Source organism: Thermodesulfobium sp. 4217-1 (genome assembly GCF_039822205.1).
Lineage (GTDB): Bacteria > Thermodesulfobiota > Thermodesulfobiia > Thermodesulfobiales > Thermodesulfobiaceae > Thermodesulfobium.
Genome location: NZ_JBAGBW010000009.1, coordinates 1 through 57,671, shown reverse-complemented (window position 1 = coordinate 57,671; position 57,671 = coordinate 1). Strand labels below are relative to the sequence as shown.

The window sequence follows — 57,671 nt, the reverse complement described above, 5'->3', positions numbered from 1 at the left end:
TTAATTTTCTGTTATATAATTTTTAACTAAGTAAATTATATAAAAGAGGGGGAGAAAAGATAACTTCTTTAAAGGAATTAATCGAAAAAAATAGTTTGTTAAATGAAATACACGTCCTGTTGGACGATAATGCGTTTGAGGATGTTTTTTTAGTGGGAGGAGCGGTCAGGGACCTACTGATAGGTAAGCAAATAAGCGACTATGATTTCTTAGTATCAGAAGGTTCAGTATCCGATATAGCCAAACTCTTATCAAATAATTTAGGTGGTAAATTCTTTTTCCTTAAAGGTGCCAACTATTCCTCAAAAACCATCCGCATTATTAAAGAAGGCTTACAGATTGATATTTCTGAGCCAAAGGGTAGCAATCTGCAAGAAGATCTCTTAGAAAGAGATTTCACCATAAACTCTATGGCTATAAGGATGAGCGATGGAGCCCTATTTGATTCCGCAGAGGGAATTAGAGACCTAATTAATAAAAAAATTAGACTAACAAGCGATCTTGCCTTCATAAAAGATCCTGTCAGACTCATTAGAGCATATAGGTTTGTTGCTGAAATGAATTTTCAGTTGGAAGAAAGAACTCACATTTTAATAATGGAACAAGCACCACTGATATCACAAGTTCCTTCAGAGCGAGTTAGAGACGAAATATTTAAAATATTAACGTTAAAGAATTCTGTAGACGTTTTAGACAATCTATGGAAATCAGGCATATTAAAAGTAGTTTTCCCAGAATTAACTCTACTTGAAAAGGTAAGCGCAGAACCGCAAAGATACCATCACCTAAACGGTATAGAACATTCTTTTGAAGCGCTTAGATGTCTGGAAAGAGTATTGTTATTGAATTCTCCTATTTGGCAAGATATATCCGACAAGCTAACCTATTATTTAAATCACATAATAGGCGGTGGAAGAAAGAACATCCAGTTGTTAAAATTAGCTACCCTATTTCACGATGTAGGAAAGCCAATAACGATGAAATTAGATTCAAATAAAGCCAGCTTCCTAAACCATGACTTAGAAGGCTCACTTATTGTTGAGAAAATCGCTAGGAGAATCAGGCTCTCCAAATTAGAAATAAAAGAACTTAAGCACATGGTAAAAAATCATATGCAACCAATTTTTATACCTGCAGAAAACCCTGAGGCCCACATTTTAAAATTTTTAGGTAGAACATACCCATACACAGTAAACATTGTTCTATTGAGCTTAGCTGACAGACTTTCAAGCAGAGGTCAGAAGATAACACTTTCTTATGTATTAGAAAGATATAGGCTGTATAAGAAAATAATCAAAACATCACTTTTCTATGAGCCGCCTAAAAAGCTCCCATTAAACGGTAAAGAAATTATGAATTTGCTAAACTTAGAGCCTGGTCCCTCAGTGGGAATAGCCATAAAAATGCTAAAAGGAGCCATGATAAGGGGCGAGGTAAAAGACGAAGAAGATGCTAAATCTTTTCTTACCGAAAAATTCAATAATTTAAGGATTAAAGAGTAAAAAAATATATTAGCTTTTGACCAAATAGTTCAGCTTATCATAAAAGCCTGGAAAAGAAATAGAACAACAAGCCGCGTTATCAAATGAGCTTTCTCCGTCTGCTAATAGCGCTGCTATTGTAAAAGACATAGCGATTCTGTGATCGTCAAAGGTTTTAATATGAGATGGCTTGATATCGTTTATTCCTTCGATAATTAGGCCATCTTCTTTTTCTAAGACGCTAACTCCCATATTTTTCAAATTAAAGTAAATTGCCTTTATCCTATCGCACTCCTTCTTCCTTAGATCGAGCGCCCCTGAAATCTCACTCTTTCCCTGAGCCAAAGCCATAGCGACAGAAATAATGGGTATCTCATCTATAATCTTAGGAACCTCTTCTGCAAAAATATTTGTAGCCTTCAATTTTTCTGTACCTTCCACCAAGATAGTGCCCACAAGCTCTGGACTATGCGAATCATACTCAAGACTTATTTTAGCCCCCATCCTTTTAAATACCTCTATGTAACCAATTCTTAAAGGATTAAGACACACATCTCTAACTACCAACTTAGATCCAGGAATCAGTGCTGCAAGAGCCACAAAGAATGCTGCAGAAGAAGGATCTCCCGGAACAGTTAAGTCAAACGAGTCAAGATCTTCTGATGGAGATACGTAAACAGAATTTTCGACTTTCTTTATGTTTGTCCCAAGATAAGACAGAAAAAGCTCAGTGTGATCCCTTGATGGGAACGGTTCACTGATAATACTATTTGAGTTAGCCTTTAAACCAGCCAAAATAAGGCAAGACTTCAACTGGGCGCTTGAAATAGGCATATCGTAATTAATGCCATTAAGACCATTTTTATTCCCTACTATCGCCAAAGGAGCAAAAAAATTCTCTCTTGAAAATATATTGGCTCCCATATTAGATAACGGTCTTACTACCCTGCCCATAGGCCTGCTTCTCAAAGAATTATCGCCGGTTAAGACGTACAGTCCTTTTCTCTCGGCAGCCAAAAATCCAGTTAGGAGCCTCATTGTGGTACCAGAATTCCCAGAATTCAATACATCTAACGGCTCATCAATTTCCCTTAGCCCCTTGCCAACAATAGAAACAAAATTATCAAATCTCTCAACTTTTGCTCCAAGCTTCTCTACAATTGAAAGGGTAGACAAGGTATCGTCGCCAAGCAATGGGTTTTTAATAGAAGACCTTCCCTTACTTGCTAAAGCAAAGATAAACAATCTGTGGGTAATAGATTTATCCGAAGGAACAGAAATTTCTGAAGAAAATTTTTTCACTATTCCAGAAATTTTCAAATTTAGAACCTCCCTCTAAATTCTTTTGCATTAATAATTTCCTTTTTAAAAGATTCATCATCTCCTCTAAGAGATTCTCTAAGGGAGCTCAAGGTGTCGATATAAGAATCTACAGCTTTTAATAATTCTTTCTTATTAAATCGAAAAATTGAATGTGTAAAATTCGGATCTTGTAAGGCAAGCCTGGATGTGTCTTTGAAACCAGGACCTGCAACTAAATTAAGATATGGAAAAGTTTGGTCATATTTTTTTACAGTGTTCGACAGCGACACAGCCACAAACATCGGTAAGTGACTCGTAAGAGATACCAAGCTATCATGCTCATCAATGCCAACCAATTGAATATTAACCTTAAGATTGATTTTTAAAAAATTAGCAAGATTATCAATTAAAGCCTTTTTTTCATCACTTTTTATAATCAAAAGGGGTCTATCTATGAAAATTTCCTTGAAAGAGTTTTCGTATCCGCAATATTGCGTGCCTGCCATTGGATGGGTGCTAACAAAATTCACGCCATCAGGAACCTGATTAACTACCTTGTTAAAAAAGTGTGATTTTACACTTGCTACGTCAGAAACTACACATCCATTTTTAAGATATGGCACCAGTTTAGTAAATACATCCAGAGTATTTTCAATATTTACACACACAAATACAAGATCACAGGAAGAAATATTAGAGTCTAACTCGTTGTTTAAGTGATAAAAAATCTTTTCAGATTTGGCAAGCTTAACAGTGTCTAATTTAGAATCATATCCAAATATGCTATACCCATTGGCAGCAAAGGCCTTAGCAAGAGATCCTCCAATAAGGCCAAGGCCGATGACACAAATATTTTTAAAATCCATATTTTACAATGTTCTATTTAAGACTTTTGCTATAGGTCGTATTTCATTCATAAGGATTTCAAACTCAACTAAATTTAGAGATTGAGGTCCGTCTGACAGAGCTTCTTCTGGTCTTGGGTGAACTTCTATCATTAGGCCATCTGCACCAGAAGCGATTGCAGCTCTTGACATTGGAGCTACGAGAGATCTTTTTCCTGTGGCATGACTCGGGTCAACAATTATTGGAAGATGGCTAAGCTGCTTTATCAAAGGCACTGCGCTCAGATCAAGAGTATTTCTTGTATATTTCTCAAAGGTCCTAATGCCTCTTTCACACAATATTACCTCTTCATTTCCCTCAGCCAAAATATACTCAGCAGCCAATAGCCACTCTTCAATAGATGAAGACAGCCCCCTCTTCAATAATACTGGCTTCGAACATCCGCCTACTTCTTTTAATAATGGGAAATTTTGCATATTTCTCGTTCCAACCTGGAGTATATCAGCATAAGAGGCAACCAATTCTACATCACGCGTATCCATTACCTCAGTAACTATTTTCAATTCGTATTCATCAGCGGCATCTCTCAGATATTTTAAACCCTCTTCGCCTAATCCCTGAAAAGAATAAGGACTAGATCTTGGCTTAAAAGCACCGCCTCTTAAAACATTTGCGCCAAAACTCTTTATTCCCTTTGCCACCTCAAAAGAGAGCTCCCTACTTTCGACAGCACAAGGTCCAGCCATTATGACCAGATGCTCACCACCAATTTTAAAAGTCCCCATATCTATCACTGTATCCAGGGGATGAAACTCTCTGCTAGCTCTTTTGTAAGGCTTTCTTACAGGTATGACTTGAGAGACACCAGGCAATACTTCAATTGGCTCAACTAATAATTTTTTGTTTCCAATTGCTCCGATTATAGTATGAACCTCTCCCTTTGAAAGATGAACCCCAAATCCTAAGCTGTTTAACTTCTCGACTACTCTGTTAATCTCTTCTTCGCTTGCTGACGGTTTCATTACAATAATCATTTACATTACCTCCATATAAAACTGATTTAGAAAATACTATAAGACTTTTAGATATTTGTCAAAGATTTAATTTATCTGTAATCTAAGTTAGAATATAATAACACCAAAGGAGGGATAAGATGAAAAATTTTGTCTTAAAAAAGGTTACTGTCGCAATGCTTATATGTAGTTTGTTGTTTGTAGCACCTGTAAAGCTCTATGCTTTTAATCTAGGAGGACTTTTAGAAGGCGGAGGGATTGCAATAGCTGTAAAAATTTTCGGCAGACAGATAAATGACTTTATAAATACCGCCTTAATGAACAAAAATATTTCCACTCAAGAGATGACAAAGGTCGTGCCTGTTATTTCAATAGGAAACGGAACCTATGTAGGCGCTGTACAGGTATCAGGCCCTGCCGAAAGCGTCCAATCAGTACAAGCAGTCATGCAATTAGAACTCAATTTTAGCGATAATAGGTTTAGAATTAAGGCTCTTATACCATCTGATTCTCTTAACCCATTACAGTTTCATAGAGTTTTAGGGGTGGGCGTGTCAGCTATGGTTGACGTAAAACTTTAAACTTAGAGTTGGTAAACTTTTTTGCCCTTTCAATAGCCATATCGAGATCTGGCAAATTAGTTTGCGCTCCATCTTTTTCCAAAACAAACGATGACACAGAGGCTGCTATATATGCGCAATCAAGAAATTCAAAGCCAAGCGAATAGGCCGACAGAAAAGCGCCTCTGTGGCTATCCCCTGCTCCAGTAGAATCTACAAAAATTTTTGGTGGGATAGCTGGGATAGTATAATTAAAACCATTATAGAAAATCTTGCACCCGTTCTCGCCGTAGCTAACACAAGAGAGTTCAAACCTCTTGTAATTCATAATATTTTCTATCTTTAAGGTTTCACATAATTTCTTGTTTTCAAATTCATTCATAAACAAAAAATCCACATAAGGCAAAATTTCAATCACTTTATCGGGCTGTGTCAGCGTCTGCTGCCCTGGATCGAAGCTTATTTTTATATCTTTTCTATGGCTTTTCAACTCAATTAATAGTTGTTTATAAAAATCATAATAGCCCGTAGTAAAGTGCAATATTTTGCAATTATTTAGATTGTTTATGATGTAAGGAATGTTTGATACCAAAGTTTTCTCATAATTTATCTTGTCTTCATAAAAATAAATCTGTTGAGCTCCATCTGGAACCCTAGTAATCAGAATGCTTCTTGGAGAATATCCATTTGGAATCTTAAAAACGGATTTTGTATCAATCAGGAGCCCTTTAAGATAATCCTCATACCCATGGTGAAAATCGCTGTCTCCAACTGCTGAAACAAGACCAGAATCCACAGATAATTTTTTAATTGTCACGGCACAGTTTGCAGCAGCCCCTCCAAAAGTTCTTTTGTATTCATCAGCTACAACAGCATCATTTTCTAAAGCTAATTTTTTTACAACTAATATAGTATCAAAAACTATTGTTCCAACACAAAAAATCATTAATCCTCCTTAAGTTTTTATACTATTTTCCTACATTATAAAACAAAATCTGATATAATATTTGTAGTAAAAGGAGGCTGGATGGAGAAAAATACTATAAAAATTGCTATTATTGATGGGCAAGGCGGAGGAATAGGTCAACAAATAGTATTGAAAATTAGAGAGGTTTTGTCAGAAAGTATTGAGAATATAGAGATAATAGCCTTAGGAACAAACGCATTTGCTACTGTAAATATGTTAAGAGTCAAGGCGAACAAGGGCGCATCAGGTGAAAATGCAATAGTAAAAAATGTATCCGAAGTTGATTTTATATTAGGTTCCATCAGTATTCTGGTATCCGATGCTATGATGGGAGAATTCACTACAAGGATGTCAGAATCTGTAGCAAAATCTAAGGCGATAAAAATTCTTTTGCCCATCAATCAGTCAAATATAGACATTGCCCTCACCCAACAAGAACCCCTCCCCCATCAAGTTGAAGACGCTGTGATGCGTTTAAAAAATTACATCGAAAGGACGGACCAATATGTGTGAAGCCAGTGCTTTTTATAAAAACCAAGAAAGCGAAGAAACTCTTATTCTTAAGGACGTAGCCCTTTTAAAACCAGAAGATGAAAATGTTTGGTTTTTAATTAGTATATTTGGAGATCAAAAAGAAATACACGCAAAATTGTTAGAGATAAATCTCTTACAGCACAAAATCATATTTCAAAAAATTTAAATATTTTTTAAAGAGTCTCCAAAAAATTTAGGGAGCACGAAAGATGCCCTGTGAACTTCTGGAGTGTAATATTTTAGATCTTTGATTGGGTCATTCAATAAATGATCTTTCAATGGATCTACTGAAAGAGATGCGAATCCAAAACTCCACAATCCAGCAGGATAGGTAGGGATAAATGCTATATAGTTTTTGAAAATCGGAAATATTTTTTTAAGTTTATTAGTTATATCACTAATAAAACTTAGATGGCACCATGGCGATTCAAGTTGAAAAACTAAGATACCATCTGGATTAAGGATTTTTTTAATGTTTTCAAAGAATTCCGCCTCAAAAAGACCAACCGCTGGCCCTATTGGGTCAGTAGAATCCACCAAGACTAGGTCAAATTTCTCAGAAGTTTGTTTGACAAAGTTGATACCATCGCAAATACAAAGATCAAATCTTGAGTCGCTAAAGCCTGATGACAGAGATGGGAAAAATTTTTTACTTACATCAACAACCATTTCATCAATTTCAACCTGTTTAATATGTTTGATATTTTTGTGTTTTTGACATTCTCTTGCAGATCCCCCATCGCCTCCGCCAATAATCAGAACGTCCTTAATTTTATCGGATAAGTTTAAGGGAACATGAGTTAGCATTTCATGATAGACAAATTCATCTCTTTCTGTAAGCATTACCTTTCCGTCCATAAGAAGAATTTTGCCGTAACTATCCGTCTGAAATACTTCAATCTTTTGATATTTTGAATGTGAACTAAACAGTATGTCTGTAACGTCAAAATAAATGCCTGATCCAGGCAAGTGCTCTTCTTTAAATTGGAATATAGGTGTGATATTTTCTTCTAATACCATAACACTACACACGAGAAAGCGCAGGCAGCTTTATCAACAACTATATCTGTAGCTACTGCCCTTTTTTCTGCCAACTTAAATCCTCTCATTGCAAAACCCTCTTCCACCATCTCCAGTACAGTCTTCTCGGCCTCTTCTTTGCTCCCAGTACAACTATATTCCATAATCAAACCGGGCAGAGTTGGATCGTCTGGTATTCCTATCCCAGCAGCAGCAGCAATTCTCTCGCCACTATTCGCGCTTACCTTGCTTGCATAAGCAATAGGAACTAGGGCACCGTATGGCAAAACTAAATTTTTAACTTCTACTGCAGCAGGCGGCAAAATACTGCTAACCCTTAAGAGATTGGTGTTCCCTACTCCTGCACTTAGCAATGCTCCGTCAAAAGCATTAAGAGGGTGTTCAGCGTTACAGCTTCCAAAAGAAATAAAAAACTTTGTAGGCGTTGATAACATTAAAAAAAATTCCTCCTTAAAAATAAATTACCAAAATCAATATTATAACTCAAAATTCCTTTGTTTTAATATTTCGTATAACAAAATTCCAGAAGCTACTGATAAATTTAAAGAATTAAAATCATTAGACATAGGAATGTAAACACTTTGATCCAAGTCTTTTAAGAAGACATCCGAAAGCGCCTTTGACTCGGAACCGAAAACACAGCATACAGGAAGTTCATACTTAAACTGATCGTACCTGGTTGTGCCCCTTTTTTCAACTCCCACCACAGCAAATCCTCTTTTTTGCAAGCCTTTTGAGAAATATCGCAAATTGCTCACTCTTACAACGGGTATATTTAAAAGTGAACCAGTAGAGGCTTTAATAGCAGCAGGAGTTATATCGAGCGACCTGTGTTTCGGCAAAATTATGCCCCCTACCAAACCGGATGCCTGTGCAGTTCTTGCCACAGCTCCGATATTGCGAACATCCATAATTCCCGAAAATGCAAGAAGAACTTTTTTGTGTCTTATCGCATTAAGAACGACATCTTCTTCATCTGAATAAGAAAACTCCCTTGTAAACATGACTATGCCCTGAGAATTTGGGAAAAGTTTCTCTATTTCAGCAAATGCTTTATAGACCACAAAAGCCCTTTTATCATCGTTTTTCTGTAAAAACTCTTCAATAAAGGGTATTTTCTTGTTTTTTGCAATCAATAATTCACTAAACTCTATGCCCTCTTTGATGGCACTTACTACAGGATGTATCCCAAATATAAATTCCTTTTTCATCTCTTCTTGATCCTCACACCTCTCGGTAAATCTTCTAAAGCGTATCCCTTATTATTAAAAAAATCTCTTATTTTATCTGACAGATCATATGATTTTTTCTTTTTGAAAAACTCTCTATAGCTTATCAGTTGAAATATTTTTTCATTGTTTAGATCTTCAAACAGCTCAAGATTTACATCATTGAAATTATAAGATGCAAAATCGGCAGTCAACTTTTCCCTTGAATAAAACAATACGTCTGGAGTATATTTTAATCCAAGGATATCAACCATAGATAAAATCTCATCTATGTTAGAAGATATATTAATCTCATATTCTTTTAAAGGATTTTTTTCATAGTCGTTAATTATAGAATTAACAAATCTAATTTTTTCAAAAATAAAAGAAAGCGCTAACGGAGTATTTAAATCATCGCACAAAGCGTTTACAAAATTAGATGGCACGTTATTTTTATTGCCACTTATCAAGCCAAAAGAAGAACAGACATCCAAAGTGTTTTTAATTTTGTCCCAGGCTTCTCTTGCAGATGTAAGGTTTTCCACGTTAAACATAACCGGGCTTCTATAGTGACTGCTTAATATAAATAGTCTTAAGACCATCGGATCGTATTGCTCATAGATATCTCTCAGGGTTTTAAAGTTGCCCAGTGATTTTGACATTTTTTCGCCTGATATCATAACAAAACCATTATGTAGCCAATAATTTACAAATTTATTACCGGTATAACCTTCAGATTGGGCTATCTCGTTTTCATGATGAGGGAATATCAAATCCTGCCCACCAGCGTGGATATCAAATGGTGATCCAAAATGTTTCAATGACATTGCAGAGCATTCAATATGCCAGCCAGGTCTCCCCTTGCCAAAGGGGCTATCCCAAGAAGGCTCATCTGGTTTTGATGACTTCCACAAAACAAAATCCAGTGGATTTTCTTTAAGAGATGATGACTCTACCCTATAGTTTTCGATCAGATCTCCAATCGACTTACCCGACAGCTTCCCATAGCCTTCAAATCTTTTTATAGAAAAGACTATATCATCGCCAGCCCTGTAAGCATAACCTTTTTCCATCAGGCCCTGAATAATACTAATTATTTCATCAATATAATCAGTAGCTTTTGGATAAAGAGATGCCCTTAAGACATTTAGCTTGTCTAAATCCTCAAAGTAAGCATCTATAAATTTCTCTGTTAGGTCTTTCCAATTAACTTTTTCTTCATTAGCTCTTCTTATAATCTTATCATCGATATCAGTAAAGTTTTGGATATGAAAAACATCAAAACCCTGACTTATAAAGAATCTCTTCCATACGTCCCAAACTACATAAGATCTGCCGTGACCCAAATGGCAATAATCGTAAACTGTTACCCCACATACATACATCTTAATTTTATTTTCTTCAATAGGGATAAATTTCTCTTTTTTATTTGTCAACGTGTTGTAAAGGTATATCTGATTGGTTAACAATTTAGGATTTTACCTCCATATTTAAAATTTTATTTAGTTTTGCAATTTCATTTTCTAACTCAATTATTTTTTGATCTTGCTTAATTAAATAATCTTTTAATGGGTCTGGCAATACATTGTGATCTAATTGTGAAAACTTCGCCTTAACGCCATTTCTTACCACTATTCTCCCAGGATTCCCTACCACTGTGGAATTTTCTGGTACCGTCTTTATTACCACAGCCCCAGCGCCTATCCTTACATTATCCCCAATAGTAATAGGGCCTAACACTATAGCTCCAGCTCCAATTACTACATTATTTCCGATGGTGGGGTGCCTTTTGCCCTTGTCCTTGCCTGTACCGCCCAGAGTTACGTATTGATAAATGGTAACGTCATCGCCTACAATAGACGTCTCACCAATCACAACGCCCATACCGTGATCTATAAAAAATCTTCTACCTATTGCCGCACCTGGATGAATCTCAATGCCAGTAAAAGCACGAGCGATCTGAGAGATTAGACGAGGGAAAAAGGGGACGCGCTTGCCCCATAGAAAGTGAGAAAATCTGTGTACCCATATAGAATGAAGCCCAGGATAGCAAAAAAGGACTTCAAAGATGTTTTTAGCTGCTGGATCCCTCTCAAAAACAATATTTATATCTTCTTTTATTATCTTAAACAATTTTTAGTCTATCAAATTCATATAGTTTATTTGAGAAGATCGATTTTCACCGGAGCCAGACCAGAACTCAGCATACCAATTCTTTCAGCAGCGCCTTCTGATAAATCGATAACCCTACTCCTGCTTCCCATTCTGTCGGTGATGGTCACCACTACGCTTTCACCATTATCTTCGTTTGTAACAAGCACAAGAGAGCCAAGCGGTAGCCATCTATGAGCTGCAGTAAGGTTAGATGGATAAAAAATTTCACCATTGGACATATACCTTCCTGCCAGATTGCTGCCATACCATGAAGCTATTCCTTCTTGAACGAATTCTTTCAGATAATATTTATGTGAGTATAAAACTCTTTGATCCTCGTTTGGCGAATATCCAAGGGATCTTTGAAGGCTTACCAACCAGGTATTTGTGATATCATTGTCTGATAAATTCTGCAGAAAAGCCTGACTCCTGCTGACCTTAAAGGCGAATTCGTCTCCTACGTAGCAACAGAAGTATTTATCTTCAGTAACAAACCTTATAGTAGAGGGATCGTAGACCCCATTGGAAGCACCAAAAAACTGGTTAATGGCATAAGAAATCTTGTCTGCTTCATTTCTAATCTTCTCAAAACTGCTATCATCAAACGATTTTAATACCAATACCTTTTGATCTTTAACAAAAATTTGAATCTCTTTAGGAGAAACCAAATCTTCCTTTACTATGCCTACCACTCTCTCCTGCCCAGCTTCAGCGCTCTTGCTAAATCCCAAAACAAACATATTACAAAATAATAAAATTAACAATAGATAAAATAAGCTCTTTAACCTCATTAAATCCTCCTCCTCTAACTAAATTTTCGCCTTCTTTCAAATTTTAATTTACACATATCAAGTTCCTTCAATATTGTCGTTCTTAGAGATAGCATTATCGATACTTGGCTCTTCAATAGTTTTAGATTCCTCAACAGATTGAGGCGTTTCGATAGTTTTAGATTCATCATCTGTTTTGGACTCTTCAACAGCTTTTGAAACCTCAAAGTTGCCATTTAAATATTGCATCAGGCTATCGCCTTGAAGAGTTTCATTCTCAATAAGTTTTGCAGAAATGTTGTTTAAGGTATCAAAAACCTTTAAGAGTATATTTTTAGAATTTTCATAGCAGCTCTCTACCATTCTTTGAACCTCTAAATCAATTTCATTTGCCATATTCTCACTATAGTTTTTGGTCTCAAAAAGATCTCTGCCCATAAACACATTTTCGCTTTTCTTTCCCCACGTTCTTGGGCCAAGATGCTCGCTCATTCCATATTCCATAATCATCTTTCTTGCGAGCTCTGTAGCTCTCTGAAGGTCATTTTGAGCTCCTGTGGTCACTTCCTTAAAAACTAACTCTTCAGCAGCTCTGCCGCCAAGTAGGACGCAGATGTTATTAATTAGTTCAGTCTTGCTAACCAGGTATCTGTCTTCACCTGGTAGTTGCAACGTATAGCCCAGCGCCATACCCCTAGGGATAATAGAAATCTTGTGAATTGGGTCGGTCCCAGGCAAATTATGAGCCACCAAAGCATGCCCTGCCTCGTGGAAAGCAATAATTTTCTTATCTTTTTCAGATATAACCCTACTTCTTTTTTCTATACCAGCCACAATTCTGTCAATTGCATCCTCAAATTCAGCCATAGAAATGGTCTTCTTACCCTTTCTCGCCGCCAGCAAGGCAGCCTCGTTAACTAAATTGGCTAAATCAGCACCAGCAAATCCAGGAGTTCTCTTTGCAATAACTTCCACATTTACTTCTGCCTCCATAGGCTTTCCAGCCATATGCACATCCAAAATCTGCTTTCTCCCAAGGAGATCTGGCCTATCCACTGTAACATGTCTATCAAACCTGCCAGGTCTGAGAAGTGCCGGATCCAATACATCAGGTCTATTCGTAGCTGCCATTACGATAATAGTCTCGTCAACCTCGAAACCATCCATCTCTACAAGCAGTTGGTTTAACGTCTGTTCACGCTCATCGTGTCCACCGCCAAGACCCGCTCCTCGTTGTCTGCCCACAGCATCAATTTCATCAATAAAGATTATACAAGGTGATTGGTTTTTCGCCTGTTCAAAGAGGTCTCTCACACGAGATGCGCCAACCCCTACAAACATCTCAACAAAATCAGATCCCGATATGCTAAAAAATGGAACCTTAGCTTCACCTGCTACAGCTCTCGCTAAGAGGGTTTTGCCGCAACCAGGAGGTCCGACCAATAGAACACCTCGCGGTATTTTCGCACCCATAGCTCTAAAGGGAGCAGGATTTTTGAGAAAGTCTATTATCTCTTCTAGTTCTTGTTTAGCTTCGTCGGCACCAGCAACGTCTTTAAATGTAGTTTTAGTTTTCTCTTGATGGAAAAGTTTCGCTCGTGATTTTCCAAACGACATAGCTTGACTTGCGCCGCCCTGCGCTTGCCTTAGCATAAACAGCCAAAAGCCAATCAATATCAATATGGGAAATAGCTGTGTAAGTATGGAAACCCACCAACCGCTGTCACTTGGCGGTTCGACTCTAATATCAACTTTTTTGTCAGTCAAAGTTTTAATTAAAGATGGATCGTTTTGAGGATAATATACAGTAAAAGAGGTACCATCTTTCAGCTTACCATTGATGATATTTTGAGAAGATGAAATGTTTACCTTTCTAACCTCTTCTTGATTGACCCTATCCATAAACTCAGTATAGGACAGCTCCTGATTTGCAACCTTTTTGCCGCTACTTAAGACAACAGTTAAGACAACGACTATTAGCAAAATTATGAGGTAAAACGTAACACTCTTAGTTATTTTCAAATACATATCCCCTTTTTAAAAATATTGATTAAACATTGTATCTTTTTTTATATGTAAGTGTCAAACAAAAGAAACTATATAGAGGTCTTTCAAGTTACGATATTTTTCAGCATAATCCAAACCATAGCCTACTACAAAGTCATCAGGAATGTTTAATCCGACATAATCAACAGACGATCTCTTTTTATTATCAGATTTATTTTTATAAAACAACACAATAGATTTAACGCTTAATGGATTCTTCATCTTAAAAAAGTTGCTTAGGTATTGCAAGGTGAGTCCAGAATCCAATATGTCTTCTACTATTAGAACATGATAATCAGACAGATCCCTTTTAATATCTTTGATCAGCTTGATCTCGCCAGAACTCTCGGTCTCATTCCCATAGCTTGACACTTCTACAAAATCTATTTCCAAAGGCAAGGATATTGCCCTTGCCAAATCCACAAGAAAGAATGCCGCTCCTTTTAAGACTCCAACTAACAAAATTTTTTTGCCAGAATAATCAGCGTCAATTTTTTTAGCCAAAGCATCAATTGTCTTTCCAATCTCATCCCTGTTAATTAATATCCTAAGTTCGTGTTCTTTCACAATATTCCTCCAAATTTTGAAAAAATAATTACAAAAATTAAAGCAAAAACATAATTTATCGTCTTAATCTTCGTTAAACCCAATAAATTGAAGCCAATGCCAATCAGCATAACTCCGCCAGTTGCATAAAAATTATCCGCAATAAATTGATTGCTAAACAAAGATGAAAATGAGCTTGCAAAAAAGGTTAAGGATCCCTGATAAACAAGTATGGTAATAAATGAGAAAAAAACTCCAATACCCAAAGAAGAAGCAAGGAATATTGAAGATACTCCATCAAGTGCAGATTTTAGCAATAAAATTGAGTAATCACCTTTTAGCCCATCTTGAAAAGATCCCAGAATACTCATTGGGCCAATGCAAAACAATAAGCTCGCGCTCATAAAAGCATTTACAACATCACCTTTATTTAGCTTGTTGTTTAAATGGCTATTCAGCCTCTCAATCAATGCGTCAAGCGCTATAAATTCTCCTACCAATCCCCCCAAGATCATAGAGAGAAGAACCCAGAAGATGCTCTTGACCTCAAGAGAAAGTTTCAAACCTATAAGAAGTGTAACCAAAGCAATGGCGTTAATTACAATATTCTTATGTCTTTCGGCTAAACGAGAGCCCATAAATAAGCCCATAGTGCTTCCAACTATTACAGAACAAGCATTAATTATAGTTCCTGTCATTGCGCCTCCATGTTAATTTCAACTTCTCTAAAAACTTATCATAAACAATTTCAATATTATAAGACTTAAAAAAGTTTTCATCAAAATAAACAAACGGTGACCACCTAAGAATATTTTTATAGAAAACCATTGGCATAAATTTATAGAAATATTGATTTCTATTATTAAAAAAGCTATAAAGATATACTTTCTTGCCGTTCAAAACGAGATAATCAGAACTCCTAAAAAACCTAATCTGCAAATCAATTTTAGTTTCTAATGGCTTTGAAATTGTGATTCCCAAATCATCTGGAATCTTGTCATCAGAATACCCTTTTGAAAAATGTAAATCATATATAGAGAAAATATTTTCGTTTCTATAGATACCATTATCTTTAAATGAAGAAAGAGAGATATGTGAGTTATTTGCCAAATATTTATAAAGTAATTCAATTTCTTTAAAGCCATAGGGAACATTTAATGAATTTAAAAATTTTATAATAACTCTTCTTATTAAAGCAACGTCAAAGTTAAATAACTCTTTAATATATATGATATTGGCCCAGGGCAATTTAATTACAACATCGGCATAAATTTCATCAGTAACCCTATCAAGATAAGCGTTTTCATCTTCTGCCAATTTAATAAACGTGTCAAAATGATCCAAAGAATTTTGCCAAATGTTTTCTATTCTCGGCGATACTTCTTTCCTGATAAAGACTCTTTTATAATTAGTATCTTCATTGTAAGGATCAGATATATAATGCAGTCCCAAATGTTCACAAAAAACTCTAATCTTTTCTCTTCTAACGTGAATTAGAGGACTAAAAATAGCAAAATTTTTATTCTTTCTTACCTCTTTGGGAGAAAGCATTCCACTTAGCCCTGTTCCGCGGCAAATATTCCACAAAAAAGTTTCAAACCTATCATTTAGATTGTGACCCGTGAATAAAACATTTGAATCTATTTTACTCATTGTATTAGCAAAAAACTTGAACCTATTTTTTCTTGCCTCGTCTTCATCTTTTTTTTCGGGAGCCTTTGAAGATCCGAAAATAACTCTGAAGCTGTACCTTTCAGCATAATTAGCAATCAAATCTCTTTCAAAAACGAGATCCTCTTTTCTCCAACCATGATCGAAATGCAGCAATATAAAGTTTCTTTTAATTTTTAATTCTGATAACACAAACGCCAACAAGACTGAATCTGCTCCGCCTGATATGGCAATACAGGGATTAAGAAGATCAACGCTACTCTTTTTAATTATTTCGTCAACGTGAAACACAAGGTCTTTTATTTCAGAATTAATAGACATAAAAGAATGGTAGCGGCGAGTGGATTTGAACCACTGACACAGCGGGTATGAACCGCTTGCTCTGCCTCTGAGCTACGCCGCCACATAAAAGCAGAATTATTGTAATGAAATATTCGAATAAAGTCAAGAAAAATATTAAAAAGAATTTTGCCAAAATAAAATATTTTTCAACTGACACCTCAAATTTTAAATCTAAGAAACAATAAATCTTACTTTTAATCCTCTTTAACTTAAAGCTGTTTATTCAAAATTTTATAGAAATCCTGTATAGACCTTACCTCTATTTCAGAACTCTTCAGAGCCTCAATGGCGTTCACTGTTGCAGCAGCTCCAGCAATGGTTGTAATGGTCGGCACATGATGCAAGAGAGCCATCCTTCTTATCTTATAGTCATCTTTTCTTGCACCCTTACCAGATGGTGTATTTATTATGAGCTGGATTTCGTTATCCTTAACCATATCAAGAATTGTATGACCGTCTTCGCTTGCTTTTTTTACTTCATTAACCTTTATCCCGTTAAATTTTAGAACCTTAGCAGTTCCCTGTGTAGCATATATGTTGAAGCCCATATTTACAAGGCTTTTTACTATAAATACGATGTTTCTCTTATGCTTGTTTGAAACGCTCACAAAAACATTCCCCCTAAGAGGCAGCTCTTCACCAGCAGCAAGTTGAGCTTTTGCATAAGCCTTTCCGAATTCAAAATCAATTCCCATCACTTCACCAGTAGACTTCATCTCTGGTCCCAAGATAGTGTCAACTCCTGAAAATCTTCCAAATGGCAATACAGCTTCTTTTACCGCAATATATGGGAGATCTAATCTTTCTTTGATATTAAAGTCTTTTATCTTTTTCCCGAGCGATATTTTTGTTGCCAGCTTAGCCAGCGGGATACCTATAGTCTTGCTTACAAACGGGACTGTCCTTGATGCCCTTGGGTTTACCTCTAATACATAAATTCTATCTCTGATGGCAAACTGAATGTTTATTAAACCTCTTACCCCCAACTTTAAAGCAATCTCTCTTGTAATCCTAGATAGTTCAGATACCTCTTCCTTAGTCAAGCTAAATGATGGCAGCACGCAAGCAGAATCTCCTGAATGAATGCCTGCCTCTTCAATATGTTCCATTATTCCGCCTATAAATACCTCTTCTCCATCACAGAGCGCATCGACATCTATTTCTATTGCATCTTCCAAAAATCTGTCAATTAAAACGGGCTTAGCTTCAGAAACCTCAACTGCTTTTTTGATATACTCGAGTAAATCATTATCATCATAAACAATCTCCATAGCCCTGCCGCCCAAAACATATGACGGTCTGACCAATACTGGATAGCCAAGACCCCTTGCAACTTTTAGCGCCTCACCTGACGACTTTGCAATGCCTGCAGCAGGTCTAAATATTTTTAAGCTCTCTAAAAAGGCATCAAATCGCTCCCTATCTTCTGCCATATCAATAGCCTCTGGAGATGTCCCAAGAATTGGAACACCAAGTTTCTCAAATGATTTAGCAAGCTTCAAGGGTGTCTGACCGCCAAACTGTATTAATGTCCCTAAGGGTTTTATTCTTTCAATAATATTCATAACGTCTTCAAACGTTAAAGGCTCAAATAAAAGCTGATCGGAGGTATCATAATCAGTAGAAACAGTTTCGGGGTTACAGTTTACCATTATTGCAGCCTTGCCCAAATCTTTGGAAGAGCCAACTGCATGAACACAACAATAATCAAATTCGATACCCTGTCCAATTCTATTTGGGCCAGCCCCTAAAATAACTACAGACTCTTTGTCCTCAAAAGGAACCAGTTCGTTCTCCTGATCATAAGTAGAATAATGATATGGAGTAAAGGATTCAAACTCAGCAGAACATGTATCAACCGTCTTATATACTGGAACAATTTCGAGATCTTTTCTATATTTTGAAACCTCTTGTTCGTTTGATCCTGTTAGAAAAGCTATCTGAAAATCTGAAAAACCATCTCTTTTTAAATTAGCCAGGCTATCTTTTTCAACAGAGTATAGATCCTTATTCATAAATTCTTTTCCTGTTAAGACAATTTCTTCAAGTTCTTTTAAAAACCACTTATCTATTCCAGTTAGTTTATTTAGCTCGTCAACACCTAAACCCATTTCCAATAGCCTGTGAATTATAAAAATCCTATTGTCTTTAGGGGTTCTAATTTCTTCTATAAGTTCATCCTTTGTCAATTTTGCAAGGTCAGCATCCTTGCCGTCGAATCCGAATCCTTTTCTGCCGTTTTCAAGGGATCGGATAGCCTTTTGAAAAGCTTCTTTGAAATTTCTTCCAATTGCCATAGCCTCGCCCACAGACTTCATCTGGGTATCCAATACCCTTGAGGTTCCATGAAATTTTTCGAAATCCCATCTGGGTATCTTTACTACCACATAGTCTAATGTTGGCTCAAAAGATGCTGGAGTCTTCTTTGTAATGTCATTTGTAATTTCATCAAGGCTGTACCCCACAGCAAGAAGGGCAGCAATTTTTGCAATTGGGAATCCTGTAGCCTTTGATGCAAGCGCAGAGCTCCTTGAAACACGTGGATTCATCTCAATAATTACAATGCGACCGTCGTTTGGGTTCATCGCAAACTGAATGTTTGATCCGCCCGTATCCACACCAATTTTTCTAATGATCTTGATAGACATATCTCTTAGGATTTGATACTCTTTATCGGTTAAGGTTTGGATTGGGGCTACGGTAATGCTGTCCCCTGTATGAACGCCCATAGGATCCAGGTTTTCAATAGAACATATTATAACTACATTGTCCTTTTTGTCCCTCATTACCTCTAATTCAAACTCTTTCCAATTAAGGACAGACTCTTCAATCAGAACCTGATGAATCATACTAAGATCCAATCCATTAGCTACGTGAGCCATTAGATCGTCAAAGTTATAAGCAATGCCCCCACCTGTTCCGCCCAACGTAAAAGATGGCCTTATTATCAATGGAAAACCGAGTTCAAAAGCAATTTTTTCTGCTTCGTTTATACTGTGTGCCACTCCGCTTTTAGGCAGATCCACACCAATTTCTTTCATAGTTTCTCTGAATAAAAGTCTATCTTCGCCCTTCTTAATTGCGCCAACATTCACGCCCAGCATCTCGACATTATATTTTTCTAATATTCCTGCTTCTGCCAGGTTTACCGCAACATTGAGGGCAGTCTGTCCCCCCAAGGTAGGCAATATTGCATCTGGCTTTTCTTTTTGTATAACCTTGGTTACAATTTGTGGGGTTATGGGTTCAATATAAGTGTGATCGGCCATTTCTGGATCGGTCATAATTGTAGCAGGATTTGAGTTTACTAGAACTACTTCATATCCTTCCTGCCTTAAAGCTTTTATAGCCTGAGTACCAGAATAGTCAAACTCGCATGCTTGACCTATCACTATAGGTCCAGAACCTATTATAAGAATCTTTTTTATATCTGTTCTCTTAGGCAAGTCTTATCACGTCCTTAATTTATAATATTTTTATTAAGTATTAAATTTTCACTTACTTATTTCTTCATCAATTCACAAAATTTTTTAAATAAATAGCCAGAATCGTGAGGTCCAGGACTCGCCTCTGGATGATATTGGACAGAAAAAATTGGCAATTTTTTGTGCATTATGCCTTCAACTGTTTTGTCATTTAAGTTTATATGAGTAACTTCCCAATTGGATTTATCAATCGATTCTGGATCAATAGCAAATCCGTGGTTTTGAGAAGTAATCTCAACATCACCAGTCTCAAGCCTCTTTACAGGATGGTTGGCTCCATGGTGGCCAAATTTCAACTTGAAAGTCTTAGCGCCTGAAGCAATACCCATTAACTGATGGCCTAAACAGATTCCAAAAATCGGAACCTTACCAAAAAGATCTTTTAAAGGCTTGATTGCATATTCTACTGCAGCAGGATCGCCAGGACCATTAGAAAGAAACACGCCGTCTGGCTTTATAGACATAATTTCCTCTGCGCTGCTATAAGCTGAAAATATTGTTAATTTGCAACCCAAAGCAGTTAGTATCCTAAGAATATTCCACTTTACACCGTAATCGACAACTGCGACATTAAATTCTCCCTCTGGCTTAAATCTTTCATTAACCCAGATATCCTTATCAGTCCACGTATATTTTTCCTTAGGCGTGACGTCTTTGACAAGATCGAGGCCCTCCATAGATGGCAAACGCTTAATTTTCTCATATAGAGATTCAGGATCGAGATCGACTGTGGATATGATTCCATTTAAGGCCCCTCTAGTCCTTAGCTTCCTTGTAAGAAACCTTGTATCGATGTTATCTATACCCACAATATTATTCTTACTAAGATATGAGCCAAGGGTTTCTTGTGCCCTCCAATTAGACGTTCTGTCCTTGTAGTCTCTAACTATAAAGCCTTTGACAAAGGGCTTGAAGCTTTCAACGTCTTCGCTGTTTACTCCATAGTTCCCTATTAAAGGATAAGTCATGGTTACAATCTGCCCACAATATGATGGATCGGTCAGAATTTCTTGATATCCGCTCATGCTGGTATTAAAAACTACTTCTCCTAAGACTTCCCCTTCTGCGCCAAAAGATCGTCCAATAAATAAACTTTTATCTTCCAATAAAAGCATAGCTTTTTTAAAGTTCAAATGAAAAACACGTCCTTTCCTTTAATGTTAACTCAAGAATAAAAATTTAACTTTTATATTTCTTTAACAGTCTGTAAAAAGTTATTATCTTTATAAATCACTTTCCCATTGTAAAAAGTAGCAAGGGGAAAACCAAATAGTTTTTTATCTAAAAATAAAGAGAGCTTACACTTTGAAAAAAACATTTCAGGTTCCACCAAAAATTCTTCATTCTTTTTAAAAATAAAAAAATTAGCTTTAGAATTATTTTGTAATTCCAAAACTGGAATAGAAAATACTTTAGATGGGTTTACTACCATCCATTTTATTATGTCTTCTAAACCGCATTTATTGCTCATAACAAAATGTGTATACAAAGCAGCAAAAACAGTCTCCAAGCCAGGAGTGCCAAATGGGGCTTGACTATAGTCGAGCTCTTTCTCCTCCAGCGTATGCGGAGCATGGTCGGTACAAATTATATCAATAATTCCATTTTTTAAAGCATTGAAAAGTTCATACATATCCTCTTCTTCTCTAAAAGGAGGATTTACTTTAAACTTGGTATCGAAAATAGAAATATTTTCACAATTAAATATCAGGTGGTTCACAGTAACTTCAGAAGTAACATTTAAATCCTCTTCTTTAGCAATCTCAATATATTTTAAGGAGTGCCTTGTAGACAGATGAGCAAGGTGCAATCTAGACCTTGTCTCTCTTGCCAAAGCGACATCTCTTGCCACACAGACCTCTTCTGATGTGTATGGAATTGATTTAATCCCATAAGCCCTAGAAAGCCTACCTTCATGAATCAATCCTCCATCGCTCAAAACAGCATCTTCAGGATGATCTATAATTACCCCATCGAAAGTCTTAGTGTAAATTAACGCTTTTCTTAGAATATTTGTCGTAATTGGCCTTCCGTCATCAGAAAAAGCTATTGCACCGCTCCTTTTCATCTCCAAAAGGGGAGAGAGCTCCTCGCCTGCTTGGTTCTTTGAAACAGCTCCCACAGGATAAATTTTCATACTTGAATTTTTATCAATGTTGCTCACTAAGTAATCAACAAGATATGCGTTATCCACAACAGGTTTTGTGTTTGGCATTGTAAATATCTGGCCAATTCCTCCCCTTGCTGCAGCTCTTGAGCCAGAGGTAATATCTTCCTTCTCTTCTTGACCGGGAACTCTCATATGAGTGTGCACATCAGTCAAGAGAGGCATCACGACGAAATCTTCGCCATCTACAACTTCTTTATAATCAGACATATCAAATGAATCTAAAAAATTTACATTGCCAGATGAATCAAGATAAAAATTAATCCTTTTTGAACTTAGATCTGAAAAATATACTAAAATATTTTTAAACAATATTTTATCCATTTAATAACCTCGCTGCTCGGTATTCTTATCTAAATGCTCACCGATATTGTCAACTTTGTGTCCCAATAAGTGGTAAAAGATAGACATTCTTATTGCCAAACCATTTGTTACCTGCTTCCTAATAAGGGCATTATCGCTATCTGCAACTTCAGATGAAATCTCAAGGCCTCTATTCATAGGTCCAGGGTGCATAATTAAAACCTTATTATTGTTCACAAGTCTTTTGGTATTTAAGCCATAAAAGATTGAATATTCCCTTGTGCTGGGAATCCATGCACTCGCAGCCCTTTCAAGCTGAATTCTAAGGACTATAATTGCATCAGCGTCGTTAATAGCCTCATCTAAATCCCAATACACATCCACATCCCATTCTTTTTCAAATTCTTCCCTAACAAGTGTGGAGGGACCGCAAAGTGATACCTTAGCACCAAATTTTTTCAAAAGCCATATGTTTGATCTTGCAACTCTGCTATTTAAAACGTCTCCCAAAATTAAAATTTTCTTGCCAGAAAGATCTCCAAAATGTTGTAGTAAAGTAAATGCATCAAGTAATGCCTGTGAAGGATGCTCATTGGAACCATCTCCAGCGTTAACTATTTTTGCTGAAGTAAAATTCGTAATATAATCAGGAATTTTAGAAACAGAATGTCTTATAACAATGCAATCTGGCTTCATAGCATTGAGCGTCAAACAGGTATCCTTGATGGTTTCACCTTTTTTGGTTGAGCTTTGAGAGATAGAAAGGTTCACAACATCTGCGCCAAGAGTTTTGCCAGCAATTTCAAAAGATGTTCTCGTCCTCGTGCTGGGCTCAAAAAAAACAGTTAAAATAAGTTTGCCTTTAAGAATTGGTACCTTTTTTGTAGGCCTATCTAAAACCTCCAAAAATTTTCTTGCATTATCAAATATTTCCAAAGCTTCGTTTAATTCTAAATTCTTCGTGCTCAGTAAGTGAGAAATCACTCTAAAATAATCACCTCATCCACATTATCAATCTCTTTAAGTCTCACATTAACGTCTTCTTTTGAAGAAGTTGGCACAAATCTACCTAAATAATTTGCATTAATCGGCAGCTCTCTGTGACCTCTATCAATTAATATCAATAATTCTATTTTCTTTGGTCTGCCAAAATCAAAGATAGCTTCTATCGCTCCCCTGATGGTTCTCCCCGTAAAAAGCACATCATCAACTATTATAATCGAACGTTCTTGAGTAGAAATTAAATTTGTTGTTTTTAAAGCAATTTTTTCTTTAGTATATAAATCATCCCTGTATGGAGTAACATCCAATTCTGAAGTATCTAACCTTATCCCCTTTTCATTTAAAAAAATTTCAGCAATACGCCTACTTAAAAAAACTCCCCTTGTCCACAAGCCTACTAACAAAAGCTCATCAAAATCTTTGTGATTCTCATAAATCTCATACATCAAACGATGAAGTATCTTATTAATTTCCTGCTCATTTAAAATCTTTGCTTTGAGCATAATACCTCCCTATTAACTATAAATATGTTACTACAAATTTTAAGAACTGTGAACTGTTTACTCTTATTGTATAATTGATTAATGAGATACTAACTTTTAAGGAGGTTTTATTTGTCTTTTTACAATCATTTAAAGGAAGAAACGCTAAAACATATTAGCAGCCTATACCCAGACATCCAGGATCCTAACTCATTCATTGAGATCCAAATATCCAACCCCCAATATGGCGACTACACTATTTTAAGTGCAATGAAATTAGCAAAATATCTCAAAGAGTCTCCAATAAAAATTGCGAATAAAATAGCTGAAAGATTTAGTAACGATATTTTCTCAATCCAGGTTGTAAATCCAGGTTTCATAAATATCAGTCTAAAAGATTTTACCTTACAAAATATTTTAAGAGATTTTTCTATTAAACCATTTTTAAGCAATAGAGAATCGCCAAAAATATTAATTGAATATGTCTCTGCCAATCCTACGGGACCTCTTCATATAGGACACGGCAGATGGGCTGCTTTTGGAGATTCTTTAAACAGGCTATTAAAGGACTATGGGTTTAATGTCCAAACAGAGTTTTACGTGAACAACTATGGAAATCAAATGGAGTTATTTACCCAATCAATCATAGCCAGAATGAAAGAGTTGCTAAAACAAGATTTTGTTTTTCCAGAAGGCGGATATCAAGGAGAGTATGTTATAGATATCGCAAACAAAATCTTGAACAAACATCCTATTCTTATTAAAGAAGAACAAAACCTACATTTCGATCTCATAAAAGAAGAGGCCTTAAATATCGCGCTAAACGAACAAAAAGAAACACTTAATAATTTTGGAGTCAACTTTGACTCATTTTTTTTTGAAAGCAAATTGCACGAAGAAGATAAAATAAATAAAATAGTTGATATCTTAATTTCAAAAAATCAAACATATAGAAAAGATGGAGCGCTTTGGCTTAAGACTTCTGATTATTTAGACAATGAAGATAGGGTCTTAATAAGAGAGAATGGATTGCCCACATATTTTGCAGCAGACATAGCATATCATTATGAAAAATTTAAGAGAAATTTTGATATTTACATAAATATATGGGGAACCGACCACCACGGTTATATTGCAAGGCTCAAAAGTGCCTTGAAAGCACTGGGATTACCTGAAGAAAGGCTTATTATCCTTTTAGGTCAATTAGTTAACCTTTACAGGAACAAGAACCTTATAAGAATGTCAAAAAGAACTGGAAATATGATAACCCTCAAGGACCTTCTTGATGATGTAGGGCCAGATGTACTAAGATTTTATTTAGCCTCCCGATCTTTAAACAGTACAATAGACTTTCATATAGAAAAGGCAAAAGAAGTTACAATGGACAATCCACTCTACTATATACAGTATGCATGTGCAAGGATATCAAGCATAAAAAGAAATATTGCAGAGCAGATACCAGATGACATAGAAGAGTACTCAAAGTATATTGAGGGCGCAGACGAACTTGAAATTATTAAAAAGATTGATAACTTTGATTTTTTCAGAGAAAAGGCAGTGCGAGATTATGAACCATACTACTTGGTCACTTACATGTTAGACCTCTCAAGACTATTTCATATTTATTACCAAAAGAGCAGAATTATTAACGATGAAAAGACTGTCCAATGGTCCAGGCTTTTTCTGATAACCAAAGTTCATGAAGTCCTATCGAAGGGCCTTTCCTATTTACGCATTATTCCTCTGGAGAAAATGTGAAATTTAAAATTTTATTAGCGCTTATATTTTTTTCTTGTTTGTTTACCAATTACGCAAACGCAGCCGATCAGCTTCAGGTCAATCTTACTATTTCTGGAAATGAGAAGGTAGATGGCAATTATAGCTCTATTGATTCGCTAACCGTTCACGTAAAAGCAGACAGCGCCCTGATAAAAGAAATACTTCAAAACACGCCAGATTATGGGCCTGTATTAGAATCTTGGCTGAAACTTGGGAATAAGCCGCCTGTAACGGGTCCAAAATTGATTTACGGATTAGACTTCTATTCACCTGATGGAAGGACCTTATATTCGACTGATATAGTATTCTTCGCAAGAAGATATTCTGTGGTAAATGAAAATGGTCAAAGAAGGCCAGTAAATGAAGTTGTAGATGAAACTAATATAGTAATACCTGTCAAAACTGAAATGGATGGCACATACAAACTTTTGATAAATAAGGGCAGCCAACCACTTTACGTCAAAAATATCGTTTTAGAAAAAGACAATGTTGCAAAAAAAACTACGCCTGAGGAACAAAATACAACTAAAGAAAAAGTTAATAGTCCCATAAAAATTAAAAGTTTTTCTGATTTTATGCCTATTTTGCTTGCAGTAGTTGGTTTATTGCTAATCTTTGTATCATTCTTTACAATCGTATTAGCTATTAAAAAATTCCCCAGAAAGCCTGAGGCAAAATGTCCATTTTGTCACAAAACACTCTTTGATGAAGATGATAATTTTTGCTGCTATTGCGGTGCTTTATTAAAACCAGAAAAAAAACAGGATACTGACGGCAAGGAAGATGTCTAAAAAAAAAATTATATCCCTTCTACTCCTTGTAGTTAGTTTCCTATTAATAAATTTACACAACCCTTCAAACGCACAGACCATAATCAATTATGATAAAGAATATAAAGAAGGTCAAAAAATTGCAAAGGACATTGAATCTTATTATAAAATCGTCAAAAACCCAGCAGTTCAAGAAAGACTAGACAAAATTGCCAGTAGACTGCAAGTATATGCCAGAGAATTTTCAGGCGTTAAAAACCTAAAGTTAACCATAAAGGCTTACCATAGCGATGACGTTAATGCCTTTGCCCTGCCGGGAGGTTTTATTTTTGTAACTACCGGAATGTTAAATTTTGTCAGGACTGATGACGAATTAGCTTGTATACTATCGCATGAGACCGGCCACGTCGTTTTAGATCATCACCGAAAACAAATGGAGCTTCAAAAGAAATATACCCTCGTAGCACTTGCGGTAATAATAGCATCAAGGGGAAACGCCGCTGCTAGCGAGTCTGCAAGTCTATTGTCAATGGCAATGATGAATCAATATTCTATAGGACTTGAAAAACAGGCAGATGAATTTGCCATCAGGTGTGCTATGGCATGTGGCTACAATCCAGTAGGACTGTTAACTACTATGGAGAGGCTAAATGCAAGAGAGAGAAGCTACCAGGATATAAACTGGGGAATCTACCAAAATCATCCAGAAACAGAAGAAAGAATTCACTATATTATCGCTGCTTTAAAAAGTTATGGCGTTGTAATTAACAGAAGAATTGCAGCCGATTATTTCAAGGTTACAAATATTGGGCCAAATGTCTATATTGAAAAAGATTTGTGGTTCAATCTTCAAGACTATCCAAATATATTTCCAAATCCTTTTATAGATTTGACATCGGTAATAAAAAACCTAAACCTTGCATTTGATGAAGAACCTAGCATTTATGATATAAACGTTGTTGGTGAAGGGGATAGTGTTATAATTTACGTTAAGAATATAAAGGTTATTTCTGCAAAAGATACAGAAGAAAACAGAAAAATCTTAACAACCCTATGTTCTGAATTAAAAAAAATAGTATGGAAAAATTCTTTGTGGGAGGCATTTAATTAAATGCATGAAGCAAGTATTGTACAGGAAATAATCGACATAACCACTGAACAGGCAAAACAAAACAATGCTCACAAGGTTCTCGAAGTAGAGATAACTGTTGGCGCAGGAGCAATGATAGAAACTGATCTCCTATCAGGAGCATTCGATGTTATGAAAAACGAAACAATGCTCGAAGATGCAACCTTAAAGATAAATAAGGTTAACCTTAAATTACACTGTCTAAATTGCGATAAAATATCAGAAAGCGATAGAATGGTCAGTATGGAATGTCCATATTGTCATTCGTTTGAAACAATAATTGAATCAGGTAGGGAAATGCTTATAAATAAAATTATTGCAGAATAAATTTATTCAAAAATTATTCAAGATAGAAAAGAAGGGAGACAAATAATGGATATAAAAGATATTAATATTCCAATTTTATCAAAAAATATAAAAGAGGGGGAGACAAATAAAAATATTTTTGAGTCAAAGGGGCTCTTGACGATCAACCTCATTAGCTCTCCTGGTTCCGGGAAAACTACTTTACTTGAAAATATTGCTCCTATATTAAACGAACAAGGTTTTCCTTGTTTAGTTATCGAAGGTGACATTGCTACTACAAGAGATGCAGAAAGGATTAGCAAAAAAGAAATAAAATGTGTCCAAATTAATACTCATGGCATCTGTCATCTCGAATCCAAAATGATAAGGAAGGCATTCGAACAGCTAGATATCGTGAATGAGAAGATATTGTTTATCGAAAACGTCGGAAACCTCGTATGTCCGGCAGAATTTTACCTGGGAGAACACGAAAAAATAGCAATATTAAGCGTAACAGAGGGAGAAGACAAGCCAGAAAAATATCCACTCCTGTTTAAAGAGTCTTCCTGCGTGCTTTTAACCAAAGTAGATCTATTACCTTTTCTCGATCTAACCGAGGACATCTTCATTTCAGAAATTAGGAAGTTGAATAAAAAGGCGCCAATCTTCCTTATGTCAAAAAAAGACAAATCTTCATATATGGAATTTATTGAATGGTTAATCCAAAAACACCTTGCTATCTTTGGGGGAGAACGATAATAGAGTTTCCTTCATGTTTAGGGATGGTTGTTGGTTGACTGTTTTCATTTGAATTTTTTGTTTTCCCGACAGTATTTTCTTTTCTTTTCTCCTCAGTCGGAACATAAGGAGTTCCAGGGTATCTACTGTCATATTCTGTAGGTACATTGTCCTTCGGGAATGATTTTAAAATAGGATTTGGGCACTTGTCTGTAGCCAATTTATCAGAACCGCTGCAAATCCAAACACTTACCTCATTGCCACTAGAAGATCCGATAGACTCAGAACTCTTTGGAAAATATGCAACGGGTGTCCCTGTAAGAGCATACTTCATAAATCCAGCCCAAATTTCAGCAGGGATAAATCCACCAACTACACCGTTCATTGGCGAATTATCGTCATTTCCTACCCAAACGCCACAAACCATATTTGGAGTAAATCCCATAAACCATGCATTCCTAAAGTCGTCAGTAGTGCCAGTTTTTCCTGCAGCAGGCCTACCAATATTAGCAGCCATTCCAGTACCGTGTAAAATTACGTTAGTAAGCATACCGTCAAGCACCGAAATATATTTTTCCTCAAAAACCCTCTGTGGTATAGGTTTATTTTCTTCTAAAACTTTACCGTTTCTATCTACAACCTTGGTAATAAATATTGGTTCCACCCTTATTCCTCTATTTGCGAAAACGCCATAGGCAGAAGTCATTTCAAGAAGGTTCACATCACTCGCACCAAGAGCAAGGGCAAGGTTTGCGTTTAGGTGGCTTTTAATCCCAGCCTTTCTTGCCGTTTTAATTGCGTTCTCTACCCCAACCATGTCAAGCAATTTCACACTTGGAACATTCCTGGATAGCATTAGAGCCTCCCACATAGGAATGTTACCCATAAAAGTTCTCTCATAATTCTGAGGACTCCATGGACCTTCAGGGGTTTGATATGTAACGGGAGTATCAGATAATGTAGTATTAGGACCCAGTCCCTGTTCCAAGGCGGTCAGGTATACGAATGGTTTAAAAGAAGATCCTGGCTGTCTCTCAGCCATTATTACTCTATCAAATTGACTTTTTTCGTAGCTTGTTCCGCCCACATAGGCTCTAATCTCTCCGTTTTGTGGATCGATAGCAACCAGTGCCCCTTCTGAAACGTGAAGATAGCTGTATTTTTTCACATAATCTTTTACCATCTTATCTGCTTCTTCCTGCATATTGTAGTCAAGAGTAGTATAAATTTTTAAGCCACCAGTATAAACTTCATTATAACCGTATTTTTTAGCCATTTCTTGTAAGATATGATCGACAAAATAAGGAGCTATTCCGCCCCATCTGGTATTTGAATGAACGATATCAATTGGCTGACTGTATGCATCATTTGCCTGAGCCTTAGTGATATACCCTACGTCAACCATTCTGTTTAATACTATCTTCTGACGCTCTTTTGCTAACTTAAAGTTTCTTACAGGTGAATAATATTCTGGAGCACTTATTAATCCTGCAAGCATTGCAGATTCTGCTAAATTAAGATTTTTTACGTCTTTGTTAAAGTAATACTTTGAAGCGGCCTGGACTCCATTGGTACCATGCCCCAAATAGATTTCGTTAAGGTAGAGTTCTAATATTTTATCTTTGCTTAAAGTCAGATCTACCCTAATAGAAATGACCAATTCTACCAGTTTTCTCATTAAAGTTTGCTGTGGAGTAAGATAAATATTCTTTACCAGCTGCTGAGTCAAAGTACTGCCGCCTTCGATTTCTTTTCTATGCATAATATCTGCGATAAAAGCCCTCATAATGCCAATAGGATCGAAACCCACTTCTGAATAAAACCTTGAGTCCTCGACTGCTATTACAGCGTCTCTAAGATTATTTGGGATATCCTTCAATGGAACCACGACTCTGTTCTCAGAATCATACAGAGTAGTTATCAACTTGCCATTTCTATCAAATATCTGTGTAGCCTCAGGTGGAGCATAGTTTTCAAGGCTTTCTACGTTTGGAACTTTAATAAAAGAATAAATTGTTACACCAGCTAAAAGACCTACAACAAAAAGAGCTAGAAAAATCCCTATAAAAATTAAAAATTTTTTTATTTTACTTAACATTGTCTATATTAGTTGCCTTAATTTAAGAGACACATAAACGCTGGCCTCATCAGGAGGTACAAGATTTGAACTCCCATCACGCCTAATCTTTATCTCAATAAGACCAGACTTTGAAAAATGTCCTCCTATAATTATCTTGATCGGTATCCCTAAGAGATCTGCGTCTTTAAACTTTACACCTGCTCTATCATCACGATCATCGAATAAAACGCTAATCCCCCTGTCCCTGAGCTCATGAAAGATCATATCTGCGGTATTTAGCTGATTTTCATCTTTTACATTAGCAGGAATAACTATAACCTGATAGGGGCACAAAGTTGCGGGCCATATAATTCCAAATTCATCGTGGTGCTGTTCTACAACAATAGATAGAAGCCTAGAAATGCCAATACCATAGCATCCCATCTCAAAGGGTTTTTCCTTGCCATTTTCATCCTTGAAACAGGCTTTCATAGGTTCGCTATATTTTGTGCCAAGCTTAAATACATGACCAGCCTCGCTGCCAGTGCTTTCAACAAGCTTGGCACCACAACGCGGACAAAATTCTCCAGCTTTTGAAACCCTTAAATCAAATATATTATCCGAGTAAAAATCTCTTTTAAAATAGACGTTTTTAAAATGGTATCCATCTTTATTGGCTCCAGCATAAAACGAGACGTTTTCTACACAAACCCTCTTATCACATATTAACTTTATGTTGTTTACTTTAACTGGCCCTATAGAGCCAACAGATAAATCGAGTTTTTGCTTAATTTCGTCAGGTGTCATCATAGATATTTCTTTCCCACCAAAGGCATTTTTTAATTTCACTTCATTTAGCTCATCATCACCAGCCAATATTATCATTGTTGGTTCGCCTTCAATTTTATACATCAGAGATTTTAGAATGTACTTTTGATCCACACCCACAAATTTAGAAACTTCATCAACAGTTTTTGCATTTGGAGTAGATACGATATCCAAGTCTGAAAAATCCCTGACATCAAAAGGTTCATAGCTTGAAGATGCCTTTTCAAGGTTGGCAGCATAAGAACAGCTCGAACAATACAGTATTTTATCTTCGCCATAAGGAGTCAGAACCATAAATTCGTGAGAAACACTCCCGCCAATAGCACCAGAGTCTGCCTCTACAGATTTAAAATTTAGCCCCATTCTATTAAGAATTTTTTCATAAGCGTGAAACATATCCCAGTAAGTCACATCAAGATCTTCTTCGTTTCTGTGAAAGCTATAGGCATCCTTCATAATAAATTCCCTAGACCTCATCAAACCAAATCTTGGCCTTATTTCATCCCTGAATTTTGTCTGTATTTGAAAAACAGAAATTGGGAGCTGCTTGTAAGAACTAACTTCTCTGTTTATTAAATCAGTTATAACCTCTTCATGAGTAGGACCAAGCGCATATTCTTTATCATGTCTATCCTTGAATCTCATAAGTTCAGGACCATATTTTTTCCATCTGCCAGAAATTTCCCAAATCTCCTTGGGTTGAAGGGCAGGAAGAAGTAATTCTTGAGAGTTTATGTTAATCATTTCTTCTCTAACTATATTTTCAATTTTCAATAAAACCTTCTTAGCCAATGGCAAATAAGTGTATATCCCTGAGCCAAGACGCCTTATGTATCCAGCCCTCAGCAATAAGATGTGGCTGATAGCCTCTGCATCGCCAGGTACTTCTTTTAAAGTTCTAAAAAACAATTTGGAAAGTTTCATAAATCCTCCTGAGAAATAAGAGATTCAAGCTCATCTAAAAAAACTTCTTCCATATTATCGTTATCAATTTTTTTAATTATTTTTCCATATTTAAATAAAAATGCAAAATTTTTCGCACCTGCAATGCCTAAGTCAGCAGATTTAGCCTCTGATGGACCATTCACTGCACAGCCCATAATAGCAATTTTTAAAGGCTTTTTAACGCTTAAGAGCCTTTTCTCAACAACTTTTGTTAATCTCTTTAAATTTACCTCTGTCCTACCACAAGTCGGACAGGATATGATCACAGGACCCGCTTCAATGTCCAGAGATTTAAGTATTTCTTTGCCAACCCTAATCTCATCAATTGGATTCGAGCTAAGAGAAACTCTAATGGTATCACCAATTCCCTTGTCTAACAAAATGCCTAAACCTACGCTCGACCTGACTGTTCCTTGAAACATAGGACCTGCCTCAGTAACCCCTAAGTGCAGTGGATATGGAAACTCCTTATAAAGTCTTTCATAAGTTTTTACAAGCAAGTTAACAGAAAATGTCTTTGCACTAATTACAATATCGCCAAACCCCGCTTCTTCCAGCAAGCTTACTTCTCTTGAAACAGACTCAAAAAGGGCATTAACAGGATCTTCATTAAAAAGGTTGACAAGATCCTTAGGGATAGAACCCTCATTTACGCCTATTCTGATAGGAACTTTATTATAAGCTGCAGCCTTAACCACCTCTAATAAGTTACTTTTTGAGCCAATATTGCCAGGATTAATTCTAATTTTGGAAATTCCAGCATCGATAGTTTTTAAGGCCAGCCTATAATCAAAATGAATATCAGCTACCAATGGTATTGATACCTTTTTAATAATTTTTGCTATTGATTCAGCAGCTTCATTGTCTGGTACTGCAAGCCTTACCAGGTCAGCCCCAGCCTTTTGGATTCGCTTGATTTGACCCACAGTAGCGCCTACATTTCTTGTATCTGTCTTTGTCATTGTCTGAACAAATATCTTGCCCGAGCCAAAAACAAGATCTCTAACTAAAACTTCTTTTCTTATCATTTCTTAAAAAGTCTCAACACATCGAAGTAGCTTACAAATATCATTAATAAGATTAGAAATACAAAACCAGCAACATGTATAAAGTTTTCCTTCTTAGGATCTATAGGTTTTCCTCTAATCATCTCTATAATCAAAAATAGTATCCTAGAACCATCAAGTGCAGGGATGGGTAACAAGTTTAATATTCCAAGATTTAAAGACAAAAATCCCACAAAAAAGAGAAGAGCAGTCGGACCTTCATTAGCAGCCTGACCAAGCATATTGGCAATGCCTATTGGACCAGCCAAACTCCCTACGGGTACCTGTCCCGATATCAACATCCATATACTAACAACGAGCGCAATTCCCCATGATAAAGTTTGAGTAAAGCCCATATATACAGAATCAACAACAGAATACTTTTTCATAGTGCGATCGAACATTATCCCGATAAGATATCTATTGTCTTTTTGATCAAATTCTGGATAAAGGCTGATATTAATGTCCTTGCCATCTCTTAAAAGGGTTAAGTCTAATTTTTCGCCTTTAGATTCAGAGACTATTCTTATTAAATCGTTTGGCGTTTTTATTGAAATGCCATTCACTGAAACAATTCTGTCACCAACCTGGATTCCAGCTTTTGCAGCCGGAAAATCACTATTTACCGATTGAATTCTTAAATCTGGAACATATACTCCCTGGGTAAAAACAAGGGTAAACAAAACTGCAGCCATAATTATGTTCATAACAGGCCCAGCTACTATTACTAAAATCTTTTGGAAAGACCTTATCTGATCAAATCTCTTTGTTCCAGGAGGGACCTCTCCCTCATCTAAGCCAGCAATTCTTACAAAACCTCCAAGAGGCAGTATTCTAACGCTTAAATCAGTTTCTTTATATTTGCTTTTGAAAATTCGTGGACCAAAACCAACAGAAAATTCGTAAACTCCTACGCCAAAAATCCTTGCAAATACAAAATGTCCCGCTTCGTGAACAAGCGTAGCCACAAATATAACCAAAATGAAAATTAAAATATTCTCCATTAAAGCTTATAAACCTCCAATAAATTTAAAGTTTTCTTAACAGTCTCGTCATAAATTAAACCAACTTCTTCAAATGAAGAGACGTCACCAGAATATGATTCCGATAAGATTAATTCTAACATCTTTGGAATATTTAGAAATGAGATTTGCTTATTTAAAAATGCGTTTACCAGGACTTCATCACAGGCAGCAAGCGTCGCGGTTTTAACTGAGCCGCCCTTCAATGCTTCGTATGCAATACCTAGACAAGGAAACTTATTATAATCTGGTTGCTCGAACTCTAAAATAAAATCTTCTTTAAAATCTTCTATTTGATGGTCCCATCTTTCAGGATAAGAAAGAGCATGCTGAATAGGTATGCACATATCAGGTTTATAATATAAAAACTTGACAGATCCATCAAGGAATGTAATCAAAGAATGCACCAGGCTTGTTCTATTAATAAGAACTTTAATTCTGTCAGCATCTAAACCAAAAAGAAAAGATGCCTCAATTACCTCAAAACCTTTGTTCATTAGGTTGGCAGAATCCACTGTAACCTTTGGTCCCATTTTCCATGTTGGATGAAGCAATACCTCATCAACTGATGGATTTTCGACAAAATGTTTCTTGTGAAATGGGCCGCCAGAAGCAGTTAGGTATATCGAGCTTACAGAGGATATATCCTCACCTTCTAATAGTTGAAAAATTGCGTTGTGTTCGCTATCTACTGGTAAAATTGTTTTGCCCATTTTTTTAGCATAATTGACTATTAAATTCCCACCATAAACGAGTATCTCTTTGGTAGCAAAAGCAAGATCCTTGTCAGAATCCAATGCAGTTTTAGCAACATATAGAGAATCCTTACCAACCCAAGCTAATAGAACTACATCAGCATCAGTTTTTTCAATCATCTCCAAAATGCCTTGAAACCCATAAAAAATATTTTTTGGTCCTATATCAAGCTCTGCTTCATACAACAAACTAACGCTCTCAGGCTTGAATTCTTCGATCTGACTTTTAAATTTCTCTGATCCCGTGCGAGCAGCTAAACCGACAATCTTTAATTTATCTGAATGCTTCCTAACCACATCTAATGCTTGAGTGCCTATTGAACCAGTGGACCCAATTAAAATTATCTTTTTCATTTAATACCCACAAGATAAAAAATCATAAAATATAAAACGGGAGCAGAAAAAAATAGACTATCAAATCTATCAAAAAAACCACCGTGACCTGGCAAGAGATTGCCAGAGTCCTTACAATCAAACGTTCTCTTGATTAATGATTCGCTTAAATCAGAAATTTGCGAAACGACATTTACAACAGCACCTAAAAAAATTAACAAAAATATAGATTTTTGCAAATAAAACGAGAGGGCAATAAATGGAATAATGCCAAAGATTAGATTTGCCAGTGCACCTTCCCATGTTTTTTTAGGTGAAATATTGGAAAGCCTGTGTTTGCCGAAATTTTTACCAACAATATAAGCCATAGAATCGCCAAGCCATAGGCTAGATAAGAGCGATATAGACCAAAAAAATCCGTTATCAAGATTTCTAATAAGATAGAAAAAGGATAGGGAATAAGATATAAAGAAGGAAATTATGAATGAGAAACTAATATCAAAAAAGGAATATCTGTTGACAAATATCAACGGAAAACTAAAAAAAAGCAATGTAGATAAAAATACTGCAAGCGGCAAAAAACCAAAAATGCTTCCAAAAAAAATTAAAAATGAAGTTATGAATGTGACAAAAGGCATATTATAGTTCTTGCTCTTCATCATAAGATTAACCTCATAAGTGGAGCACAATATTAATACTGACAACAAAAACATAAACCAATAGTTGCCAGCATATACAAAGAACAACAAAACTGGTATGCCCCACGAAGCCGTTATAATCCTAAAAATCAAGAATTACGTCCCCCAAATCTCCTTTGTCTGCTATGATATTCTGCAATAATACCATCTAAATCGTTTTCTGAAAAATCTGGCCAAAGTTTGTCAATAAAAAATAGCTCAGTATATGCTATCTGCCATAAAAAAAAGTTACTTATCCTTTTTTCTCCACCAGTTCTTATCAATATATCGGGATCAGGAAAAGAGTTAGTAAGTAATGATCTTGAAAAATTCTCTTCATTGATTTCAGATTGAGCAGCATTTAAGTTGTTAACTGCATATAGGATTTCTTTTCTTGAACCATAATTAAAAGCAACTCCAAGGTTAACTTTTATAGGTGAAACCTCAATTTTTTCCGAATTTTCAATTAATTTCAAAACATCCTTTGATAAATTTTCCTTAAGAGAGAAAAATTTTAATTTAACTCCTCTTTTTGACCAATCTTTTATGTACTTCTCAATACCATCATAAAAAATTTTAAAAATTCCAGTTATTTCTTCTTTTGGTCTCTTCCAATTCTCTGTCGAAAAAGCGTAAACGCTTAAATAAGGAATATCTCTATCTATAAAACAATTAACCATTTCTTGTAATTTCATGAATCCTTCAAGATGGCCATTAAAAACTGGCATCGACCTCGTCTTAGACCATCTTGCGTTGCCATCCATTATAATGGCAATATGGTTTATTTTTTGCATTATTATACTAAATAGTCCCTAAGTTTGCGACTCCTGCTTGGGTGTCTTAATTTTCTAAGTGCCTTAGCCTCTATTTGGCGAATTCTTTCTCTTGTAACGCCAAATTCTTTGCCAACCTCTTCAAGCGTTCTTGAATGACCGTCAACTAAACCAAATCTAAGCCTTACCACATCCCTTTCCCTTGGCTGTAAATCCTTTATAACGTCTTCCAGATCTTCTTTTAAAAGGTGGTATGTTACTGCTTCCATAGGCGATGAAATGGATTCGTCAGCTATAAAATCTCCGAGGTGGCTATCTTCATCCTTGCCAACTGGAGTTTCGATAGAAATTGGCTCTTGGGAAATTCTTTTAATTTCGTGAATTTTTTCAATATTTACTTCCATCTTTTCTGCAATTTCTTCATCTGTAGGCTTTCTGCTTAACTGTTGGCTTAGATTTCTAATAGCTTTCTTATATTTGTTAATAGTTTCTACCATATGGACAGGAATTCTAATCGTTCTTGCTTGGTCTGCTATTGCTCTGGTTACAGCCTGCCTAATCCACCAAGTTGCATAAGTTGAAAATTTATAACCTTTTCTATAGTCAAATTTTTCTACGGCTCTCAGCAAGCCCATATTGCCTTCCTGAATCAAGTCGAGAAACAATAAGCCCCTTTTTGTGTATTTCTTTGCGATTGAGACTACAAGCCTCAAATTTGCTTCAGCCAGTTTTCTTTTAGCTGTCTCGTCGCCAAAGAAAGCTTTCTCTGCCAAATATTTTTCTTCTGCATGTTTAAGTAGAGGTATTTTTCCAATTTCTTTAAGGTATTGCCTAACTGGATCCTCTACCATAGGTACGCGTTCTTCTGGCATAACAAGAACATCCTCTGGCAAAACAGGTTCAGTATCAAGGACAATCTTCAAAAGATCCTGATCTTCTTCCCCTACATTTCCAGCTTCTATGGACTTTATTATGTTATCTAAATCAGATGGTTCTTCAAGATCATCAAAAAAGTTAGGGAAATTTTTAAAGGATTGATCATCTGGGTTGGATACTTGTGGAATTTTCTTAACACGTTTAGAATTTTTTGGCATATTTTCACCTTCTAAAATGAAGTTTTAAAAATGGTGGGCGAAGTAGGGTTTGAACCTACGACCCCCTGCGTGTAAAGCAGGTGCTCTGCCACTGAGCTATCCGCCCATTTTATCAAGAGGCTAAAAAAACAAAATGGTACCTCCAAGGGGATTCGAACCCCTGTTTCCGCCTTGAAAGGGCGATGTCCTAGTCCCCTAGACGATGGAGGCATCGTTAATATTCTACAAAAATTATAAAAATTGTCAACCACGACAAATTTCTCCAATTTACTATATTATAACCTAAAAAGCTAAAAAGTGTTTATTTTAAAATCTGCGTTAAAAAACCATAATAAATATAAGATGAAATAGAGATTATAGCCACTGTCCATATAACTGGTTTTTTATAATAAAGAGACAGAGCACTTATTATCATAACCGAAAAAGTGAATGGGTCAATTATGGTTTGTGGGAAGAATTGAACCCCTAAAGATATGAGAAGTGATGTTAGAGAGGTAATTACTCCGATCATGCCTCTATAGAACCAAATCTTTTTGCTCAGTCTGTCATAAAATGGATTAACTAAGATTAATAAAATTATAGGTGGCAAAAAAGTAAACAAGAATGCCAGCATTGCACCCAAAATACCGCCATAAACATACCCAATGTATCCAGAAAGACAAAGAACCGGACCAGGAGTAATTTGGCTAATAAGAACAGCATCTAAATAAGCGTTTTGAGTTAAAAGATTGTTGTCCACAACAAATGTCTTATGATAAAGAGGAAGTGCTGACTGAGCACCTCCAAAAGCGAGCAAACTGATCTTGCTTAAGCTAATACAAAAACCAATAAATTTTGGAAAAAAGAAAAAAACGACAAAACATAATGTTGCCAAAATGATAAATACATAAACTATCTCTTTATATGAAAATTTTTCGATGGCAGAACTTCTTCTCGGCGGCATGTCGATTTTAAACAAAAGTGCCCCAAAAAAGAATGAAAACATAAATACATATATAATTTCAAAGTTATTTAAGAAAACAACGAAAGTAATAAGAAGCAGTATTATTTGTTTTCCAGATTTAATGTACTTTTTAAAGAACTGTAAAAATGCAACGAAGAAAAATGCAACCACAAAGGGTTTTAAGCCCTTAAAAACCAAATTTATTATTGCTGTATTTCCATGCGAGTACAAAAATGCAAAGAACATCATCATCAATATAGAGGGAAAAACAATAGCTAAAGATGATAAAATTCCATACCAAAAACCAAATGCCCTATAAGCTATAAACCCTATAAGATTGCTAATAATTGAGCCCGGCAAGAACTCTGTAAGAGTAATTCCTCTTAAAAATGAATTATCACTTACACATGAGTATTTCTTGACAAACTCAGTTCTTAAGGTAGGTATCATTGCAACTCCCCCAAATGCAGTAGAGCCCAAATACAAACATTTTATAAGAAAGTGCAAGGGTGTAGGACAGGAATTAATAATTCTTTTCATATAGAATTACATTCTATCACAAAAAAAACTCTGCAGCTAAGACCTGTTAAGCTTAGCTGCAGAGACGAAAATTAAGCAGATTTTCTGGCAGATTCTTTAGGCAATATAGCCAACAACACAACAGCCACGAGCAGCAAAACTCCTACGGCTGCAAGTCCAAAATAGACATTGCCAGTCTTATCTTTAATAAGCCCAATGATATAAGGCGCAAAGAAGCCACCAAGGTTTCCAATTGAATTTATCACTGCGATTCCAGCAGCAGCTGCCTCTCCTGATAGAAATTCATTAACCAGTGCCCAAAAGGGACCAAATGCTCCAAATGCTCCCATAGTAACAACAGACAAAACAATCATAGATATAACAGGATCTTTTATAAACAACATAAGAAATATTGCAATAGAGCTTATCAAAAGAGGAATTTGAGAGTGACGTCTCCATTCTCCCTTTCTGTCAGCATCCCTACCTACCCACACCATAGCAATAGCAGCAAATATATAAGGAATCATTGTTAGAAAGCCTACTATAGTTGCGCTAAAAGAGCTTGACAAGCCCTTAATGATCGTGGGAAGCCAGAAGCTAGTTGAATATAGACCCATAATACATCCAAAAAAGTAAATAAATGCCAAGAGCCAAACTCTGCCATCGACAATGATCTCTTTGACAGAAGCCTTTCTCTGCTTAGCTTTTTCTGCCTGCTCTTTAGATATTTCATCAATTAAAGTCTTCTTCTCTTCATCAGTTAAGAACTTAGCCTCTGATGGCCTGTTTGGAAGCACAAAAAGGGTTATAAAACCAAAAATAATTGAAGGGATTCCTTCAATTATAAACATCCATCTCCAGCTATGTATATTTAACCAGTGAACATGATCTAATATAAGACCAGAAATAGGACCACCGATAACGCTCGATATAGCTAAGGCAGTCATAAAGATTGCTATAGTTTGAGCTAATTCCCTTTGTGGGAACCAATATGTAAGATACAATATCATGCCTGGGAAGAATCCTGCCTCTACCAAGCCAAGCATTACACGAGCTACATAGAGGTGAAAAGCACTGTCTGAAAATCCCGTTAATGTAGCAGTCAAACCCCAAACTATTATAATAACGGCTATCCAGATCCTTGCCCCAATTCTATGTAACAGCAAATTGCTAGGCACTTGAAAAATTAAATATCCAAAAAAGAATACGCCAGCAGCAAAACCAAATTGCTCAGCAGATAATCCTAAATCTTTATTCATACCCCCTACTGCTGCAAAACCAAAATTAATACGATCAACGAAATTTAAAATGTACAAAATGTAAATGTAAGGCATCAAAAACCATCTTGACTTGCTAATTGCACTTTTCAAAACTGCAGAATCCAAATTTACACCTCCTAAGAATTTTAAAGCTAAACTAAATCACCTCCTAAAATTAAGCGTTATGAAAAATCAATTTCAGTTCCTACAAAAGCAGCTATAAAACGATCCCCAAACGAATCTTTTAGCTTTGCCATCATAGAAAAACCAGTACAATGATTGGCAGCCACAATAGCTGGCTTAGCATCTAACAAATCTGAAATTGTACTTTCTCTTTGTTCTGGACTCGCAGGACCAAGATGAGTTCCCCCAACAATTGCATAAAGATTATCTGTTTTTAGCACTTTAAGCCCATAACGGATAATATTTATAATGCCAGCATGGGCACATCCTGTCAGGGCTATAAGCCCATTATCCTTAAAAGCATATAAAGCCATATCATCTAAAATCGGATCTTTTACAGTTTTGCCATCTTTTTCTATAACTAAATTTGAATCTCCCTTTTCATAATCAGTTTCACGCGGAATAGTACCACTCAAGAACAGCCCTGGGACAATCTCTAAAACATTTTCAACAAAAACAAAATTTGCACCCAATGATTCCAAATATGCCTTAGAATAGGGAATACCAATATGAAATTTCTTCCCAGCAGCAACAGAATACCTGTCAAGAAAGGCGTCTTTATGGAGAAATATTGGTATCTCTTTTCTTGCATTATCCAAAATAGACAATAAACCGCCTGTATGATCATAGTGTCCATGACTCAAAACAATCATATCCAAATCTTTTGGGTTAACGCCTAATAAAGAAAGATTGTGAATAATTGACCCTGATTGGCCTGTGTCAAACAGTATAAGTTTGTTAGATACATTGATTAAAATCGACATGCCGTGTTCGGCTTTAAAAGAATATGGAGTTGGGGCATGGACACAATTATCCATTGCAATAGTAATTTTCATAATATCCCCTCGTTTTTAGTTTACTTAAAACAGCATTTTATTATAACATTATTTAAATAAGCAAAATTACAAATTAAATATATTAAAAAATAAGTGTTTTTTATAACTGATATCTTGTAAATTTATAAGCTATAGTTTTTTAAAAACCCATTATTTGATATTCTCTTTTAGAAAGCTGATAGCGACAGACCATGACCTCTTATCAGCCAATTTATTATAAGCCACCCCTTTAGACGAATCTGTACCAGCCTTTTTGTTAGTAAACGAATGAACGCTATTTCCATAAGAAACGAATGACCAGTCAGCTTTTGCTTTTCTTAACTCCTCTTGAAACTTCAGTACCTGTTCGGTAGGCACATGCGGATCGTCTGCTCCGTGCAAAGCTAATACTTTAGGTTTAAAGTTTCCTGGAACAGCTTCCAATGGAGTGTCTAAGCCTGCATGAAAAACTACCACATTTTTAAGATCAGCACCATCCCTTGCTAGTTCAAGTGCTACTGTCCCCCCAAAGCAATAACCTACAGCAGATATATTATTTTTTTTAACAACATCAAGTTTTTTAAATTCCTCAAACGATGCGTTAGCTCTTTCTCGCATTAAAAGCCTATTGTTTTTATAAACAGAAGAGAGCTCAAATGCTTCTTTTTGATCCTTTGCGACCTTGCCATCGCCGTAAACATCAGCAACCAAAACTACAAATCCCTCTTTTACAAAACTTCTTGCCTTTTCAAAGGCAAAATCGCTCACACCTAACCAATCAGAAAACAACAAAATTCCAGGTAGTTTACCCTCATTGTTTGAATCAAAAAAGAGAACGCTTTTTAAGGTAGTATTAACTGATAAATATGAAATATTTTTCTTTTTAACGCTGATATCTAAAGAGCTATTGGGACTGCATTCATAAACCACAGAATTGTTCTTCACAATTATTCCCCCTTAAAATATCTTGCATAAAAAGTGGCGCGCCCGACAGGATTCGAACCTGTGACCTACGGATTAGAAGTCCGCCGCTCTGTCCAACTGAGCTACGGGCGCTTAAAATTAACATGGAGCGGGAGACGAGATTCGAACCCGCGACCCTCAGCTTGGAAGGCTGATGCTCTACCGACTGAGCTACTCCCGCTCACATGTTGAAATTATAAACTAAAAAACAAAAATTGCCAACCCCTAAATCTCTACAAACTTAGCGTTCTCTACTTGATATACAGTGATTATCTTGTTAGTTGTGTCTCCATTTGGAGCAAATGTTGTTTTTCCGAGAACACCAGTGTAATTAGTCTCATCCAAAAGTTTTATAAGTGCTTCGCCCTTAGCTGTAGGATCTTTGTCAAGAGCAGCAGCCAATATCTTGGTTGCCTCATAGGCAAATATGCCATATGCTCCTGGTTCTCCGTACTTTGCCTTATAGGCAGCTAAGAAGTCTTTAGCATTTGGATCTTTTTCAATGTTTAATCCAATATTTGTTATTATATCTCCATTGGCTGCATCCCCTGCAATCTTTAAGAATTGAGGATCATAAAGACCATCAGGTCCTACCAATGGCATTTTCATACCCAAGTCTCTCATCTGTTTTGTTATAAGAGCGCCCTCAGGATAATATCCGCCAAAATAAATTATATCTGGCTTAAGAGTTTTAAATTTTGTCAGGATAGCAGAAAAATCTTTTTCGCCTTGAGCTACTCCCTCAAAGTCAAGCACTTTCCCGCCTAATTTTTCAAAACTATTTTTAAACTCGGTGGCAACTCCTTGACCATACGCGGACTTGTCTTGGAGAACTGCTACATTTTTATATCCCTTTTTGAATAAAAATTCAGCAGCAAAACTACCCTGAACGTTATCAGTAGGAGCTACTCTAAAAATATTCTTTAGTCCTTGCTGTGTTAATTCTGGATTTGTAGAAACAGTTAACATTGGTATGTTTGCTTGTGCATAAATCTTAGATGCAGGTATTGAGCATCCAGAATCTACATGCCCGATTACTGCTATGATGCTTGGATCGCTGACAATCTTTTGTGCCACAGATACAGCTTGTTTTGGATCTGCTGCATCATCAAATACTACTGCCTCTAACTTCTTGCCTTTAATCCCTCCCTTTGCGTTAATTTCATCGATAGCCAAAAGCGTAGAATTCTTCCAATCCTCACCATACTTTGCTTGTGATCCAGTCATTGGTCCTACTACCGCAATCTTGATTGTAGAACTTGCCGCCTTTTGCTGAGTTCCAGAACACCCAGCCAATAACAAACCCACCCCAAATAAGAATACTGCTAAAAACAAATACTTCTTGTACTTCAAAAACAAATTAACACCCCCTAAAATAATATTTACTACAACTTATATTTTATTACATTTTCACTTTAATTAACAATACATAAAAAACCTTTATATTACAGTTTTATGCCCAATGCAGTTTTAATAATATTTGGGTTTTCTTTAAGCCTTCTTCTAACATAAGATATCCATTGCTCACCGTATGGAACATAAATTCTTAATCTGTTTTTCTTAGAAAGTATAAACTCTCTTAATTCGTCCCCAATCCCAAGTAGCATTTGGAATTCATATTCACCTGGATTTAAATTGTATTTTTCGATCAATTTCATTGCATGAAATACCAATTTTTCATCATGGGTTGCAATGCCAACATAAGCCTTTTTCTTAAATAGTTTTTCAAGACAATATATATAATTTTCATTAACTAATTCGTGACTTTTATAAGCAAGCTTATATGGCTCTATGTATATGCCCTTACAAAGTCTAATATTGAATGGCTTCTCAGAAAGATTTTCTATATCATCGGCCGTCCTTCTTAGATAAGCCTGCAAAACAGTTCCAACATGACCGGGGAATTCTTCCCTTAAAAGTTTGTACATCTTCAACGTATCGGTAGTAAAGGGTGAATCCTCCATATCAACTCTTACAAAATTATCCAAATCGCTTGCCTTCTGAACAATCTTTCTTATATTTTCGTAACAAAGTGCTTTGTTTATAGCCAATCCCATCTGAGTAGGTTTTAGAGAAAGATTCGCATCTAATGACTCTTTTTTAATTGTTTCGAGCACTCTTATACATTCATTTCTAAAAAATATAGTCTGATCTTCATTCGTTACAGACTCGCCCAAAACATCTATGGTAGCCATAATGCCTCTGGAATTTAAATCACTAACTACTCTTATTGCGTCTGAGAGAAGAGGGCCAGAAACATATTTTTTTGAAAATATTTCAATAATCTGTTCAGGAACATAATCAATTGTATTTGAAGTCAAAAAATTAAATATGCTATTTAACATTATTTTTCCTCCATAAATGGATATTGAATATGCTCTGGAGGGTTAAACGTTTCCTTGACAGACCTTGCACTGGTCCACCTAATAAGATTTAGCAAGCTGCCTGCCTTATCGTTTGTTCCGCTTGCCCTTGCTCCTCCAAATGGCTGCTGTCCAACTACAGCACCTGTAGGCTTATCGTTGATATAGAAATTTCCAGCACTTGACTCAAGAATTTCAGTTGCAGTATTTATAGCGCTTCTATCTTGAGCAAATATTGCCCCTGTTAGACCATAGATGCTTGTCTTGTCACAGAGATGTAGGGTCTCTTCAAACTTGTCATCATCATAAAGGTAGAATGTTACCACAGGCCCAAAAATCTCTTCCTCCATAGTTTTAAAGTGGGGATCTTCAGTGACGACAACTGTAGGTTCTATAAAATACCCAACGCTGTCATCGCATTTTCCACCAAAAAATATCTTGGCTTCGTTTTGATTCTTTACAAAATCAACGTATGATTTTATTTTGTCATACGACTCCCTATCGATAACTGCATTCACAAAATTAGTAAAATCTTCAGGAGAACCCATTTTTATCTTGCTTAACTCATTTAATAATTCGTCCTTAATACTGTTAAACATTGACTTTGGAAGGTACACCCTTGAAACTGCAGAGCACTTTTGACCTTGATATTCAAAAGAACCCCTAACTATTGCAGTAATTAGACTCCTGGTATTAGCAGAACTATGAGCAAATATGAAATCTTTGCCCCCTGTTTCTCCAACTATCCTCGGATATGTAATATAATTTGACATATTATTTGCTATAAATTTCCACATGTAGTTAAAGGTGTCATAACTTCCTGTAAAATGCAGGCCCGAGAAGCTCTTAGACGAAAATATAAGATCGCCCATAGTAGATCCTTTTCCAGGGACAAAATTTATTACCCCATCTGGAAGTCCCGCCTCTTGCAAAATCTTCATAAACATATATGAAGGATAAATTGCACTAGACGCAGGTTTCCAGATAGAAACATTCCCCATTATCGCTGGCGCAGTTGGCAGATTTCCAGAAATGGAGACAAAGTTAAATGGCGGCACAGCAAAAACGAATCCCTCCAAAGGCCTATATTGCATTCTGTTCCAAAAACCCTTAGGAGAAATGGGCTGATCTTCATAGATCTTTTGTGCAAAACTTGCATTAAATCTCAAAAAATCAATGAGCTCACACACACAATCTATCTCTGCCTGGAATGCATTCTTGCTGATTGAAAGCATAGTTATGGCATTCATAATAAATCTATACTTAGTACTAAGAAGCTCTGCTGCCCTTAAGAAAATTGCTGTTCTTTCTTGAAAGTCGACCTTTGACCAAGTTTTTTTGGCATCCATAACAGAGTCAATTGCTAACTTTACCTCTTCTTTTCCTGCCTGATAATAGTGCCCTAATAAAACATTGTGCTGGTGAGGGCATCTAATTTCCATTTTACTCTCAGTTTTAATCTCTTTGCCACCAATAATTAATGGAATCTCTACTTTTTTTGAAACAATATCTTCCAACGCTATTTTTAGCTCTCTTCTTTCTTTACTTCCTACTCTATACTCATAGATTGGTTCGTTCACAGGTTCTGGAACTCTTGCTGCGCAGTTTCTCAAATTAAGCCTCCTTTAAACTAATAGATAAATCTAATTAATATTATAAAGTATTGCTAAAAAATAAGCCCGAGTTGAATTTTTCAAACGCTCTGATATATTCTTTTTTAAGATCTTCATATATAAGATGTGTATATATTTGAGTGGTAGAAATAGATTCATGTCCAAGCAAATCCTGTATTATCTTAATACTAGCTCCACCTGAGAGAAGATGTGTAGCAAGTGAGTGCCTAAAAATATGAGGATGTAAGTCTAGGTTTAAGAAACTTCCAATTTTTTTGCACATCTTCCACACATACTGTCTTGAAAGAGGTTTCCCCCTTGAATTAACGAAAATATTCTCACACTTTGGATTAAGACTTTTTCTATAACTCAAATAAGATCTAAACAATCCTGAAATTTCATAATGAAAGGGAATAACTCTCTCTTTAGAACCCTTTCCAAAAACTCTTATATCCATTCTTTCGATATTAATATTTTCAATCTTCAAGTTTAAAAGTTCTGAGATTCTTAACCCAGTAAAATATAGCATCTTAAAAATAAATAAATCCCTAATAGAAAATAGGTCTGAACTGGATATAAAATCAAAAATATTGGATATATTGCTTTTTGATAGAAAAGTTGGAAGTCTTCTTTCTCTCTTAGGCAAAATAATTTCAGGAATTTTACCCTTATAAAGACCTTCTTGAAAAGAAAATATAAAAAATTGCTTTATAGCAACCAGCTTTCTCTCCACCGAAGTTCCTTTATAGTTATCAGAAAACAATTTATTTGAATATTGGAGCAACAAGTTTTCTATGTCGTTGTTAGCGTGCATTTTATTTGAAAAAAAATTAAAAAAAGATTCCACATCACTTTTATAAGAGCTTACGGTATTATCAGAGTAACCCCTTATAAGAAAAAGATAGCTTACAAAGGCACTTAAAGCTTCATTGCCTTCTTGTAAGATAAAGGACTGCAAGCACTGTTTTGGCGTCTCCAATCTTCCCCTCTAAGACCATCTTCTCAAGGTCTTTTATATTAAATTTAATGACGTTAATTATCTCATCATCATCAGGATTGACTCCTACATACTCAAGATCTTCACAAACTACAATATGCATGTATTCATCTGTAAACCCTGGGGTTGTATACATAGAAAAAATCTTCTTTACTTTATTAGCTTTATATCCTGTTTCCTCAATAAGCTCTCTCACAGCGCCAACCTCGGGAGATTCTCCAGGTTCCAATTTCCCAGCAGGTATCTCTATCAGCTTTTTACCAGGCGCATGTCTAAATTGCTCAACCAATAATATTTCATCATTATTCAATAATGCAATCATTCCTACTGCATTAGAAAATTCTACTACTTCCATCCATGTTCTGTGTTGTTTTGACCCTTTTTTTATCTTAACCCAATCTCTTCTTACTTTGATAATTTTTCCATTATAGATATATTCTACATACGTCTTATCCTCTTTCATAGCATTTTCACCCTCCTTAAATTTTTGACCAAAGCGAATCTTCTAATCAGTATCTCTACAAGTCATTGCGTTTTTATGTGCACTAAAACCTTCTATTTCTGCAATTAAAGAGGCGCTCAACAGCTTTTTCAGAGAATTTTTATTCTTAATTTTCGAAAAATTTACTCTCTTCAAAAAATCATATACGTTTATTCCAGAAAAATATCGCGCGCTACCAGACGTGGGCAAAACATGACTTGGACCAAGAATGTAATCTCCAAATGGCTCACACGTCAAGCTCCCCAAAAACACTGTACCAGCATTCTGCACCTTTTCAAAAAGTTCTTCGGAATTCTCACATGCAATCTCCAGATGTTCAGGTGCTAAAATATTTGAAATGCTTATTGCATCCTCAAGAGCAGGAGCAAAACCGAAAAATGAGCTCTGGAGCGAAGACTCAACAATGTGTTTATTCAAAATCTTCCCAGAAAATTCTTTTACCTTTAACATCACTTCATTTAAGAAATTAACATCTGTAGATATTAGACCAGTTTTTGCATTTACATCGTGTTCTGCTTGAGATAGAAAATCCCACGCAATCCATGAAGGATCTACCTTGCCATCAGAAACTATGAGTATTTCAGAGGGTCCAGCCATCATGTCAATAGAAACTTCCCCGAAAAATTGCTTTTTCGCAAGACTAACGTAATCATTACCTGGGCCAAAAATCTTGTCAACTTTCTTAATTCCCAAACCCATAGCCATTGAAGATATAGCTTGAATGCCTGAAAGCTTTATAACCTTCAATCTCTTAGTATTGCAAGCTAAAATAGCCGAAGCTATATATGGGTTTATCTTGCCCTTATTTGGCTTGGAGCAGACATAGATGTTTTTAACGCCAGCAACATCTGCAACAATAACTGTCATAAGGATTGACGACGGGTATGCAGTCAAGCCGCCAGGCACATAAATTCCTATATTTTCTATTGGAGTCCACTTGAAACCAGACTCTGATTCTTCTGTCTCATATTTAAATGAATCAAATTTTATACTTTCATGATATTGTCTTATCCTTTTGGCTGAATATTTTAAAGCCTCAGATACATCTAATGGAACAAGTTTCGCTTGAGAAAGCACTTCTTCATCGGATGCCACCAAACCCATAGATAGATCATAATCATCAAATTTTTTAGAATATTCTTTTATTGCTTCCATCCCTCTTAACTTAATATCATTTATAATCCTTGCCACATCATCTAAGGTTTTATTATCTTGAAAAGACGATTCTCTCTTCCAAAGTCTTTGAAGTTCAGCTTCTTTTTTCAGTAAAAGAAAGTCATCAACAAATCTCATCAGATCCCTCCATTTATCTTTGTAATAAAACTGTTTATTTCTTTTCTCTTTAACCTATAATTAGCGTCATTTGCTACCAAACGTGAAGTTGAAAGCAAAATTGTTTCAATTTCTACTAAATTGTTAGCCTTCAATGTGTTCCCAGTTGACACAAGATCAATTATAGCCTCAGACAAGCCGACTATAGGTGAAATCTCTACAGATCCTCCAAGAGGAAAGATCCTAACTTGCATGCCCTTTTGCATAAAATATTTTTCAGCGAGATTTTGATATTTTGAACCAATTTTTATAAATGGATGAAATTCGTCTACCGATCTATAAGAGCTATACTTTGGAACAGCAACTGAGAGTCTGCAAAGACCATATCCCAAATCCATGAGTTCAAAACAGGCCATTGAAGTTTCTTCAATAACATCTTTTCCCACAAAAGCTATATCAACAACGCCTTCTTCCACATAAAGAGGCATATCAAATGGCCTAACAATTATCAAAGACAGTTCTTGTTTAGAATCTTCAATCAAAAGCTTTCTGCCAAAATCTGACGGAACGCTGTAACCGCAATTCTGTAATAGCTTCAAAGATGGTTCAAATAAAACGCCTTTTGGAACAGCAATTTTAAGCATTAGCAAAAGGTCATCCTTTCTTTGTTTTCATTATGAGTATCAACTATCCAACCAGAAATTCCAGATGATTCTAATTTTAATATATAAACCATCCTTTGAGCCTTTTTTTTCTTGGAAAACTCTATGGCTTCTTCAAAAACCCTGCTCTTCAAATCTATCTCAACCTTAATTCCCTGATCTCTATATGAAGCTGCCATATTCCATACCCAGTGCAAAGGTATCCCATCGTTGAAACACAAAAGCACATCAGTATTAATGGCCTTAAAATACGAGGCTTTGAGAATTTCATAAATTTTATCTACATTAATCCCAAAACCAGAAGAGGGACATTTAAAATTAAACAAAGAATACAAATCATCATATCTACCCCCTCCACCGATAGACCTTGGCGATCCTGTAACAAAAACTTGAAAAATGAAACCCGTATAATAAGAAATCTCATTAACCAAGGCAAGATTAATATAGTGTTTAACGCCAGCATTTTTTATCTCTTTACTGATATTTTCAAGGTTCTTCATACCTGGAATCAAAAAGTCAGGAATTAAATCAATATTTGAGAAAACCTCCTCAGGGGTTCCAGTAAGTTTTGGAAGATTTTTAATAAATTCTGAAATTTTAGGATCAGAAACTTTGTTTGCAATATCATTTAAACTAACCCAATCTTTTTTTAAAAGGGCATCAATTATAAGTTGTCTATAATCATCAAGTATTTCTAATTTTAACAGTTCTCTTAATGTTTCAAAGTTGCCAATCTCAAGATATATATTGTTCAGTCCTAATTCTCTTAAGGTCATAAAAATAAGCACAGCCAATTCAACGTCGGCTATACTTCGTTTATCTGCACCAATAATCTCAACACCGCATTGTCTTATCTCACTTTGCTCAGAAGTAACTCTGAAGACATCGCCTAAGTAAAAGTACTTTAAAGGGAAAGGACCATTTTTCTTCCTAGTCGAAACCATTCGAGCGATTGATACAGTTAAATCAGGACTCAGAACACTAACCTCTCCAAATCTGTCAATAAATCTAATTGTTTTATCAACAAGGTTCTCGCCAAGAGCCACTTGTAATTTGTCCCAATGTTCTATGATAGGAGTGCTTACTCTGACAAAACCATTTTTTTCCCAGAAATTCTTGATTTTATTTTCAATTGTGTTCCTACAAAAAACCTCTTCAGGTATCATATCCATAGAACCTGATGGCGACTTTATCATATAAATTACCTCTCTTTAATTTTTATTAATATAAAATTTAAACAGCTTTTACAAAGTCTAATATAATATTTATTATATTATTCGATCAGCCCTCTTGTTCTATCCAACATTCTACACCTCTAAATTGATTAATTTTCTCTTTTATATCGGTCTCTGAGTTTACAAAATAATTAGAGTCAGCCAAGCAAAGTTTTTCTGTTTCATCAGACATAAAATGAATTACCAATGGCACATCGCCCTTTAAGTTTGACAGTTCTTCCTTCAATTTCATAACAGAACCCTCTGAACACAACTTGCTATAAAATTTTATATGAAACACCTTTCTATTAATCTTACCAATCTGATCGATAATTATCCTTGATCCTTCATCTCTTTTTAAAAGCCTACCCTCAACCCACACAATATCATTTTCTTTTATATCATCAATCAAAGATTTATCTTTTTTAGTAAAAACACACTCAACGCTTCCCGTTAGATCCTCTATGTTTAATACAAAGAAGAATGAGCCATCTTTTTTAAAAACTTGTTTTTTGTTAAAGACAATTCCAGAAATTTTTGCCTTATCTATATCCAGTTCATTTAAAGCTGCAACACTATAATTTGATATGCTTTCAAGCAAAAATTTATATGGTGTAAGCGGATGTCCGCTAACATAAAGCCCAAGAACTTCTTTTTCAAAAGCAAGTTTCAAGCCAGGGTCGAAATCTTTTTTTGGAATGATTTCTATATCATTAGAGATATATAGCTCTTCCTCCTCAAAAGATTCACCAAAAAGGCTTTGGCCATTTTCGTTCTTTGTGCTTTTCTTTGAAGAAGCCAGAACCTGATCGAGCTGATCCAAAAGGCTTAACCTGTCTTCATATAGATTATCAAGAGCTCCAGCCTTGATAAGGTTTTCATAAATTTTCCTATTAACGGCTTTTGAACTCGTCCTGCAAATGAAATCCTTTAAATTTTTAAAATTTCCATCTGCATCTCTATTTGTCAATATTGATTCTATTGCAGCCTTGCCAACACCCTTGATGGCAGAAAGACCAAATCTGATTTTGTTTCCTATAACAGTAAAATTCTCTCCACTTTCATTTACATCAGGAGACAATACTTCAACACCAAATTTCTTAGCTTCCTTAATGTATTCGGCAACTTTATCGGTATCAGACGATACAGATGAAAGCAGAGCCGCCATATACTCAGGAGTATGATAAACCTTTAACCATGCAGTCCTATAAGTAACCAAAGCATATGAGGCACTGTGAGATTTATTAAAACCATACTCAGCAAACTTAGCCATATCATCAAAGATCTTCCCAGCCTGTTCTCTTGAAATCAAACCTTTGTTGACAGCCCCTTCTACAAATTTTGGTTTTTGAGCTGCCATAACCTCTACCTTTTTTTTACCCATAGCTCTTCTCAAAAGATCAGCTTCTCCAAGAGAAAAACCAGCCAAGATGCTTGCAAGCTGCATTATCTGCTCTTGATAGACCATAACCCCATAAGTTTCAGAAAGAATTGGTTCAACATCCTTATGAGCAAATATTACAGGCTCTTCTTTATGTTTGCGCTTTATAAACTGTTCAACCATGCCAGAATTCATAGGGCCCGGTCTATATAAAGCAAGAATAGCTATTAGATCTTCAAATTTATCAGGTTTTACATCCTTTAGAAGTTGTTGCATTCCTGTACTTTCAAGCTGGAATACTCCAAGCGCTTCCCCTTTCTCCAAAAGCTCATAAACTTTCGGATCGTCAAGAGGAATATTGCCTATATCTATCTTGATACCTTTGGTTTTTTCGATTAGCTCAAGAGTTTTGCCAATTACAGTTAAATTCCTTAAGCCAAGCAGATCCATTTTTAAAAATCCTGATTTTTCAACATCTTCCATAGACCACTGCGTTACAGGAACCTCGCCCTCAGAAGGTCGCTGCAATGGTATAAGATCGTAAATAGGAAAAGGGGAAATAACTACACCAGCAGCATGAACAGAGCTATGTCTTGTTAGTCCCTCCAATTTCACACTTTTTTCCCAAAGTTCTTTTAGGGATGCATCAGAATTTAGAAATTGCTTTACTTCCTTCAATTCTTCCGCTTCCCTTAATGTAGCCTGAGATCCAGGTTTGTTTGGAATTAGTTTTGCGAGTTTGTCCACTATGCCCAGTGGAGTGCCCAGGGTCCTACCCACATCTCTAATTACAGCCCTTGCGTTCATAGTCCCAAAGGTACCAATCTGAGCTACATTTTCCTGACCATATCTTTTGACCAGATAATTTAAAACCTCGGATCTTTTTTCTATACAGAAGTCAACGTCAATATCAGGTGGATTTACTCTTTCTGGGTTTAAAAATCTCTCAAAAAGAAGATTATACTTTAAAGGATCTATATCGGTTATTCCCAGAATATACGCTACCAAGCTCCCAGCAGCAGATCCTCTGCCCGGACCCACTTGAATGCCATGGTCTTTGGCATAATTAATATAATCAGACACTATTAAAAAATAACCTTCATAGCCTGTTTTCTTTATGATATCAAGCTCAAAGTCTAAACGCTCTTTTATTTCGTTGGATATATCTCCATTATATCTTTGATTTAAGCCATTTTCAATCAAGATATTAAGGTATTCCTTTTCAGTCTTGCCTTCTGCGCAGGGGAATTTTGGTACTGTTACCTTGCCAATTGGCAATTCAAGGTTACATTTATCTGCAAGAACCAGGGTATTATCAATGGCTTCCTTACAATATGAAAAAAGATCAGTCATTTCTTCAGGTGTTTTAAAATATAGAGAGTCTGTATTGAATTTCATACGATTCTTGTCTTGAACGGTCTTCTTCGTTTGGATACACAGCAAAACATCATGAAACTCAGCGTCTTCTCTATTAGTATAGTGAGAGTCATTTGTAGCTACCAAAGGAATATGCAAATCTTGAGCCATATTTATTATTACAGGAATTAGTTTTTTCTCCTCTTCCAAGCCATGATCCTGTATCTCAAGGTAAAAATCTTCTCCAAACCAATCTTTCAACGTCTTGGCCATCTCGACAGCGCGATCCTGACTATTGGCAAGAATAAGTTGAGGTATTCTCCCATACATACATGCGCTTGAAACTATTAGCCCCTCTTTATGTTCATACAAAGTTTTTAGATCAATTCTTGGTTTATAATAAAATCCCTTAAGAAATCCAAGAGAAACAAGCCTAACTAAGTTTTTATAACCATCGAAATTTTTCGCAATTAGTATAAGATGAGACAAGTAAGATTCTGGGTCAGAATTTGCCCTAACTTGTTTTGTCATGTCGTCACTGACATATACTTCACAGCCAATTAATGGCTTCAATTCATGTTTTTTCGCCAAAGAATAAAACTTTAAGGCTCCATACATATTTCCGTGATCTGTAAGAGCAAATGAATGCATGTTGTTGTTTTTAGCCTTTAGAATAAGGTCTTCTAATCTGCTTGCTCCATCCAATAAACTATATTCACTATGAACATGTAAATGTACAAAGCTCATTTTAATTGCCCTTCGTTGAAAATTCTACAAAACCTAAGTCTTTATCATAAACAATCTTCCATAAACCGCTTTCTTTTCTTAAAACATATTCTGTCATCTTCCTATCTCCTCCTATTAAGGTCACAAGAACATTAACATCTGCCTCATTACCATAATTTTTAACATCAACTACCCTATATCTTACTTCTTGATATATGTTTTTTGCCCAACCGCTGTATGCAATGCCATACAAGTCTTTTTTGAAAATAGATGGATAGTTAACGTAAATCTCATAAAAATCATCGTTTTTCTTTCCATCTAAATACTTCTCTACAACAAAACTGGGCGTCTCAGAACTAATATAATATTTTGGCCCAACTTGATTAAAGAACCAGAAAAGAGGTAGAAAAATCACGATAAACATTGCTATTAAAATTTTTAATAGCCTTTTAATCTGCCAAACTAAATCCTCAAACATGCTTATTCCACCACAATCTCCATTTATTAATATCAAACACTCCCTTTTCAGATATAGCCATTTTTAAGAAGTTTTTCAGCTCTAATGGCTCTAATTAAATCCTCAAACTCAGTTGTGCTCAGTGAATTAACAATTTCGCTCTTTTTTAAATAAGATTTTCTTGCAGCCATCACAGAACAGAAAAACCTCACATCATATTGCCTAATGTTGTGAAGATCTGTATTTACAGCATATAGATTTTTAAATCTTTCTTTATACATTCTAATTGAACTTACATCAATATCCAGCCTGGCTGGATTACCATTTATTTCAATTATAGTCTTATATTCAGAGGCAAGTTCCAATAAACTTTTCAAATTAATATTATAAATTGGCAAGAAGCCTACAAGCCTACCACTAATATGCCCTATCATATGTACGTATGGATTCATAATAGCCTTTTTAAACCTCATAGTCATAACGCCCTCACTATCAGAATAATCTTGATGAACTGATGCAACTACGAAATCCAAATCCCTTAAAATCCAATCTGGATAATCAAGCGATCCATCGTGCAATATGTCAACTTCTGCCCCTTTAAATATCTTAAAGTTTTTAAAATTTTTGTTTAATTTATCAATCAAATTATTTTTCTCGATTAATTTTTCAATATCCAATCCTCTGCCCTGAGTAAGCGAAACCGAATGATCGGTTAATACTATATGTTGAAAACCCTTAGCAATATAAAATTCGCACAATTCCTCAATTGTATGAGAGCCATCGCTATAATTTGTGTGAATATGTAAATCCGACTTTATATCAGCGAATTTTACAGTTTTTAAATCCTCTTTATCCGCAAACAATTCAGTACTTCCACATCTAAGTTCTGGAGGAACATAATTAAAGCCGCATTTTCTATAAATGTCTTTTTCATCATCAACGACAATTCGAACTCCATCAATAAAAATGCCGTCTTTAAAGATTCTAAAATTATTGAACTTTCGCTTAGCAAGCTGAATAAATATATCATTGTGAATTAATGAGCCAGTCAAAAACCACTTCTGTAAGTAAAAATTTTTAAAATCTATTAAGTATAATTTAATCTCAATTTGATTTGTCTCGTCATAGAGTAATACATAGTAGTTTGTTTTATAGATATATTTAAAGCCATCTAAATTAAGATCTTCATTGTTGAGGTCATTTGTAGAAATTAACTCCAAAGGATATATAAGCTCTTCAAATCTTAAAAGTGGGCCAACAGGTTCAATAGATGAAAGACACTTCTTTAACTTTTCATAACTTTTAAGAGCTTTACCTATTGGTTTTTTAGAAAACTTAAAGTAGAAAAATAAGAAATCATAAAAGTTTGACTTTTCTATAAAACTATCAAAAATTTGTCTAAATTCTTTAAATAAAGAGTATGCCCTATAAAAAGAAACAGGCCCAAAAATATTAAAATTAATTAAAATATTATCGTCTAAGATATTGCCACAATATTTGAAAAAAGCTTTATTAAAACTGTTTATTTTAATCATCTCTATCTCTTCATCGATCCTTTGGCCTGAGAACATCTTTCTTAATTTCAATTTCATATCCTGCGATAATTTACTGCTATTATCACCAAAGACCAAATTATAGGCCTCATTATTCCACTTTACAGCAAGCTCATACGCATAATTGAAATTTGAAATATCACCAATACCTATAAGAAAGTGGTAGTCAATTATGTATTTTAATCTTCTCGCAACATCAGCCGCTCTTTGATTGCTCTTATACTTTAATTTTTCCATGGAAGTGAAAAATTAATTGGGATGATTTTAAAAAAATTATTATTTAATTCCAATAAATAATGAATTGCTGGAGAAGTCTTCCATTGAGCAGAAAAAAGCATATACATATTTGCCCAGTCAATAGATTTAATAACCATACTAACGAGCAAGAGGGACAAAAGGACATTTACAGCACCAGCAAAAAAAGAATTTTTGGAGATTCTTGTAATTCCCAATATATCAGCTATCAATAAAAAAAACTTACCGATAAAAGCATTTAACATGAGGAGAGTAAAGATAAAAGAGATGCTGATAAGGGTGTGTCCATTGAACAGGAGAGCTTTGGAAAAGAAAGTGGTAGAAATGTTTATTAAGTGAGGAACAAGATATAAAGATAAGAAGAAGGCACAAATAAAAGCAAAAACCACTATTAATCCAGTCTTGTAACCACTAAAAAACGAAAGAACAAATAATACTAATATTATTAAGTCAATCAAGTTCATAAATTAAATTTCGCCTCACGA

52 protein-coding genes and 5 tRNA genes are annotated in these 57,671 nt (G+C 35.6%); 9 read left to right on the top strand and 48 right to left on the bottom strand.

What is annotated here, in order from left to right; genetic code table 11:
* Nucleotides 1–152: 152 nt before the first annotated feature.
* Complete coding sequence (locus V4762_RS04955; protein WP_347314674.1) at nucleotides 153–1,502, top strand: CCA tRNA nucleotidyltransferase; 1,350 nt, start codon at nucleotides 153–155, stop codon at nucleotides 1,500–1,502.
* 9 nt (nucleotides 1,503–1,511) lie between these two features.
* Here V4762_RS04955 and aroA read toward each other — a convergent pair whose 3' ends face one another.
* From aroA to aroF, 3 genes are read right to left on the bottom strand one after another with little or no spacing between them, the layout of a single operon-like run.
* Nucleotides 1,512–2,801 carry a 3-phosphoshikimate 1-carboxyvinyltransferase gene (aroA, locus tag V4762_RS04950; RefSeq protein WP_347314673.1) on the bottom strand — a complete coding sequence of 430 codons (1,290 nt, stop codon included), beginning with the start codon at nucleotides 2,799–2,801 and terminating at the stop codon, nucleotides 1,512–1,514.
* Nucleotides 2,802–2,803: 2 nt separating this feature from the next.
* Complete coding sequence (locus V4762_RS04945) at nucleotides 2,804–3,649, bottom strand: prephenate dehydrogenase (protein WP_347314672.1); 846 nt, start codon at nucleotides 3,647–3,649, stop codon at nucleotides 2,804–2,806.
* 3 nt (nucleotides 3,650–3,652) lie between these two features.
* A complete protein-coding gene (gene aroF / locus V4762_RS04940; protein ID WP_347314671.1) occupies nucleotides 3,653–4,663 on the bottom strand; it encodes a 3-deoxy-7-phosphoheptulonate synthase in 1,011 nt (336 codons plus the stop codon).
* Between the two features lie 119 nt (nucleotides 4,664–4,782).
* Here aroF and V4762_RS04935 point away from each other — a divergent pair, with 119 nt between their 5' ends.
* Nucleotides 4,783–5,223, top strand: a complete 441-nt coding sequence (locus tag V4762_RS04935; RefSeq protein WP_347314670.1) for a hypothetical protein — start codon at nucleotides 4,783–4,785, stop codon at nucleotides 5,221–5,223.
* On the opposite strand, the gene V4762_RS04930 is transcribed toward V4762_RS04935, so the two are convergent.
* Complete coding sequence (locus V4762_RS04930; RefSeq protein ID WP_347314669.1) at nucleotides 5,201–6,148, bottom strand: PfkB family carbohydrate kinase; 948 nt, start codon at nucleotides 6,146–6,148, stop codon at nucleotides 5,201–5,203. The genes V4762_RS04935 and V4762_RS04930 overlap by 23 nt on opposite strands.
* An 81-nt stretch (nucleotides 6,149–6,229) precedes the next feature.
* Between V4762_RS04930 and V4762_RS04925 the strand changes: the two genes are divergently transcribed.
* Both V4762_RS04925 and V4762_RS04920 read left to right on the top strand, forming a co-directional pair.
* On the top strand, nucleotides 6,230–6,682 hold the full coding sequence (locus V4762_RS04925; RefSeq protein WP_347314668.1) for a DUF3842 family protein: 453 nt from the start codon (nucleotides 6,230–6,232) through the stop codon (nucleotides 6,680–6,682).
* Nucleotides 6,675–6,869 carry a CooT family nickel-binding protein gene (locus V4762_RS04920; RefSeq protein WP_347314667.1) on the top strand — a complete coding sequence of 65 codons (195 nt, stop codon included), beginning with the start codon at nucleotides 6,675–6,677 and terminating at the stop codon, nucleotides 6,867–6,869. Before V4762_RS04925 ends, V4762_RS04920 begins: the two co-directional genes overlap by 8 nt.
* On the opposite strand, the gene speE is transcribed toward V4762_RS04920, so the two are convergent.
* The 16 genes from speE to pyrR all read right to left on the bottom strand — a co-directional run bounded on the left by speE (nucleotide 6,866) and on the right by pyrR (nucleotide 23,941).
* Nucleotides 6,866–7,723, bottom strand: coding sequence for a polyamine aminopropyltransferase (speE, locus tag V4762_RS04915; RefSeq protein ID WP_347314666.1), 858 nt, complete (start codon nucleotides 7,721–7,723; stop codon nucleotides 6,866–6,868). The genes V4762_RS04920 and speE overlap by 4 nt on opposite strands.
* The gene (locus tag V4762_RS04910) at nucleotides 7,714–8,178 is read right to left on the bottom strand and encodes a pyruvoyl-dependent arginine decarboxylase (protein ID WP_347314665.1); all 465 of its coding nucleotides are present in this window, start codon (nucleotides 8,176–8,178) and stop codon (nucleotides 7,714–7,716) included. The genes speE and V4762_RS04910 overlap by 10 nt, the downstream gene beginning before the upstream one ends.
* 42 nt (nucleotides 8,179–8,220) lie before the next feature.
* On the bottom strand, nucleotides 8,221–8,955 hold the full coding sequence (locus V4762_RS04905; protein ID WP_347314664.1) for a TrmH family RNA methyltransferase: 735 nt from the start codon (nucleotides 8,953–8,955) through the stop codon (nucleotides 8,221–8,223).
* A complete protein-coding gene (gene cysS, locus V4762_RS04900) occupies nucleotides 8,952–10,421 on the bottom strand; it encodes a cysteine--tRNA ligase (RefSeq protein ID WP_347314663.1) in 1,470 nt (489 codons plus the stop codon). Before cysS ends, V4762_RS04905 begins: the two co-directional genes overlap by 4 nt.
* Before the next feature lies 1 nt (nucleotide 10,422).
* Nucleotides 10,423–11,085, bottom strand: a complete 663-nt coding sequence (gene cysE, locus V4762_RS04895) for a serine O-acetyltransferase (protein ID WP_347314662.1) — start codon at nucleotides 11,083–11,085, stop codon at nucleotides 10,423–10,425.
* Nucleotides 11,086–11,111: 26 nt separating this feature from the next.
* Nucleotides 11,112–11,897, bottom strand: a complete 786-nt coding sequence (locus V4762_RS04890; RefSeq protein WP_347314661.1) for a septal ring lytic transglycosylase RlpA family protein — start codon at nucleotides 11,895–11,897, stop codon at nucleotides 11,112–11,114.
* A 57-nt stretch (nucleotides 11,898–11,954) separates the two neighbouring features.
* A complete protein-coding gene (gene ftsH, locus V4762_RS04885; protein ID WP_347314660.1) occupies nucleotides 11,955–13,904 on the bottom strand; it encodes an ATP-dependent zinc metalloprotease FtsH in 1,950 nt (649 codons plus the stop codon).
* 54 nt (nucleotides 13,905–13,958) lie between these two features.
* Nucleotides 13,959–14,489 (bottom strand): hypoxanthine phosphoribosyltransferase, encoded by a 531-nt coding sequence (gene hpt / locus V4762_RS04880; RefSeq protein ID WP_347314659.1) that lies wholly within the window; start codon nucleotides 14,487–14,489, stop codon nucleotides 13,959–13,961.
* The gene (locus V4762_RS04875) at nucleotides 14,486–15,166 is read right to left on the bottom strand and encodes a DUF554 domain-containing protein (protein ID WP_347314658.1); all 681 of its coding nucleotides are present in this window, start codon (nucleotides 15,164–15,166) and stop codon (nucleotides 14,486–14,488) included. The genes hpt and V4762_RS04875 overlap by 4 nt, the downstream gene beginning before the upstream one ends.
* Nucleotides 15,147–16,460 (bottom strand): tRNA lysidine(34) synthetase TilS, encoded by a 1,314-nt coding sequence (tilS, locus tag V4762_RS04870; protein WP_347314657.1) that lies wholly within the window; start codon nucleotides 16,458–16,460, stop codon nucleotides 15,147–15,149. The genes V4762_RS04875 and tilS overlap by 20 nt, the downstream gene beginning before the upstream one ends.
* Before the next feature lie 7 nt (nucleotides 16,461–16,467).
* A tRNA-Met gene (locus V4762_RS04865) sits at nucleotides 16,468–16,542 on the bottom strand.
* 148 nt (nucleotides 16,543–16,690) lie between these two features.
* A complete protein-coding gene (carB, locus tag V4762_RS04860) occupies nucleotides 16,691–19,927 on the bottom strand; it encodes a carbamoyl-phosphate synthase large subunit (RefSeq protein ID WP_347314656.1) in 3,237 nt (1,078 codons plus the stop codon).
* Nucleotides 19,928–19,983: 56 nt separating this feature from the next.
* Nucleotides 19,984–21,099: a glutamine-hydrolyzing carbamoyl-phosphate synthase small subunit gene (carA, locus tag V4762_RS04855; RefSeq protein WP_347314655.1), complete on the bottom strand. Its 1,116-nt coding sequence runs from the start codon at nucleotides 21,097–21,099 to the stop codon at nucleotides 19,984–19,986.
* A 53-nt stretch (nucleotides 21,100–21,152) separates the two neighbouring features.
* A complete protein-coding gene (locus V4762_RS04850) occupies nucleotides 21,153–22,457 on the bottom strand; it encodes a dihydroorotase (RefSeq protein ID WP_347314654.1) in 1,305 nt (434 codons plus the stop codon).
* Nucleotides 22,458–23,420: an aspartate carbamoyltransferase catalytic subunit gene (locus tag V4762_RS04845; protein ID WP_347314653.1), complete on the bottom strand. Its 963-nt coding sequence runs from the start codon at nucleotides 23,418–23,420 to the stop codon at nucleotides 22,458–22,460.
* Nucleotides 23,417–23,941, bottom strand: a complete 525-nt coding sequence (gene pyrR, locus V4762_RS04840) for a bifunctional pyr operon transcriptional regulator/uracil phosphoribosyltransferase PyrR (RefSeq protein WP_347314652.1) — start codon at nucleotides 23,939–23,941, stop codon at nucleotides 23,417–23,419. The genes V4762_RS04845 and pyrR overlap by 4 nt, the downstream gene beginning before the upstream one ends.
* A gap of 111 nt (nucleotides 23,942–24,052) precedes the next feature.
* Between pyrR and argS the strand changes: the two genes are divergently transcribed.
* Genes argS through hypB form a run of 5 tightly spaced genes read left to right on the top strand, consistent with a single transcriptional unit; the run spans nucleotide 24,053 to nucleotide 28,642 of the window.
* Nucleotides 24,053–25,678, top strand: a complete 1,626-nt coding sequence (argS, locus tag V4762_RS04835) for an arginine--tRNA ligase (protein WP_347314651.1) — start codon at nucleotides 24,053–24,055, stop codon at nucleotides 25,676–25,678.
* Nucleotides 25,675–26,490: a hypothetical protein gene (locus V4762_RS04830; RefSeq protein WP_347314650.1), complete on the top strand. Its 816-nt coding sequence runs from the start codon at nucleotides 25,675–25,677 to the stop codon at nucleotides 26,488–26,490. Before argS ends, V4762_RS04830 begins: the two co-directional genes overlap by 4 nt.
* The gene (locus V4762_RS04825) at nucleotides 26,483–27,580 is read left to right on the top strand and encodes a M48 family metallopeptidase (RefSeq protein WP_347314649.1); all 1,098 of its coding nucleotides are present in this window, start codon (nucleotides 26,483–26,485) and stop codon (nucleotides 27,578–27,580) included. Before V4762_RS04830 ends, V4762_RS04825 begins: the two co-directional genes overlap by 8 nt.
* Nucleotides 27,581–27,925, top strand: a complete 345-nt coding sequence (gene hypA / locus V4762_RS04820; RefSeq protein WP_347314648.1) for a hydrogenase maturation nickel metallochaperone HypA — start codon at nucleotides 27,581–27,583, stop codon at nucleotides 27,923–27,925.
* A 45-nt stretch (nucleotides 27,926–27,970) separates the two neighbouring features.
* The gene (gene hypB / locus V4762_RS04815) at nucleotides 27,971–28,642 is read left to right on the top strand and encodes a hydrogenase nickel incorporation protein HypB (protein ID WP_347314647.1); all 672 of its coding nucleotides are present in this window, start codon (nucleotides 27,971–27,973) and stop codon (nucleotides 28,640–28,642) included.
* Here hypB and V4762_RS04810 read toward each other — a convergent pair.
* The 28 genes from V4762_RS04810 to V4762_RS04675 form a co-directional block, all read right to left on the bottom strand.
* Complete coding sequence (locus V4762_RS04810; protein ID WP_347314646.1) at nucleotides 28,620–30,719, bottom strand: transglycosylase domain-containing protein; 2,100 nt, start codon at nucleotides 30,717–30,719, stop codon at nucleotides 28,620–28,622. The genes hypB and V4762_RS04810 overlap by 23 nt on opposite strands.
* A 3-nt stretch (nucleotides 30,720–30,722) precedes the next feature.
* The gene (locus V4762_RS04805; RefSeq protein WP_347314645.1) at nucleotides 30,723–32,432 is read right to left on the bottom strand and encodes a proline--tRNA ligase; all 1,710 of its coding nucleotides are present in this window, start codon (nucleotides 32,430–32,432) and stop codon (nucleotides 30,723–30,725) included.
* Nucleotides 32,429–33,481 (bottom strand): flavodoxin-dependent (E)-4-hydroxy-3-methylbut-2-enyl-diphosphate synthase, encoded by a 1,053-nt coding sequence (gene ispG / locus V4762_RS04800; RefSeq protein ID WP_347314644.1) that lies wholly within the window; start codon nucleotides 33,479–33,481, stop codon nucleotides 32,429–32,431. The genes V4762_RS04805 and ispG overlap by 4 nt, the downstream gene beginning before the upstream one ends.
* Nucleotides 33,478–34,503, bottom strand: coding sequence for an RIP metalloprotease RseP (rseP, locus tag V4762_RS04795; RefSeq protein WP_347314643.1), 1,026 nt, complete (start codon nucleotides 34,501–34,503; stop codon nucleotides 33,478–33,480). The genes ispG and rseP overlap by 4 nt, the downstream gene beginning before the upstream one ends.
* Nucleotides 34,503–35,630, bottom strand: a complete 1,128-nt coding sequence (dxr, locus tag V4762_RS04790) for a 1-deoxy-D-xylulose-5-phosphate reductoisomerase (protein WP_347314642.1) — start codon at nucleotides 35,628–35,630, stop codon at nucleotides 34,503–34,505. Before dxr ends, rseP begins: the two co-directional genes overlap by 1 nt.
* On the bottom strand, nucleotides 35,627–36,400 hold the full coding sequence (locus V4762_RS04785; protein ID WP_347314641.1) for a phosphatidate cytidylyltransferase: 774 nt from the start codon (nucleotides 36,398–36,400) through the stop codon (nucleotides 35,627–35,629). The genes dxr and V4762_RS04785 overlap by 4 nt, the downstream gene beginning before the upstream one ends.
* Nucleotides 36,397–37,080, bottom strand: coding sequence for a polyprenyl diphosphate synthase (uppS, locus tag V4762_RS04780; protein ID WP_347314640.1), 684 nt, complete (start codon nucleotides 37,078–37,080; stop codon nucleotides 36,397–36,399). The genes V4762_RS04785 and uppS overlap by 4 nt, the downstream gene beginning before the upstream one ends.
* A 2-nt stretch (nucleotides 37,081–37,082) precedes the next feature.
* Nucleotides 37,083–38,153, bottom strand: a complete 1,071-nt coding sequence (rpoD, locus tag V4762_RS04775) for an RNA polymerase sigma factor RpoD (protein ID WP_347314639.1) — start codon at nucleotides 38,151–38,153, stop codon at nucleotides 37,083–37,085.
* Nucleotides 38,154–38,184: 31 nt separating this feature from the next.
* Nucleotides 38,185–38,259, bottom strand: a tRNA-Val gene (locus V4762_RS04770).
* 28 nt (nucleotides 38,260–38,287) lie between these two features.
* A tRNA-Glu gene (locus V4762_RS04765) sits at nucleotides 38,288–38,363 on the bottom strand.
* A gap of 91 nt (nucleotides 38,364–38,454) precedes the next feature.
* Nucleotides 38,455–39,636, bottom strand: a complete 1,182-nt coding sequence (gene chrA / locus V4762_RS04760; protein ID WP_347314638.1) for a chromate efflux transporter — start codon at nucleotides 39,634–39,636, stop codon at nucleotides 38,455–38,457.
* Between the two features lie 71 nt (nucleotides 39,637–39,707).
* Nucleotides 39,708–41,000, bottom strand: coding sequence for an MFS transporter (locus V4762_RS04755; RefSeq protein WP_347314637.1), 1,293 nt, complete (start codon nucleotides 40,998–41,000; stop codon nucleotides 39,708–39,710).
* A 56-nt stretch (nucleotides 41,001–41,056) separates the two neighbouring features.
* A complete protein-coding gene (locus V4762_RS04750; RefSeq protein WP_347314636.1) occupies nucleotides 41,057–41,893 on the bottom strand; it encodes an MBL fold metallo-hydrolase in 837 nt (278 codons plus the stop codon).
* Nucleotides 41,894–42,043: 150 nt separating this feature from the next.
* A complete protein-coding gene (locus V4762_RS04745) occupies nucleotides 42,044–42,817 on the bottom strand; it encodes a dienelactone hydrolase family protein (protein WP_347314635.1) in 774 nt (257 codons plus the stop codon).
* 34 nt (nucleotides 42,818–42,851) lie between these two features.
* A tRNA-Arg gene (locus V4762_RS04740) sits at nucleotides 42,852–42,928 on the bottom strand.
* A gap of 12 nt (nucleotides 42,929–42,940) precedes the next feature.
* Nucleotides 42,941–43,016 (bottom strand) — tRNA-Gly (locus tag V4762_RS04735).
* A gap of 44 nt (nucleotides 43,017–43,060) precedes the next feature.
* A complete protein-coding gene (locus V4762_RS04730) occupies nucleotides 43,061–44,188 on the bottom strand; it encodes a branched-chain amino acid ABC transporter substrate-binding protein (RefSeq protein WP_347314634.1) in 1,128 nt (375 codons plus the stop codon).
* Nucleotides 44,189–44,280: 92 nt separating this feature from the next.
* On the bottom strand, nucleotides 44,281–45,180 hold the full coding sequence (locus tag V4762_RS04725) for a proline dehydrogenase family protein (protein WP_347314633.1): 900 nt from the start codon (nucleotides 45,178–45,180) through the stop codon (nucleotides 44,281–44,283).
* Entirely contained in the window at nucleotides 45,180–46,811 is a 1,632-nt protein-coding gene (gene pruA / locus V4762_RS04720; RefSeq protein ID WP_347314632.1) for an L-glutamate gamma-semialdehyde dehydrogenase, read from the bottom strand. The genes V4762_RS04725 and pruA overlap by 1 nt, the downstream gene beginning before the upstream one ends.
* A gap of 40 nt (nucleotides 46,812–46,851) precedes the next feature.
* Nucleotides 46,852–47,790, bottom strand: a complete 939-nt coding sequence (xerA, locus tag V4762_RS04715) for a site-specific tyrosine recombinase/integron integrase (RefSeq protein ID WP_347314631.1) — start codon at nucleotides 47,788–47,790, stop codon at nucleotides 46,852–46,854.
* Nucleotides 47,738–48,271: an NUDIX hydrolase gene (locus V4762_RS04710; protein ID WP_347314630.1), complete on the bottom strand. Its 534-nt coding sequence runs from the start codon at nucleotides 48,269–48,271 to the stop codon at nucleotides 47,738–47,740. The genes xerA and V4762_RS04710 overlap by 53 nt, the downstream gene beginning before the upstream one ends.
* A 42-nt stretch (nucleotides 48,272–48,313) precedes the next feature.
* Nucleotides 48,314–49,603 (bottom strand): histidinol dehydrogenase, encoded by a 1,290-nt coding sequence (gene hisD / locus V4762_RS04705; RefSeq protein ID WP_347314629.1) that lies wholly within the window; start codon nucleotides 49,601–49,603, stop codon nucleotides 48,314–48,316.
* Nucleotides 49,603–50,226 (bottom strand): ATP phosphoribosyltransferase, encoded by a 624-nt coding sequence (gene hisG, locus V4762_RS04700; RefSeq protein ID WP_347314628.1) that lies wholly within the window; start codon nucleotides 50,224–50,226, stop codon nucleotides 49,603–49,605. Before hisG ends, hisD begins: the two co-directional genes overlap by 1 nt.
* Nucleotides 50,226–51,440, bottom strand: coding sequence for an ATP phosphoribosyltransferase regulatory subunit (locus V4762_RS04695; protein ID WP_347314627.1), 1,215 nt, complete (start codon nucleotides 51,438–51,440; stop codon nucleotides 50,226–50,228). Before V4762_RS04695 ends, hisG begins: the two co-directional genes overlap by 1 nt.
* 85 nt (nucleotides 51,441–51,525) lie before the next feature.
* On the bottom strand, nucleotides 51,526–54,942 hold the full coding sequence (locus V4762_RS04690) for a DNA polymerase III subunit alpha (RefSeq protein WP_347314626.1): 3,417 nt from the start codon (nucleotides 54,940–54,942) through the stop codon (nucleotides 51,526–51,528).
* A gap of 1 nt (nucleotide 54,943) precedes the next feature.
* Nucleotides 54,944–55,399 (bottom strand): hypothetical protein, encoded by a 456-nt coding sequence (locus tag V4762_RS04685; RefSeq protein WP_347314625.1) that lies wholly within the window; start codon nucleotides 55,397–55,399, stop codon nucleotides 54,944–54,946.
* Nucleotides 55,400–55,446: 47 nt separating this feature from the next.
* A complete protein-coding gene (locus V4762_RS04680) occupies nucleotides 55,447–57,168 on the bottom strand; it encodes a PHP domain-containing protein (RefSeq protein ID WP_347314624.1) in 1,722 nt (573 codons plus the stop codon).
* Entirely contained in the window at nucleotides 57,156–57,650 is a 495-nt protein-coding gene (locus tag V4762_RS04675; protein WP_347314623.1) for a hypothetical protein, read from the bottom strand. Before V4762_RS04675 ends, V4762_RS04680 begins: the two co-directional genes overlap by 13 nt.
* Nucleotides 57,651–57,671: the final 21 nt, after the last annotated feature.

Bases quoted from the DNA above. Each gene is read 5' to 3' on its own strand.
- V4762_RS04945 (WP_347314672.1), bottom strand. From the start codon at position 3,649: ATGGATTTTAAAAATATTTGTGTCATCGGCCTTGGCCTTATTGGAGGA.
- aroF (WP_347314671.1), bottom strand. From the start codon at position 4,663: ATGATTATTGTAATGAAACCGTCAGCAAGCGAAGAAGAGATTAACAGA.
- V4762_RS04935 (WP_347314670.1), top strand. From the start codon at position 4,783: ATGAAAAATTTTGTCTTAAAAAAGGTTACTGTCGCAATGCTTATATGT.
- V4762_RS04930 (WP_347314669.1), bottom strand. From the start codon at position 6,148: ATGATTTTTTGTGTTGGAACAATAGTTTTTGATACTATATTAGTTGTA.
- V4762_RS04925 (WP_347314668.1), top strand. From the start codon at position 6,230: ATGGAGAAAAATACTATAAAAATTGCTATTATTGATGGGCAAGGCGGA.
- V4762_RS04920 (WP_347314667.1), top strand. From the start codon at position 6,675: ATGTGTGAAGCCAGTGCTTTTTATAAAAACCAAGAAAGCGAAGAAACT.
- speE (WP_347314666.1), bottom strand. From the start codon at position 7,723: ATGGTATTAGAAGAAAATATCACACCTATATTCCAATTTAAAGAAGAG.
- V4762_RS04910 (WP_347314665.1), bottom strand. From the start codon at position 8,178: ATGTTATCAACGCCTACAAAGTTTTTTATTTCTTTTGGAAGCTGTAAC.
- V4762_RS04905 (WP_347314664.1), bottom strand. From the start codon at position 8,955: ATGAAAAAGGAATTTATATTTGGGATACATCCTGTAGTAAGTGCCATC.
- V4762_RS04890 (WP_347314661.1), bottom strand. From the start codon at position 11,897: ATGAGGTTAAAGAGCTTATTTTATCTATTGTTAATTTTATTATTTTGT.
- ftsH (WP_347314660.1), bottom strand. From the start codon at position 13,904: ATGTATTTGAAAATAACTAAGAGTGTTACGTTTTACCTCATAATTTTG.
- V4762_RS04875 (WP_347314658.1), bottom strand. From the start codon at position 15,166: ATGACAGGAACTATAATTAATGCTTGTTCTGTAATAGTTGGAAGCACT.
- tilS (WP_347314657.1), bottom strand. From the start codon at position 16,460: ATGTCTATTAATTCTGAAATAAAAGACCTTGTGTTTCACGTTGACGAA.
- V4762_RS04850 (WP_347314654.1), bottom strand. From the start codon at position 22,457: ATGGATAAAATATTGTTTAAAAATATTTTAGTATATTTTTCAGATCTA.
- pyrR (WP_347314652.1), bottom strand. From the start codon at position 23,941: ATGCTCAAAGCAAAGATTTTAAATGAGCAGGAAATTAATAAGATACTT.
- V4762_RS04825 (WP_347314649.1), top strand. From the start codon at position 26,483: ATGTCTAAAAAAAAAATTATATCCCTTCTACTCCTTGTAGTTAGTTTC.
- hypA (WP_347314648.1), top strand. From the start codon at position 27,581: ATGCATGAAGCAAGTATTGTACAGGAAATAATCGACATAACCACTGAA.
- hypB (WP_347314647.1), top strand. From the start codon at position 27,971: ATGGATATAAAAGATATTAATATTCCAATTTTATCAAAAAATATAAAA.
- V4762_RS04810 (WP_347314646.1), bottom strand. From the start codon at position 30,719: ATGTTAAGTAAAATAAAAAAATTTTTAATTTTTATAGGGATTTTTCTA.
- V4762_RS04805 (WP_347314645.1), bottom strand. From the start codon at position 32,432: ATGAAACTTTCCAAATTGTTTTTTAGAACTTTAAAAGAAGTACCTGGC.
- ispG (WP_347314644.1), bottom strand. From the start codon at position 33,481: ATGATAAGAAAAGAAGTTTTAGTTAGAGATCTTGTTTTTGGCTCGGGC.
- rseP (WP_347314643.1), bottom strand. From the start codon at position 34,503: ATGGAGAATATTTTAATTTTCATTTTGGTTATATTTGTGGCTACGCTT.
- dxr (WP_347314642.1), bottom strand. From the start codon at position 35,630: ATGAAAAAGATAATTTTAATTGGGTCCACTGGTTCAATAGGCACTCAA.
- uppS (WP_347314640.1), bottom strand. From the start codon at position 37,080: ATGCAAAAAATAAACCATATTGCCATTATAATGGATGGCAACGCAAGA.
- rpoD (WP_347314639.1), bottom strand. From the start codon at position 38,153: ATGCCAAAAAATTCTAAACGTGTTAAGAAAATTCCACAAGTATCCAAC.
- chrA (WP_347314638.1), bottom strand. From the start codon at position 39,636: ATGAAAAGAATTATTAATTCCTGTCCTACACCCTTGCACTTTCTTATA.
- V4762_RS04750 (WP_347314636.1), bottom strand. From the start codon at position 41,893: ATGAAAATTACTATTGCAATGGATAATTGTGTCCATGCCCCAACTCCA.
- V4762_RS04725 (WP_347314633.1), bottom strand. From the start codon at position 45,180: ATGTTAAATAGCATATTTAATTTTTTGACTTCAAATACAATTGATTAT.
- V4762_RS04710 (WP_347314630.1), bottom strand. From the start codon at position 48,271: ATGAAAGAGGATAAGACGTATGTAGAATATATCTATAATGGAAAAATT.
- hisD (WP_347314629.1), bottom strand. From the start codon at position 49,603: ATGAGATTTGTTGATGACTTTCTTTTACTGAAAAAAGAAGCTGAACTT.
- hisG (WP_347314628.1), bottom strand. From the start codon at position 50,226: ATGCTTAAAATTGCTGTTCCAAAAGGCGTTTTATTTGAACCATCTTTG.
- V4762_RS04695 (WP_347314627.1), bottom strand. From the start codon at position 51,440: ATGATAAAGTCGCCATCAGGTTCTATGGATATGATACCTGAAGAGGTT.
- V4762_RS04690 (WP_347314626.1), bottom strand. From the start codon at position 54,942: ATGAGCTTTGTACATTTACATGTTCATAGTGAATATAGTTTATTGGAT.
- V4762_RS04685 (WP_347314625.1), bottom strand. From the start codon at position 55,399: ATGTTTGAGGATTTAGTTTGGCAGATTAAAAGGCTATTAAAAATTTTA.
- V4762_RS04680 (WP_347314624.1), bottom strand. From the start codon at position 57,168: ATGGAAAAATTAAAGTATAAGAGCAATCAAAGAGCGGCTGATGTTGCG.
- V4762_RS04675 (WP_347314623.1), bottom strand. From the start codon at position 57,650: ATGAACTTGATTGACTTAATAATATTAGTATTATTTGTTCTTTCGTTT.